The organism is Pseudarthrobacter sp. PH31-O2 (assembly GCF_030063265.1).
In the GTDB taxonomy this organism is placed as follows: Bacteria; Actinomycetota; Actinomycetes; order Actinomycetales; family Micrococcaceae; genus Arthrobacter.
Map to the genome: position 1 here is coordinate 1 of NZ_JASIST010000013.1, position 55,091 is coordinate 55,091.

Below are 55,091 nucleotides of genomic sequence, written 5' to 3' on the forward strand. Positions count from 1 at the left end.
CTGAGCATCCACAGCCCCGCAGACCTCGACTGGGTTGCCCAGGAACTCAACGACCGACCGCGCAAAAGACTAGAGTTCAAGAAACCGATCGAACTGATCGAAAACCTCCTGTTGCAATGACCGCCTGTCCCATAGCCGATCGGTCAACGGGCAATCGCCGTTGTGTTGGATGTGCCACTGCTTGAATAGGGCTTACGGACTGAACGAGCGACTTAGGGGATCTGACGTGACACAAGTGATAAAGGAAGCACACGATTCCTGGGCCCGGGGAAGGTGGCGCAACCCGCCCGTGCGTGTCGTCGCGGATGGTCGGACTCTGCGGGTAACCGCAGCCGAGAACAGTGACGCGTGGAGGCACACCTCGTACGGCTTCGTCCATGACAGCGCGCATGCCCTGTTGGCACCGCTGCCCGCTGAGGGGGCGGTGGAGGTTTCATTCCTTCTGAATTACACCGAGCAGTTCGACCAGGCGGGGATCTATCTTCACGTTTCGGAATTTTCTTGGATCAAGGCCGGCGTGGAGGTGTCCGACGGAGTCCCACAGGTCGGGGCCGTCGTAACACATGGGGTCTCCGACTGGTCGGTGGCACCTGTCCCTGAGTGGATCAATCGGGAAATCACAGTGCGGCTAAGCAGGGCCGGTAACGCCGTCACCATCAGGGCCCGCGCCGGGGATGAGTCTTTCCGGCTCATCCGCGTTGCTCCTCTGGATGAAACAGTAAGTGCCGAGGTCGGCCCATTTTGTGCCTCGCCCACTCGGGCTAACTTCACGACCACCTTCACCCGATGGGTTGAGACCGATGCAGATGCAACCCTGCACCCTGAACACGACTAAAGCCGCAGCACTCATCCGTGAGTCGTACTGGGAGCGGTGAAGGATCCGCTTTCGGGCAAATTCAAGGCGCCCGCCTTTCGTCGGGCACGATAAGAGCTATGACCGTCGAACTTCGCCCCTGGACGCTGGAGGACGCGCCCGCGCTGTGGGCTGCCTACCGGCAAAGCCCAGACCTTGAGACGCAATTTGGCGGTGCGGACCTGGCCACCGTCGACCAGGCGAGCAGTCGTGACTGCCCAGGGAATCGAGACCTCTGCGGAGCTGGACGCTGTCTGGGGGTCGAGGACCAATGCGCGGGAAAGTAGCGCTAAGGATCAAGATGACCACGCTGGCGCGGCTTTCCCTGGACCGCGATGGGAAGTTTGCCCTGGTCAGCACGAGCAGTCACCTAAACATCCGTAGACGTTGCATTGGCCCAACCGCAGTAGTACACCTAATGAAATTGCGGCCATTTGGACCAATGCGCGGGAAACTGGCGCTAAGGCTGGTGGGAGTGCCCGGTAACCTTCTGCACTTGAAACGTTTCCGCAGGTCAGAGCTGTAAAGCATGCCGTGTCCAGGGTCGGAGGCCTGCCCTTGCTGCGGCCGGACGAGCAGGTCTTCACGGCCATGTTGAACGGGTGGCGCAACCAGCAGCTCGCCCGGAACCTGGCGTTCTCCACGATCGAGGGCCGTGAGAAGGCGGTGCGGGCGTTCGCCCGCCACGCGGATGCCTTCCCATGGGCCTGGTCACCGCAGATGGTTGACGAGTGGCTGGGTGATCTGCGCTCGGTCCGGAACCTGCGCCGCTCCACGCTGCGGAACTACCAGGGGAGCATCCGCTCCTTCTGTGACTTCGTTACCGACCCCGCCTACGGCTGGGCCGAGGCCTGCCAGGAACGGTTCGGTACCCACCCGGTGCAGGTGATCCACGAGTGGAACGCCGCCGTGCATGTCGAGGAAGCGGAGGCGGACCCGGCCAAGCGTGCCTTGACCCGCGATGAACTGCAGGCATTCTTCGACCACGCGGACGAACAGGTCGGCCGGGTGCGCGGGCGCGGACGCAAGGGCTGGCTGCCCGCGTTCCGTGACGCGATGCTCTTCAAGACCGCGTATGCCTTCGGCCTGCGCCGCAACGAGGCGCGGATGCTCGATGTGGTGGACTTCGGCCGCAACCCCCGGGGCCCGGAGTTCGGGGAGTACGGCGTCCTCTACGTCCGCCACGGCAAGGCGAAGAAGGGCTCCCCGCCCAAGCGCCGCAGCGTGCTGTCGGTCCTCGACTGGTCAGCGGAAATCCTGCAGCAATGGGCCGAGGAGGCCCGCCCGCTGATCCCCACCGCCGGCCCCGGAGCCTTACGGCCCTCGGAACGCTCGTCACGCGTGGGCTTCACCCAGATGAACACCCGCTTCTGCACCTACCGGGACAGCCTTGGCCTGGATCAGGGTCTGGATTTCCATTCCTTTCGGCGCTCCTAGGTCACGCACCTGATCGAGGACGGCTGGGATGCCCGGTTCGTCCAGGAACAGGTCGGCCACGAGCACGCGTCGACCACCTCGATCTACACCTGCGTCTCCTCTGACTTCCGCACCCGAACTCTCCGCAGGACCCTGGACGCCACGATGGAGGCCGCCCTGCGGCCGGTGAGGAAAGCCCGATGAAACGACACATCAGTTATCAATGGCGGCTGCGCGAGGTGATGGCTACCCGGGGGATCTTCACTGCCTCGGATCTGTCCCCCCTGCTGGCCCAGCGCGGCATCGAGCTGTCCTCGGTGCAGGCCTGGCGGCTGGTCACCCAGATCCCCGAGCGGCTCTCGCTGCCGGTCCTCGCCGCGCTCTGCGGCATTCTGGAAGTGGCCCCCGCGGAGCTGATCGCCACCCGGGCGGAGGCCGTGACGCCGCACCGCACGGCCGGCGCGGGTGCCGAGGTCGTGGACCTTGCCGCCACCATCCGGCCCAAGCGGGCCAGGATTACCCCCGAGCAGTGAGTCCCGCCTACGACACCCGCGAGAAGTATGAGCGGTGGCATATACGCATCTGTGCCCGCTGCGGCCGGCAAGCAGCGAAAGCGGCGAACTGGTCGGACGGCCCGATCTGCCGGACGTGCTTCGACAAGGCCACACGCACACATGGATCCTGCCCGGGCTGCCGGAGCGAACGACTGCTGCCGGGCCGCGACGCCTCAGGGATGCCGGTCTGTAGGGAATGTGCAGGGATCACCCGCGACTTCTCCTGCGACCGCTGCCGGGTTGAAGGGCCCCTGCTCGCCGGACGGCTCTGCCCCAGATGCACCCTCACCGACCGGCTCAGCGCGCTCCTGGATGACGGCACCGGCCGCGTCCACCCGCCCCTGGCACCACTATTCGACCGAATGCTGACGATGCAACGGACCAAAAGCGGGCTTGCCTGGCTGACGCGCGCTCAGCCACGGGCCCTGCTGCAGGACCTCGCCTCAGGCCGGCTCGCTCTGACCCACGAAGCGTTCCAGCAACTGCCGAACTGGCGGACCGCCGCCTACCTGCGCGACATACTCCTGGAGTGCGGGGTCCTGCCCGCCGTCGACCGGCAACTCCTGCTCTTCGAGAGATGGCTCACCGGGCATCTGGCCGCCGTCGCGACCCCGAACACACCCGGGTGCTCCACCGCTTCGCCACCTGGCACCAACTCCGCAAACTCCGGGCCAAAGCCGGCAAAGGACCGCTGGGCAACTCTCCGGCATACGCGGCCCGGCAGCAGCTGATCCAGGCCGGTTCCTTCCTGACCTGGCTCACCGGCCGCGGCGCTCTCCCCGAACACTGCCGGCAACCCGACCTCGACGCCTGGCACAGCGAAAACCACGCCACCCGCCGACCCGCCACGACCTTCCTGAGCTGGTGCATGAAGACCGGCCGGATGCCCGCCATGACCATCCCCGTCCGGTCCACGGGAAACCCTGCCCCAATGGGACAGCATCACCGGCTCGCCGCTCTCCGGCGCCTGGTCACCGACGAAACCCTGCCGCTACGCTCCCGCGTCGCCGGCTCATTGATTCTGCTCTACGCCCAACCGGTAAGCCGGATCGTCCGGCTCACCACCGACGACATCCTCAACTACGGAGACCACACCCTGCTGCGCCTCGGTGAACCGCCGACTCCGGTTCCGGAACCGCTGGCCGGGCTACTGCGGGCATACCTCGAAGACAGGCCCAACATGACCACCGCCGCCAACCCGGCCTCCCGATGGCTCTTCCCGGGGCGCCGGGCCGGGCAACCCATGGACCCGGGAAGCATCCGCGATCTGCTGCAGGAAATCGGGGTCCCGGCCCAGTCCGGCAGAACCGCAGCGATCCGACAACTCGTCCTCCAGATGCCGCCGCCGGTGGTGGCCCAGGGCCGCGGTTACCACCACACCAGCACCACCAGGATCGCAGCAGAAGCCGGATCACCCTGGAGCGGATACGCGCCCGGCGACCACAGCCGATAACAACTCCCGCAACACCGAGCCATTCCCGACAGCGGCAAAGCCGGCCACTCCCATGAGCTGCCGCGAAGGCTTTTGGTCCCTGAGTCAGGCTCTCCGACGCTGCAGCTGCTGCAGGTACCCGGCCGACATGACGATCGCCAGCCAGATCTGCCAAACAGGTCCCGAGGCCAGCCCATTCCAGGGGAAGGTGCCAAGACTGAGGCCTAACACGAGTCCCAAGCCAAGCCACAAAGTGCCCTGGACAACCTGTGAGCTTATGCGGTGAGTCGGCACTATGAGGGTGCTGGCCAGCAGCAGACCACAGGCCGCCCACCCAAGAAGAAACACCCGAAGAAGCATGTCCCTTCCGGTGCCGTCACTTGGCCATAGGAGTAGCGGTATTGAAACTGAGGCCAGAACGAACGCCGTGGCGAGAAGACCATCCTTCCAGTTGGCGGACCGTGTCGCCTGTGGGGCTGAAACTGACATACTTACTCCTTAGTACGGACCGCACCTGACAATGGGGTAGCAGGAAGAACGGTTACAACAGTTCAGGCTTACACACCAGGGGCAGCCGATAACCGCACATGCAATGCATGACCCCGGGTTGCCGCAGGCAAAAGCACAACCCCAACAGCATGATTGAACGCAACCCCAGTTCTGTTCGTCGCACCTGCGGTACATGCAATCCGGGCAGCCACTTGCTGTGGTTGTCGGTTGATCGGCACGCAGGGCGGCGACGTCCGTGGCGACTCCATCGTCTGCTTCCGCAATCAGGCGCGATGTTTCAGCCCCGGTGATTTGGAATACCCTCGTCAGCCGCCTGCTTGTTCCGGACTTTGTGGTGACGCCGTAGGTGGCGACCACGGTGTCTCCATGGACATAGGCAACGGCTACCATGCTTCCGCCGCCAGTGAGCGCATGGCGGACGCCCTTCACGGTGGGCGCGTCAACTATTTCTTCGGAGACCTCAACCCCGGCAACACCGGTGCCGAGCATCGAGCGGGATTCCGGCCGGACAGATGCAAGCCCCATCAGTCTGGACATGTGCGCAGATGCCGAAGATTCTCGCCATGCCGCAAGAGCCTGGCCCCCGGTCAGATCTTCCTTGGATGTACCCGACATCTGATCGAACCAATGTTCATTTCGCCGCTTCTTATCTGATGCGGCGACGGCCGCGGTGCCGCTGCCTGCCAGAATGGAAATGCCGAGCGCAACCCCGGCCGCACTTTGTAGAAACACGTTTCGGCTGACGCCGCGCTCGGGTCCACGGTTGTTTTCAGCACTGCGCTGGCGAAGTGCTCCCAGTTGCTGGAGTATCCGCCAGCTTCCGCGCATGCCGAGCCTGCTCATCATTGCAAGCCCCATAGCCGCACCGGTTTTTGCGGAGACGTCACCGTCAGCGATTTCGATGAGTGTCGGGGTCCACGGCGCATCTTCACCCAACGCCACAACCCGCCAAGACACCATTTCCGGCGACGACAGATTCATGACTTCAAGTCTTCCGCCGGTAGCCGAAGCAACGTCCTCGGCAATCTTGCTGCAGGCCAGGCACCCGGCGTCAAAGCCTAGGACGAGCCTCATATCAGTACTCATTCGCAGTTCCCCCATATCACTGCTGGGCCCGCCCCCTGCGAACCCAGTAGCCTCACCATTCCGATCATGACGAAATTTGTCAAGTCACTTTACAAACGGGGGAATGCGTGTCTTCCCGATGGCGTTGTCTGCTTCGACAGCGCCGGCATGGTCACCGCGTTAGTGCGTCCGGGATCATCTGGCAGAACGGACCCGCAGTCCAGCAGAACCGTAGTGATCCGAAAAATCGTCCTCCAGATGCCGCCGGTGGTGGCCCAGGCCCTCGGCTACCACCACACCAGCACCACCAGGATCGCAGCAGAAGCCGGATCACCCTGGAGCGAATACGCTCCCGGCAACCACAGCCGATAACAACTCCCGCACCCCGCCAATCCCGACAGCGACAAAGTCAGCCAGAGAAAATCCGAAGAATACCGACTACTCAATCAACGGTCACTACCAGTCCCGCGAAAGCCAGGGGACGGCTCGGCGGCCGTCCGCCGGCAATGACGGCGACGAAACTTGCGGCGGCTAAAGACCTGCGGGGTCAGGGAAAGAAACTGCAGGAGATCGCGGCGACTCTCAGCGTGAGCAGGTCCTCCCTCACCAAGGCCCTCGGGCCGCGACCAGGTAAGTCGGCGCCGGACTCCCAAGCCGTCATTCAGGACGTTGCGTAAGTCGATTCCGCACGCGGTCAGTGCGCCGCCGGTTTTGGATCAACTTGACCATTCCGTTCATCGGGGGCCGTGCCTACCAGGGGACCCCGACGACGGGGCGGCCGCCAATTGGCGGAGGTGCGCCGGCAACCACGCTGCCCAACGCATCGCCGCCCTGGCGTCATGCGCGAGCTTGTCGTGCACAATGAGTCCATGGCCCTCACGAGCAATCTCACGGTCGACTCTCTGACGAGAGCGATGCGCGCCCACCTGTACCTCGCCGCTGCAGTCGCTGCCGAACGGGCCCGTGAACTCTGGGATGGCGAGTTCGAAGGCAAAGCCCCGAGGACGGACGACGACATCCAGGCGTTCATCGACGCCCTCGTCACCGGATTCGACGACAGCATGAACGACACGATCCAGGCGGAGGCCGTGCTCGTCCGTGTGCGCGGGCTCCTCGGCGAGTTCATGACCCCCGCGGATGCCGACGCCGCGATCGTGTCCTTCCGGGAAGGCCCCGAGTCCCACACCGACGAGGTGCAGCGGGTGCGGCGGGAATGGAACGCGAAGAACGCCAAGCGGGCACGAACGATCCGGGTGGTCTGGCGCACCTACTGGGCCGGGGCCGTTGTGCTCACAGCCGTCGTCGTCGGACTGGCGATCGCCTCGGGGAACGGCGAAGACGTGATCGCGGCCGCGATTCTTGCGCCGAGCCTCCTCGCCATCGTCGCCGGCATCATGGCCGCGACCTTCAGTTCCATCCGCGGTGAGCCCTCCTCCCCGGAGCCCATGCCAAACATGTAGGTCAGAGCACTGAAACCTCCGAGCTCAGAGATTTTCTCCACAATCCACGGTGACTCACCCAGCCTGTCGGTCGAGCGTCAGTTCAAGAGCAAATCCTCGTGAGTGTAAGAATGGCTTCATGTGCGCCAGATCGCTCCGCCCCGGACAGCGCACCAAGGACGAGCTGCAACACCGGACCGAGGTGGATTGAGAATGCCGAAACGGACAGAGCAAGTGAACGAGAACGCTGCGCCGACGACGGGACCCGTGTTCCCCAGGATGCTGACCCTGGAGCAGGTTCAAGAGGTCCTTAACGTCAAAAGTGCACTGGTCTATTCGCTCGTTCGCAGCGGCGAGCTCCGTTTAAGTTGACATACTCACCCTGGGGCAGGTCACCGAATCAACAAAACCGGGGGCAGTCCCCTCACTGCAGGCTTGGGATCGTCGACAGATCAGGGCCGACCTCTGCTAATTCAAACTCGGCTGCTTGACCGTCGCATCGTTGTTTCCGGCGCGCTCTCCCGGGGCCCGGGTGCCGTCATCTTCGTAGTGTGTCGCGTTTGCGATGTCGCGGCCGGCGATGTAGCCGAACGTCAAGGCCGGGCCGAGGTTGATCCCGCCGGCGGGTCTTGGAAAAAACCGATTTCCTCGGGGGAACCACCGCGTACTCGGCCGGGACTTGTTGGGTGCCCAACAACCGATTCCAGCGTGAAGACGGAATCCTGGACGATTACGACCGAGCCGCACGCTATCTGGATGCCGTGGTGAGCGGCAAGGCCCCGCGTGAAGGCTGGCTCGCCTATCTGGACGCCGCGCCGAAGATGCTGGACGCGATGCATGACCTTGGCGTCACCTTCCGTCGCTCCCCTGCCGTGGTCGACTACCACTCCGAACTTCCCGAGACTGGTAAGACCGGACGCGCGTTGGAACCTGACCCCTTCGACGGGCGCCTGTTGGACAAGGCCGACTTCGGCCGTGTCCGTCCGCCGGTACCCGAGTTCGCTCTTCTGGGCGGGACCCTGATGTTGCGCCGCGCGGAGGTGTCCGCCTTGCTCAAGCTCTACAACGGCTCGCTGGCTGAGCGTGGCAAGGCCGTGGCTCTGGCTGCACAACTCGGCCTGCGGTGGGCACTTGACCGGCTCACCCGTCCGCGAGGCACGCGCCTGGTGATGGGCAACGGGCTTGTGGCCCGAATGTTCCACGAATCGCGCAAGCGGGGGGTGGAATTCCTCTTCGGTGCGCAAACCACCGAACTACTCAAGGACGGGGACCGTGTTGTCGGTGCGGTGGTTGCGCAGAACGGCAGGCGCCTGCGCGTCCGTTCCCGCCAAGGCGTGGTGCTTGCCGCCGGCGGCTTCGCCCAAAACGCTGAAATGCGAAAGAAGTTGCTGCCTTCCCCCACGCCGCTCTACTCGCGGGCCGGGGAAGGGTCCACCGGAGACACGCTGTCCCTGGCCAGGGAGGCCGGTGCCACGCTGGCCAGGGATAACGGGGAAAACGCACTGTGGTTCCCCAGCTCCATCGGACGACGAAGGGACGGTTCTCGCGTGGTCTTCCCGCACATCTGGGACCGTGCCCGTCCCGGCGTGATCGCCGTGGACTCTAACGGCTTGCGCTTCGTGGACGAATCCTGTTCCTACCACCGTTTCGTGCGGGCCATGTTCGCTTCCCCGGACGCCGCCGCGGTGCCGGCCTGGCTGGTCGTGGACTCGCGGACCTTGGCAAAGTACGGGCTGGGCATGATCACGATGCCCCACCTGCCGCGTGCGGCACTGCGGCGCTACATCAAGGACGGTTATCTCTACGAGGCAGAGACCTTCACCGGCTTAGCGGCGCAGATCGGCGTGGACGCCGCGGGCTTGGAGTCGACCGTGCAGCGCTACAACGGGTTTGCCGCCACCGGCGTGGATGAGGACTTCCACAAGGGCGAGCTGCTCTTCGGTCAGGTGGCCGGGGACCCGGACCATGGGCCGAACCCGAACATCGGGCCGCTGCTGAAGGCGCCCTTTTATGCGATGGCCGTCGTGCCCACACCGCTGGCCACCGCCTACGGGGTGCTCACCGACGGAAACGGGCAGGCACTTGATACCCAGGGCAAACCGGTGGCCGGACTCTATGCCGCTGGAAACGACGCCGCGTCGGTCATGGGCTCGGAATACCCCGGCGCAGGCGTGCAGGTCGGCGCCGGCATGACCTTCGGCTGGCAGGCGGCCCGTCACGCGGCCGCCACAGCCCAGGCCGCGGCTAGTCTGGAGGGCAGCCTCCCCGCGCTCTGATACCAAGCGCCTGGTTTCCCTATTAGCCCCAGGAACGCCCGACGGGGGGACACTCCCGCCGTCGGGCGTTCCTGATGTCGACAAACCACCGCCGCCCACGGGTAACCTTGAGCCATGGCCTCATCCACACCCACCCTCACGACGCACTGGGAACCCCTGTCCCTGCGAGTCGTGGCGGAGCTGCTCGGGCCGTCATCGGCGCGTTGGTGGTTGTCCGGAGGGGTGGCGCTCGACCACTGGCTCGGCACTAACACTCGCGAGCACGACAATATCGATGTCAGCACGACGATCGCCGACCTGCCCCAAGTGGTGCAGGACTTGCCGGCGCCGTTTAGCGCGTGGGCTCCGTCAGGCGACGGCGTTCTCCCTTGGGCAGAGGCTGATATGGATGCCGACCTGCAGCCGATCCGCATCCATAATGACGCAACGGGCGCATGGGTACTGCAGGTCAACGTCGAGGACGGCACGGATAGCGTCTGGGTTTATCGACGAGATCCCCGACTGCAGCTGCCGTGGGATCGTGCAGTGATCGACGTCGACGGCATTCCGACCGGGGCGCCCGAGGTGCAGCTGGTTTGGAAGGCGCTGCGTCCCCGTCCGGAGGACGACGCCGACAAGGATGCGGTTCTACCGGAGCTCTCTAACGAAGCCCGCGCCTGGTGGGAGCACGCGATTCTGACGATCCACCCGCACTCGTCATGGTCGATCCATGTGCGTAGCCCGTTCGCTCCGGGTAAGGCCAGCTGGAACAGGACAAAACGCTAGCGCTCCGCTTGGGCCTGCCGGCGATGGGCAGCCTGCCTGTGCCGCGTCGGTGAGGTGGCCTACGATCCAGCCGATTCTCAAGAGCGGGTGGTAGCACCCTGCAGGACGTGGTCGGGCCTTCTCCCAGTGCCGTGAATGACGGCTGCCTTCATTACAAGAACCTCGTCATGCTGCCAGACAATCTCGAGGTCGACTGGCGGCGCCGGGTCCCACCGTCCCCACCGACCTCTTCAGTCACGCCGGTGCAGCGTGAGCGGCCTGTCCGATTTTGAGACGCCCGCAGACGCTCATGACTACGACTTGTATTCATCCGCCGCAACCGCATCAAGCACCAGCGAGCGGAACCATCGCTGCGCCTGCGAGAGGCTGGCCTCGCGCCGCGTGTACAACTCCACTGGTGTGCTCTGCCCGGGCCAGGGCAGCTCGGCGATGCGAAGGCGGGGGAACCAGCCGCAGAACACCCCCGCTACATGTCGAGGCAGCAGGACGACCAGATCCGTCGCCTCGAGCACGGCGGGCACGGTGCCGTATTCCTCCATGGTCAGCACGACCTGGGACATCAAGTCGTGTTCGGTCAGCGCCTGCAAAGGATAGACGTGCCCGCCACGGGCGGAGACCCGCACAAAGCGTCTCCCCTCGAACATGTCAGGCCCGGTCGCGGGCAGTGGATGCAACCCGGACGACAGAGCCACGTATTCGACCGAACGCACGTGCGTCCTCCACAGCCGCGGTGTGGCGATCCGCGACACGGTTAATGCCAGATCGATGGTGCCGCGGATTAGCCCGCTCTCGACCTCGTCCGAATCGAGCCGTTCCACCTGTATTCGCGGATCGGCGCCGACCCGCCCGAGGGCGGTCATGATCGGTGGGAGGAACGTCTGCTCGCCGATCGAGGTGAGTCCGAGGACGAGTTCGCCGCTGAATCCGGTCGGTTCGAACACATCCGCTCCCATGACGGTCGCGTCTATTTGTGCCAAGGCGTTGTGTAGGGGCCCAAACAGTTGCGTCGCCTTCGCGGTCGGCACCATGTCGTTCCCCTCGCGACGGAACAGCTCGTCGCCGAACCGCTCCCTGAGCCGCTTCAGGGAATAGCTGACCGTGGGCTGTGTCACGTGCAGTCGCCTGGCGGCGCCCGTGACGCTGCGCAGCTCGTAGAGCGTGACGAATGTCCGGAGCTGGTTGAGGTCGGTGAACGTCATGCCATAGATCTTATCTATGGATCTGTCTCTGCATATCTATTGGACCGCAGTGGCAAACACCCCTAGAGTCAGTTTGGGGCAGCACTGATCCAACGAAGTGCAGCTGCTTCGCACCGCTTACACTCAGTGACAAGGACGACACGCGTGATTATCGACATCCACGGCCACTACACCACAGCTCCAACACAGCTCGGAGCCTGGCGTGATCTGCAGATCGCATTCTCTGAAGGACGCGCGGACGCTCCTGACCCTGCGACCCTGCGCATCAGCGATGACGACATCCGTGAGACCATCGAGGCCAACCAGCTCAAGCTCATGAACGAGCGCGGCAGCGACGTTACTGTATTCAGCCCTCGTGCCTCGTTTATGGCGCACCACATCGGAGACCTCGCTGTGAGCGAGACCTGGGCCCGGATCTGCAACGACCTGTGCGCCCGCGTCAGCGAGCTCTACCCCGAACGCTTCCTAATGGGGGCGATGCTCCCCCAGTCCCCCGGTACGGATCCCGCGACGAGCGTTGCCGAGCTTACTCGTGCCGTCGAGGAACTCGGCGCCGTCACCGTGAACCTCAACCCCGACCCGTCCGGCGGCAACTGGACGTCCCCGCCGCTGACCGATCGCTCGTGGTACCCGATATACGAGAAACTCGTCGAATACGAGATCCCGGCGATGGTGCACGTCAGCACGTCGTGCAACCCGGCCTTCCACACGACCGGAGCGCACTACCTCAACGCCGACACCACCGCGTTCATGCAATTACTCCAGGGCGATCTGTTCCGCGACTTCCCCGAGTTGAAGCTCGTAATCCCTCACGGCGGCGGCGCCGTTCCCTACCACTGGGGGCGCTTCCGTGGGCTCGCAATGGCGCTGGGCAAGCCTGTAATCGAGGAGCACCTGCTGAACAACGTGTTCTTCGACACCTGCGTGTACCACCAGCCGGGCATCGACCTTCTCACCAAGGTCGTCCCGACCGAGAACATCCTCTTCGCGAGCGAGATGATCGGCGCCGTGCGCGACGTCGACCCGCGCAGCGGACACTACTTCGACGACACCAAGCGGTACGTCGACGCCACCACGAACCTGAGCGACGCGCAGCGCGCGCAGGTGTTCGAAGCCAACGCCCGCCGTGTCTACCCAAGGCTTGACCGCGCCCTTACTGCGCGCGGTCTCTGAGAGGACCATCAATTGCGACTGAACAACCTCGGCATCGTCCGCACCAACATCGAACGTCCGGATCCCACGGACGTCAAACGGCTTTCGCAGTTCGGCGTCGCCACTATCCACGAGGCGATGGGGCGAGTCGGGCTCCTGCGCCCCTACATCAGGCCGGCCTACACCGGCGCTAAGCTCTGTGGTCCGGCAGTGACCGTGCTGCTACAGCCTGGTGACAACTGGATGTTCCACGTCGCCGCCGAGCAGGTGCAGGAAGGCGATGTGATCGTCGCCGGCTGCACCACCGAAAGCGAAGACGGCTTCTTCGGTGAGCTGCTCGCCACCTCGCTGACCGCCCGCGGCTGCAAGGGCTTGGTGATCGACGGTGGTGTCCGCGACGTCGCCGATCTGGAGAAGATGGATTTCCCGGTGTTCTCCCGCGCTGTCAACGCCAAGGGCACGGTCAAGGCCACCCTCGGATCGGTGAACATCCCCGTAGTGGTCGCGAACGCCGTGGTGAACCCTGGCGACGTGGTCGTGGCCGACGTCGACGGCGTCGTGGTTGTCCCGCGCGAGCTTGTCGGAGCGGTGGCAGACGCCAGCCAGAAGCGCGAGGATAACGAGGAAGCCAAACGCGTGAAGTTCCGTGAGGGCGTCTTGGGCCTGGATGTCTACGGCATGCGAGAGCCGCTCGCCGCCGCCGGCCTCGAGTACGTGGAGAAGTGACCATGGCGCACGGAGACACCACGGGAGGCTTCGAGAAGTCCGCAGGCTGGCTCGACTGGTACGACGGCCCCACCAAGCCCACGTTCCGCCTGCCGGCCGACGCAGTCGACGCGCACTGCCATGTGTTCGGGCCCGGCGAACGGTTCCCTTACGCCCCCGAGCGGAAGTACACCCCGTGCGATGCCTCGGCGGAGCAGCTCTTCGCGCTGCGCGACCACCTCGGCTTCGACCGCAACGTGATCGTCCAGGCGACCTGCCACGGCGCCGACAACCGGGCACTGGTCGATGCGCTGCAGCACAGCGGCGGCCGCGCCCGCGGCGTCGCCACGGTCCGCCGCGACGTGACCGAGGAGCAGCTGGCCGAGCTGCACGCGGCCGGCGTCCGCGGGATCCGGTTCAACTTCGTCAAGCGCCTCGTCGACCGGGTGCCCACCGACTCGCTCGAGGAGATAGTCGCGAAGATCGCGCCGCTCGGCTGGCACGTGGTCATCTACTTCGAGGCCGCGGACCTGCCGGAGCTCTACGACTTCTTCTCCGCGATCCCGACCGACGTCGTCATCGACCATATGGGCCGGCCCGACGTGTCCAAGGACCCGGACGGCCCTGAGTTCGCACTGTTCCTGCGCTTCATGCGCGAGAACACCAATGTGTGGACCAAGGTCTCCTGCCCAGAGCGCCTGTCCGTCACCGGCCCGCACGCTCTCGACGGCGAACAGCACGCCTACACCGACGTGGTGCCGTTCGCCCGACGCGTGGTCGAGGAGTTCCCCGACCGCGTGCTGTGGGGAACCGATTGGCCCCACCCCAACCTCAAGGACCACATGCCCGACGACGGGCTGCTGGTCGACTACATCCCACAGATCGCGACGACGCCCGAGCTCCAGCAGAAGCTACTCGTGGACAACCCGCGCCGCCTCTACTGGCCCGAAGGAGCATGACATGGCACTCGACAAGCCGTACAAGGACGTTCCCGGCACGATCATCTTCGACGCGGAGATGGCCCGCAAGGGATACCACCTCAACCAGTTCTCGATGTCGCTGATGAAGCCCGAGAACCGCAAGCGCTACCTGGCCGACCGCGAGGCGTACCTCGATGAGTGGCCCCTTTCGCCCAAGCAGCGCCAGGCTGTGCTGGATATGGACCTCAACGCCATGATGGCCGAGGGCGGCAACATCTACTTCCTGAGCAAGATCGGCGCCACGCACGGCCTGAGTTTCCAGCAGATGGCCGGCTCCATGACTGGCATGTCCGAGGCCGCCTACCGCGACATGATGATCGGCGGCGGACGCCACCCCGAGGGCAACCGCCTCAAGGACCTCGACGGCTGGGTCCCGCCGGCGCGGCGCGAGAAGTCCGAGACCATGCGCGAGAACGCCCCGGCGAAGTACACGTCGGCGCTGTTCACCTCGCATGTCCCGGCGATCGGTGCCGCGATGGACCTCGGCAAAACCGAGGAGCCGTACTGGAAGAAGGTGTTCTCCGGGTACGAGTGGACCCGCAGGTGGGCCAAGGAGAATACGCCCGACGTCGTCATCCTCGTCTACAACGACCACGCCACGGCCTTCGACTCGTCGATCATCCCCACCTTCGTGCTCGGCACCGGGGCAGAGTACCCGGTCGCGGACGAGGGCTACGGCCCCCGCCCTGTGCCCGATGTGAAGGGCTACCCGGAGTTCGCCGCGCACATCGCGCAGTCGGTCATCCAGGACGACTTCGACCTCACCCTCGTCAACGAGATGGTCGTGGACCACGGGCTCACCGTGCCGCTCTCGCTCGTCTTCGGCGACGTCGAGGAGTGGCCATGCAAGGTCATCCCGCTGGCCGTCAACGTGGTGCAGTATCCGGTGCCTTCCGGCCGCCGCTGCTACGAGCTCGGCAAGGCCCTTCGCCGCGCCCTCGACAAGTGGGACGGCCCGGAGCTCAACGTGCAGATCTGGGGCACCGGCGGCATGAGCCACCAGCTCCAGGGTCCGCGTGCCGGCCTCATCAACGAGGAGTGGGACAACGCGTTCCTCGACCACCTCATCGCCGACCCGCTGGGCCTGACCGAGTGGGATCATATGGAGTACGTCGATGAGGCGGGCTCCGAAGGCATCGAGCTCGTCGATTGGCTGATCGCGCGCGGCGCGATGGACGACCAGTTCGGCGGCGAGGCGCCTTCTGTTGACCACCGGTTCTACCACGTGCCGGCGTCGAACACCGCCGTCGGCCACCTTGTTCTCACGAACCCGACCGACTGACCGCATCCCGCATCCGCAACAAAGGAGCCCCCATGACTGACAAGATCCGTGTGGCCGTCGTCGGCGCCGCAGGCGCCTTCGGCATGAAACATCTCGACGGCCTGATGAACGTCCCCGATGCCGAGGTGACCGTCGTCAGCGGCACGCGGCTCGAACCGACCCAGGCAGTCGCCGCGAAGTACGGCGTCGCCAACGCCGTCGTCGGGCTCGACGCCGTGCTCGAGCGCGACGACGTCGATGCCGTCATCCTCGCCACGCCCACGGGTCTGCACGCCTCGCAGATGCAGGAGGTCCTCAAGGCCGGCAAGCACGTGCAGGTCGAGATCCCGCTCGCCGACTCGCTCGCCGACGCCGAGGCGACGCTCGCAGCGGCCGAGGCGTCCGACCGCGTCGCCATGGTGGGCCACACGCGGCGGTTCAACCCCTCGCACCAGCTCGTGCACAACCGGATCGCCGAGGGCTCGTTCAACGTGCAGCAGATGGACGTGCAGACGTACTTCTTCCGCCGCACGAACACGAATGCCAAGGGCGAGCCGCGCTCCTGGACCGACCACCTACTGTGGCACCACGCCGCGCACACTGTCGACCTGTTCGCCTACCAGGCGGGCAAGATCGTGCAGGCGAACGCGATCCAGGGCCCCATCAACCCGGATCTGGGCATCGCGATGGACATGTCGATCCAGCTCAAGAGCGAGACCGGGGCAATCTGCACCCTGTCCCTCTCGTTCAACAACAACGGCCCGTTCGGCACGTTCTTCCGCTACATCGGCGACACCGAGACGTACATCGCGCGCTACGATGACCTCTTCAACGGCCGCGACGAGCAGATCGACGTCTCGAAGGTGGCGGTGAGCATGAACGGCATCGAGCTGCAGGACCGCGAGTTCGTCAGCGCGATCCGCGAGGGGCGCGAGCCGAACTCGTCGATCCGCCAGGTCATCGACTGCTACCGCGTGCTCGGCGCGCTTGAGAAGCAGCTAGCGTGAGGCTACCCCCCACCGGTCTGGGCTGTATGTCGCTGAGCCACGCGTACGGCGTCCCCCCGTCGCGTGACGAGGGGCTGGCGTTGCTGCGCGCAGCTCTCGATGAAGGTATCGGGATGCTCGACACGGCAACACTGTACGGCGGCGGCCGCAACGAAGAGCTTGTAGGTGCCGCGATCGCGGGGCGCCGCGACGAGGTCTTCCTTGCGAGTAAGTGCGGGATGGCGTCCGTTGACGGCGTGAAAGTCATCGATGGACGCCCCGATACGCTGCGCGCACAGGTCGATGCTTCGTTGAGCCGCCTTGGCGTCGATTACATCGACCTGTACTACCTTCACCGGTGGGACAAGAACGTGCCGATCGGCGACAGCGTCGGCGCGCTGGCCGAGATGGTCGCCGCGGGCAAGATCGGCGCAGTCGGTCTGTCCGAGGTGTCGGTCGCGCGACTGCGCGAGGCGCAGTCAATCACCCCTATCGCGGCCGTGCAGAACGAGTACTCGCTGTGGAGTCGCAATGCCGAGCTTGGCATGCTCGACGCCACCCGCGAGGACGGCGTGACCCTGGTTGCGTTTTCGCCGGTCGCAAGGGGTTTCCTCGCCGATGCGGTCAAGGACCCAGGTAAGCTGGCCCCAAACGACATCCGCCGCAGCATGCCGCGCTTCCAGCCCGAGCACTGGGGTGCGAATGCGACGCTGCTGGCCTCTTGGCGCGAGCTGGCTGCGGAGGCCGGTTGCACCCCAGCACAGCTCGCGCTGGTCTGGCTGCTCTCCCGCGGCGATCACGTTCTGCCGATCCCGGGAACAACGAGCGTCGCGCACCTGCGTAAGAACATGGCGGCGGCCGACATCTCTGTCGACGGAGCGCTGCTGACGCGGGCCGGCGAGCTGATTGGCACGGCCACCGTCTCTGGCGCGCGATATGCGCCAGCATCTGCTGCCGAAGTAGACGCCGAGACTTTCGAGGATGCCGCATGAGGGCGATCTCGTCGATGGCCACCCGCCACGTTCTCGCCGACCTCGCTGAAGCTGCCGCCGGGGCCGGGCTACCGCTTCTGCAGATTGAATCCGTAGGCGGAGTGGACGCCGCCCAGCGGGTGGCCGCCGGCGAGCCGTTCGACCTTGTGTTCCTCGCTGAGGACGCTCTGCAACGCCTCGCTGCCGAGGGGCACGTCGATCCGGCATCCATCGCCCCGATCGTACTGTCGGAGGTCGCCGTAGGCGTGGCCGCACGCAGCGCCGATGTAGCCACATGTTCCGAAGGCACGGCCTTTGCGAATGCCGACGAGCTTCGCGGCGCCCTGCGCGCGGCATCCCGCATCGGATATTCCACCGGACCGAGCGGCACCGAGCTATTGCGAATGATCGACCGCTGGGGCATGACCGATGAGGTCAGCGACCGGCTTGTGCAGGCCCGTCCAGGCGTACCCGTGGCGCGCCTGCTCGCCGAGGGAGAGGTCGATCTCGGCCTGCAGCAGCTCAGCGAACTGGTCGGGCAACCCGGCGTGTGCATCCTCGGCGTTCTCCCGGCCGACTGCGCGATTATCACGGTCTTCGCGGCTGCTGTCGCGGCATCCTCCAACAACGCGGCTCGTGCCGCGGAGGTGTTGGCCTTCTTCCGCTCGGACCTCTCGGCATCTATCAAGTCGTCGCACAGTTTTCGCGCGCCCTGAGGCCCTGCCGTGACGGATTGACTGATGCGGGTCCTGCAGACGCGGAGAAACCCGTCTTCGGTGACACCGCCGCCGTAGACCTTGACGTTAGCGGCCGGCCAGATTTTCCGCATGTTCGCCTCACCCCTAAGGAAGGCCTTGGTGGATTGGATTTCAGATGGACGTGTATCCGCCGTCGGCGTTGATAACGGATCCAGTCAGTGCGGAGGAGGCGTCACTGGACAGGAACAGAACGACATTCGCGATCTCCTCCGGTCGGCGCAGTGCGACAGCCCATTTGTTGCAGATGACAACACCCGTGAGGTCGACGTCGATGACGCGTTGCCAATTCGACATGTCGAGCTCGTGTAGCGGTGTCTTGACCTCGGGAATGCCGGCGCGGCACCGGCATCGGCAAGTTTGCGGGCTATGAGCATCCTGTTTTCTTACTCCTTCGGATCTTCGGCTGGGCGTCCTGTCAGGACCGGTAGGGGCTCAGACGCCGGCCACTCGCGGTACGCCGCGGTCGGCTGCGAGCTTGGTGATGTCCCTTCCGGCCCGGCAGCCGAATACCAGGGCGGGGCCGATGTGGGAGCCATATTCGGGGTAGCCGCCCCCGAAGACGCCGACGGCGGCGGCGCCGACGGCGATGAGGCCGGGAATAGCGGTTCCCTCTTCGGTTGTTACTTCGGAGCGTTCGTTAACGCCGATGCCTGCGAAGCTGCCCAGATCGCCCATCTGGATCTTGGCGGCATAGTAGGGGCCGTTGCCGACCGGGGCAAGGTTGGGGGTCGGTTTGTGTTCCATGTCGCCGCGGAAGTGGTTGTAGAGAGTGGAGCCGCGGCCGTACGCCGGGTCCTCTCCGCGTTCCGCGGCGGGGTTGAATTCGGCCACTGTTTCCTTGAGCCCTGCGGCGTCGATGCCGAGCTTGCCGGCCAGCTCCGCCAGGGTGTCCCCTGTCGCGGACCTCCGATCCGCCGCTGCACAGCTACGCGAACTTATCGCCGCCGGCGTCGGCGTCGCCCTCGATGACTACGGGACGGCGTATTCGTCCCTGGCCATGCTGCGCGACCTTCCCCTCACCGGGCTCAAGCTCGACAAATCCTTCATCGACACCATCGACTCCGACCCCACCTCTGCCATCCTCGTCTCCGGTGTTATCGCCCCGGCCAAAGCCCTGGGCCTCACCACCACTGCCGAGGGTGTCGAACGACAAACCCAACTGACCATCCTGCAAGAGCTAGGCTGCGACACCGCCCAGGGCTACCTCATCTCCCGCCCCCTCCCCGCTGACCAGCTCGACACAGTCCTGCGGGCCAAACAAGCACGCACTGAGCCCCGGCACACCCCCGCGCCGCCCGTTCCCGTACATGCCGCGTTCACCGACAGCCCCTAGGCTCGGCAGGGTGCAAGAAATCACGGAAAACGCGGAATTCCCCGCCGACGTTCCCGCTTCAGACTGGTCCGGCCTGCGGACCGGCCAGATGGTGACCATCACCGAACAAGGACACCCCGCCAGCAACGGAACCATCGACGCCATCACCCCGGATGCATCCATCCTCTGGGTCCGGCTGCCTGGCCCTTCACCGCGGCGCCTGTTCCTGTGCACCGACCCGGTGACCATCCACCCCTCGCACTATGAGCATCTCCGGCGTCAACCGCCCGGGGTTCAGGGGTCGCCGTAGTACTCGCCGAAAACCGGGCGGATATGAGGCTAACCCAGTAGCGCGAAGTCCGTCCTCTGAGCGCCATCCTGTCGAACCTGCGGTGGTTCAGTTTCGCGAGCAAGGCCAAAACGGGACTGCCCCGGCTTTTGTTGACTCGGTGACCTGCCCCAGGGATTGGTTACCCGAAATGGTTTGAGTTTTGGGCTCTCGCTGAGAGGCTTTCAGACATGCCAAGACCCTATCCACCGGAATTCCGCGCACGGGCAGTCGCCCTGGTCCGGGCCGGCAAACCCATTAGCCGAGTGGCCGCCGAGCTGGGCATCAGCGAGGGCGGCCTGCACAACTGGGTTCGTCAGGACCAGATCGACCGTGGCGAACGGCCCGGACTGACGACTCCGTAGAGCGCCGAGCTCGCCAAAGCCAGGAAGCGGATCCGGCAGCTGGAAACGGAAGTGGAGATCCTCAAGCGTGCAGCGAAGCTGCTCGTTGAGGGCCGGCCGGACCCAAAAGGATCCACCCGGTGATCGGAGAACTTACCGGCGCCGGGTTCCCCACGAAGGTCTGTTGCCGGCTGCTGGGGGTAAGCAGCCCGGGCTACTACAAGTAACGGAAGAGGCCGATGTCACCGACCAGGATGCGCCGGCAATGGCTGACCGGGCTCACCCGGGCGGTCCATGCCGAAAGCCGAGGAACTTACGGGTCCCGCCGGATCCATGCCGAACTGACACGGGGCATGAACGTCACCGTCAGCGAGCATCTGGTCGCGGAGCTGATGAGCCTGGCCGGAATTGCCGGCCTTCCCGGGCCGGCCAAGGTCAAACGCCTGCGAGGCATCGCCACCAGCTTTTGCCCTCGTGCACCGCAAATTCTTTGCGTCTGTCGCCGAACGAGCTCTGGGTCACGGACATCACCGAGCATCCCACCACTTGGATTCCAGTCATCGTCGCAACACCGGTTTGTTAGCTGGGTTCAAGTAAAGCACGGAGGCGTTCGGCTGGGGTGTCCCAACCGAGGCTTTTGCGTGGGCGTGCATTGAGTTCTGCGGCGACTTGTTGGAGCTCGTCGGGGGTGTGTCTGGAGAGGTCTGTTGCTTTGGGGAAGTATTGGCGCAGCAGCCCGTTGGTGTTCTCGTTGCTGCCGCGCTGCCACGGGCTGGCGGGATCACAGAAGTACACGTCCATGTCTGTTGCGACGCGGAAAGAGACGTGCCCGGACATTTCTGCACCCTGGTCCCAGGTCAGGGACCGGCGCAGTGTGGCAGGGAGCTGAGCTACGGTTTTCACGAGACCATCTCGCACTGTTTCGGCGGTGTGGTCATGGTGGAGGTGCACGAGCGTGACGAAGCGGCTGGATCGCTCGACGAGAGTTCCGATCGCTGATCGGCTCATCGTGCCGACGATCAGGTCTCCTTCCCAGTGGCCAGGGATTGCGCGGTCGTCGGCCTCGGCGGGGCGTTCGGTTATGGAGATCATGGGGTCCACGAAACGGCTGGTCCTCTGCGCGGGGTCGCGTCGGGGTTTCCGGGTTGTTCGCCCGCGACGCATCGCGGCCGCGATCTCCCGCTTCAGAGCGCCTCGACTCTGGATATAGATCGCCTGATAGATCGTCTCCGTACTCACCCGCATCCTTTGATCGTCGGGGAAGTCTTTCACCAACCGGTTGCTGATCTGTTCCGGTGACCACCTCTTCCGAAGCTTCCCCTCAACATAGGAGCGCAAACCACGGCGGCATTCAAGCTTGCGTGTGCGCTGTCTCGGCCGGCGCGATGCGGCTAGACGGTGAGCTGCGTAGGGCAGGTAGCCGACTGTCGTGGCGGTGTTCCGGCACAGTTCCCGGCTGATCGTTGACGGGCTTCGCCCCAGCGCTCGGGCGATCGCTCTCATCGATTCGCCACGGCTGCGCAGATCGTGGATCTGCTCGCGTTCGATGAGGCTGAGGAAGCGGGCATCGACAAGCGTTTCAAGGCGTGCCAGATCAACCGGCACCCCTCTCGTATAGGCCTCACGCGGGTTCTTCACATTCGCCAGTATTGCCGCTCGACGGTAGAGCACGACGCGCCCGTCCGGGTACGCGCGTCCTCCTGTGACTTGCTTGATGCCCTTGTCCCAGTCCTGGGCGGAGCGCTTATCGATACCGACCCGTTTGGCTGCTTCAGCACGGCTGAGACCGTCGGCGCGGAGACGCTGGAACTGCGCCCGTTGAGCGCGGGTGTCTTTGCCCGTGAAGATCCCCGCTTGATGGGCCCATTTGTAACACGTGACTCGGACGAAGCCGAGCTCCTTCGCGACCATCGAGACGTTGGCCGTGAGCTTCAGTCGTCGGAAAAATTCGGCTTTCTCCTCGGCGGTGTACATCCGACTCTTAGCGCGGGTAGTAGAGACGCTTGCCTCCTGACGCCACCGATAGCAAGCGTCCACGCTCAGCCCGAGTTCGGCCGCAACGGCACGGATCGTGCCGCCTCGATCCAGGCGCCGAAAGAACTCCTCCCGCTCCTTGGCTTTGTACTGCACATTCTCTCTACCCCTCGGTCGCCCGACCATCGCACACACCCTCACGCTCAGAGTGTTGCGACGATGACTGGAATCCAAGCCAGGGAGGGCAAGGTCTACTGCTGCGCCGTGATGGACACCAACAGCTGCCGGATCGTGGGCTGGTCGATCGACAGCAACCAGGACTCCGCCCTGGTCGTTAACGCCCTGGACATGGCCATGAGAAACCGCCGGCCCGTCCCGGGCGGGATCGTCCATGCCGACCACGGCGTCCAGTTCACCTCCTGGGCCTTCACCAACAAGATCCGCTCGGCCGGCCTGATGCCCTCGTTCGGGACGATCGGGGACGGCTATGACAACGCGATGATGGAATCCTTTTGGTCCAGCATGCAGATCGAGCTCTTGAACAGGAAACGCTGGAAGACCCGCACCGATCTGGCCAACGCGATCTTCGCGCTCCTTTCGAGATTTTCTACAACCGCCAGCGCCGCCATTCCGGACTGGACTATCGGACTCCGATCGAGCACGAGCTACACTGCCAGCACCCATCCCAAACAGCCTGAGACTCATTCTTCACGGGGTAACCAATCCCTGCGGCAGGTCAAGCTGTCAACTAAACCTTCAGCAGTCCCTATATTCTGGTGCCATGCCCCGATCAACTGTCACCGATCCTGCTGCACCGAAGCCGGTGGGGCCATATTCTCACGCCGCGTCCGGACCGGGGGATTTGCTCTATGTCTCTGGCCAGACCCCCATTGATCCGGCGACGGAGGCACTCATCCATGGAGGAATCGACGCCCAGACCGAGCGTGTGTTCGCCAACCTAGCGTCAGTGCTCGCGGCCGCGAATCGCAGCTTTGCGGACGTAGTGAAGGTCAATGTCTACCTGATTGACATGGCCGATTTTGCCTCGATGAACAGTGTCTACGCGAGGGTCTTTTCTGAGCCGTACCCGGCCCGAACCACCGTCGCAGTCGCCGGGCTCCCACTTGGAGCCCGAGTCGAAATCGAGGTCGTCGCGGCATCTAGGGAAGCCGACTAAGACTCGACGGGTCGCCGTTGGCTGGGCACGTCGGACTTCTTGAGCCCGAGGCTTGGAAGTAGCGCACACGCTGATCCGTACGAGGCGTCCACGGCACTTGACCGTCGTCAGTCTTGCGCGGTGGCTGCCTCTCCCATCCGGGTCAGGGCGAGAGTGAGGATGGCGCTTGAGGTCGCGAAGTTGAGACGCACATACCCGTCTCCTCCGGAACCGAAAATGTGCCCGGAGTTGAGCGCGACCCGCGCCTTGTCGTGGAACAGTTTCGCAGGCCCGTCGACGTCGGTGGCGACCCCGAACGTCGTGCTCGCCGCGGTGATGCGTGGAATGGCGAGCTGCCCGCAATTGAGCCAGGCCAGATAGGTGCCCTCCGGTGGGATCCACGGCAGCTGAGGCACCAGAAAAAGCAGACCCGACCATCGTGGAGCCAGTAAAGAACGAGCCATCGGACCAAGGGCCGTTCTGCGATTTGACGAACACCGCAGCCAGAATCACCGCCTCGTCAGCGGCCGTCGAGTGCCCGCCAAGCGATCGTCGATCGGGCAGACCCGCACAACGGGTTGCCGAGTAGAATCCGGGGATACCCGTCGCGTACTTCTCGTTCCTAGCCATCGCCGTCGTCCTGACCGTGATCCCGGGCCGGCGATCGTGCTCATCATGAAGAACGCCGTCATCCGCGGCAGACGAGGAGCACTCATCACGGCGGCCGGAGTGTTTTCGAGCGACCTCGTATGGGTGACGGCCTCGATCGCCGGCCTGGCCGCGTTGCTGGTCGCCTACCGTCCGGCCTTCGAGGCGCTTCGGTTCCTCGCGGCGGCGTACCTGATCTACCTCGGGCTCCGACTCCTCCTCAGCCGCGGACACGGCGTGGCCGATGACGAGACGGCGACGCTCGACGCGCGGGGCCCGGCACGGCGGGGATATGCCGAAGGAGCGCTGTCCGAGCTGTCAAATCCGAAAACGCTCCTCATCTTCACGACGGTCATCCCACCGTTCCTCCCGATTCACCCAACCCCCTTGGGTGTAGCCGTCTACGGGCTCACATTCGCCGTGGTCGGATTCGCGTCGAGCATCGCCTACGCACTCGTGTTCAGCGCCTCGCGACCACTCGTCAAAGGCCCCCGGGTCAAGAACCTGCTCTTCCGCGGCAGCGGAGGAGTGCTGACAGCTTTCGGCGTCGGCCTCGCCGTCGAAGGCGCACGGGAACTCTGATGCCAAGCCGTGGTCACACCGTGACGGTCACGCCATCCTGCCCTCCCACAGGAACTGGTCCGGCTGCGCCGCTACGGACTGATCATCGTCGATGAAGTCGGCTACATCCCGTTCGAGCAGGACGCCGCGAACCTGTTCTTCCAGCTCGTCTCATCACGCTACGAACAAGCGTCCCTGATCCTGACCTCGAACCTGCCCTTCGCCCGCTGGGGAGACGTGTTCGGAGACCAGGTCGTCGCCTCCGCAATGATCGATCGCATCGTCCACCACGCCGTAGTCATCACCCTCAAAGGCTCCAGCTACCGACTCAAACATGCACAGACAGACTCCCTGCCCTCGACAAGACCGGAAAATCAGGCAGAATAACCAACATCAACGTGGCTCACTTTTCCGCCCGCGACATGGCTCAATTTTCGACCATCGCTGACAGTCGGCAAAGGACCTGGAGGTTTGGTAATGGCACGGAATCGATTCACCGGTCAACCCGGACAAGTCTTCGCACCGCAGCGCCCCTCGGCAAGTGCATGATGTCGCGCATCGGGGTCGAGGCAGTTTCCGGACGCGAGGATGGCTCGCGTGTCCTGGACGCGGCGGACGCCCGGGAGCCCCTGCGTGACGTGAGGCGGTCTCGCGATGCCGCCAGGGATGTCGCCGCCCAGTACAACCTGCTTGCGTTCCGCGCAGCACGCAGGCACATACGCCCTGTCCGGACCGCTACCGCTGCAGGACTTCGGGCGCTACGCGGCCCTGTGCCCACAGTCCTGGCGAGTTCTCTGAGCTTCGTTGCCCATGAGGACGACGACCTGCTGTTCCAGAACCCTGATATCAGCGACTGGATCGCCTCCGGGCTGCCGCACTGCACCGCGTTCCTTTCCGCTGGCGAGTTCGATGGGCTGGCGAACCGCACGAGGGAGGAATACGCGGCAGACCGCCAGAACGGTGAACGAGCCGCCTATGCGCTCATGGCCGGAGTCCCGGACCACTGGGACCGGTCCAGCATGGACGTCGATGGCCGTCCGATTGAGATCGACACGCTCGCCGATGCGCCCGGCCTGGTCCAGCTGGTCTTCCTGTGCCTTCCCGACGGAGGAGACGCCAATCATCTGGACGCCTTGGGGAAGTTGTTCCGCGGGGAGTCCGCTTCACAACCAACGATCGTGCCCACGGGGGGACCGGTCGCCAACAGCCTGACGTATACTCGGGCGGAACTCATCAGTACTCTGACGTCCCTCATGGAGATTTTCCAGCCCACCATCATCCGGGCGCAGGATCCGTGCCCGGACCCGCGGGCCGCCGACGATCACCGGGACCACATAGCAACGGCACAGTTCGTGGCCGAGGCGGTGGCCGACTACCACGGCCCGGACAGTTGCCAGCACGCGGCGCTGGTCAACTACCGCTGCTACAGTATCGCCGGTTCGCAGCCCAACCTGACCGGGCAGCGATCCGCAGAGAAGGCCTCCATCTTCGCAACATACGCGGCATCGGACCCGCAAGCCCATGACCTCGGCTGGACCTCGTCGAGGTACTACCGGTGGCCCTCCGGAAGCGTGTGGGCGGCCCGCGACGGGCTGGGCACGCCTCGCGCGTTCGCCGTCCTGGACAGTCAGGTCATGGCGTGGCACCAGGACCCGATCAGTTGTCTGTGGGAAGGGCCCAAAGAACTTGGGGGTGGTCCCGTCGCTCCGCACCTGGCAGTGGGGCACAATGCCGACGGCCGGCTTGAGGTGTTTGCATTCCGGATCGACACCGGAGACATCACCACGGCGTTCCAGACCGGACCCGACCTCGCATTCTCCGACTGGGTCAACTTGGGCAGCCCCGACGGCACCGGATCGGCGGCCACAGGCACCCCCACCGTCGCCAGCAACCGGGACGGCAGGATGCAGGTTTTCGCGCGCAATCCCAGTGGCGGAATGAGCACCATTGCCCAAAATGGGCCCAACCTCAACTTTTCCGACTGGCAGGACGTCGACGGCGGAACGGACCTGATCAACGAGCCCGCCGCGGCCGTTGTGACAGCCGACGGCCGCATCGAGTTATTTGCCAGCAACGGCGACGGCGTGGAGCACTGGTTCCAGCCCGTCGCGAACGGGCCGCTGGAGCATGACCCGGCGTTTCCCTCGAGGGCCGCCGCGGGGGCCCCGCAGGCAGCAAAGGGGCGTGACTCCCTGTTGCGGGTGTTCTACAGAAATCCACAGGACGGCCACGTGCTGGCGTCGCTCCAGGCCGCCGTGAATGGCGGCTGGGATCCCATCGTGTCGGACCTGGGCGGTCCGGCGGGGCAGGGGCAGACCACGGTGCTGACGAGGCCGGCACCGGACGGCCGCCTGGTTCTGGCCACCCGCGCAGATCCGAGCACGGAGTACTTCGACCTGCAGGAAGATGACGGCACCTTTGCCGGACTCTGGACCGAGCTGCCCTGCTCCCTGATGGGTGTACCCGCAGTCGTGCTTCAGGCCAACAACGTGTTGGCGATGCTGGGCATTGGGACGGACGGCTTCCTCTACGTCAACCAGCAAACCATGGACGGTCCGCCCTTCGATTTCCAGGGCTGGATCCGCGCGGGAGCTTAGCCTTGATCCACCGAAGATGATCGAGGCACCGACGGCGGTCTAAACCGGGAATGAACGTTCTTAAAGGAAAAGGGAAACCAGATCCGCGGCCGCCTCGCAGCAGCCCGCAGCGAAGGCACCCACCCCAGCGCAGCCGTCACCACGGGCAACGGTGCCGTGAACGCCAGAGAGTCCCGCACGATGGCAACAGCAGCAGGTGTCAATGGCCAGTAGGGACTGAACGAGGTAAGAACGGCCCGAGCCTATAAGTAACGGCGCAACCGCGACCTAGATGATCGAGCTATTTCGGATATCGTATATGTCCTGATGGGTGGGGCCCCGGAAGAAGCATTCTTCGAATTCAGCCACTTCGTGAGCATCATTGCGTGACCAACGGAGATGAGCGCCACGAGTGCAACTTTTGAGGGTAAAGCCCACCGGGGTTGTTGTGTGGTTCCCACCTTGCACGGCGCGTACGCTTCCGGGCACCGGCGGCCTGGGTAACCGCGCCTGGCAACGCACCGTTCGTCGCGGGCTACGTGGGACACTTCTGGGTGCCGCCCCAAAGTGTTACGTGCAGGCCCCTTCACCGGACTATCCATCGAACGGTCTTGCGGGACGTCGTCTGGCAGCCCACCTCTACTTCAAAGATCAGAACCTCGGACCTCGATGGGGACCCGCTAGCCCACGGATCAATCGAAGTCTGTGGTTGCGGGCGTTACCGGAGCATCTGCCTCTCCACGCGTCCCTTCTGCCCGGGACCCGGGCGAAAGCAGCAGTGGAGCGATCATATCGTTTTGCGCGGCAGATCTGGTCCACCATACCCGGGCGTGATCGAGATCTCCGCCCTCCCTAGCATGCAGACCGAGCATGTTCATGCTGTCCGTGTTGCCAGCATCAGCGGAGGCCGCGACGGCGCGAAGCGCGTTCATCGACGGCGTCGGCGGCGTCTTGAGGGAACAGCAGCAGGCAGTCAGCGGCAATGGTACTGCCTGCTTTGACAGCTTTCAGGAGCAATTGCCGGGCTAGCGGAACGGCTCCGCCTGCGAGATATAGCTCGGCGATGCTCATGAGCACTTCGGGGTTGCCCGAGGCTGCTGCACGCTTGCGGTGGTCAAGTCGAGCCTGCAGATCCCCGTCCGTGCAATACTCTCCCAAAAGGAGCTCCGCAAAGGGAGCGACATCCTCATCGCCGCTGTCGATGGCAATCTGGTAGGCGTTCCGGGCACCGGCCGGATCATCCTGCCCCTCAAGCAGCAGCCCCAGGTTCACGGCTGCCGATCTGCAAGGCGCTGCAGATCGCCCCGAGCACGTACTACGCCCGCCGTTCCCGGCCGGAGTCCGCCAGAGCAGTCAGCGACCGGGAACTGAGGGGAAAGATCGAGCGCGTCCACGCTCAGAACTACGGCGTCTACGGAGTCCGGAAGATCCACAAGGAGCTGCACCGGCAGGACATCCCGGCGGCGCGCTGCACCGTCGAGCGGCTGATGCGCCAGAAGGGCCTGCGCGGGATCTCGCGGTCCAAGGGGCCGCGCACCACGAAGCCAGCACCGGAGACCGGCAGGCCCGCGGACCTGGTCGAACGCCGGTTCCAGGCCACGGCGCCGAACCGGCTGTGGGTCGCAGACATCACGTATGTCCGCACGTTCGCCGGCTGGGACTACGCGGCGTTTGTCATCGACGTCTTCTCCCGCAGAGTCGTCGGCTGGCAGGTGGCCACCAGCCTCTACACCGATCTGGCACTGGACGCTTTGGAAATGGGCATCTGGGCCAGGACCCGGGACGGCGCCGACCTTACCGGTCTCGTGCACCATTCCGACCGCGGAGTCCAGTACCGTGCGATCCGCTACACCCAGCGGCTGGAAGAAGCAGACGCTGTGGCCTCCGCCTGGTCCAAGGGCGATAGCTATGACAATGCCCTCGCCGAGGCGTTCAACTCACTGTTCAAGGCCGAACTTGTCCGCAACAAGGGCCCATGGCGGGACATCAGCCACCTCGAGGTTGCCGTGGCTGAGTACGTAGATTGGTTCAACCACCGGCGTCCACACGGCGAGATCGGCCATGTCCCGCCAGTCGAATACGAGCAGCTCCACGCAATCCACCCGGCCCCGGAACTGCTCTCAATTTCCAACTAAAAACGCCTCCACAAAACCCGGGGCTTGACATGAACGAACCCTGTGCTGCTGCCGCGCCCACCCCGCTGACCACCACCAACCCACGTAAGGACACAGATCATGACCACAAAAAACGTCACGGACGCCTCATTCGCTGAAGACGTCCTCCAATCGGACAAAGCCGTCATCGTCGATTTCTGGGCCGACTGGTGCGGGCCCTGCCAGAAGGTATCCCCGTGCTGGACCAGATCGCCGTCGAATACGCCGACAAAGTCCAAGTCGTCAAGGTCAACATCGACGAAAACCCTGCCGTGGCCGCGAGCCTGGGAATCACATCGATCCCCGCCATCTACCTCTTCAAAGACGGCGAAAACAAGGCGTCCGTCATCGGCGCGCGGCCCAAGCAGTTCCTTGAAAAGGAATTCTCGGACTACCTGCGCTAAGCCCGGTGCCCGCCGGAGGCGGGAGGCCCTGACGGTTCCGCGAGCCGTTCCTTCTCTCCGCAACCGATGGCGGCAGACTTGAACTGGCGACCTGCACACCACCACAAGGAGAACCCATGACCACCACCCCGTCAGTCATTGTCTTTGATGTGAACGAAACCCTCTCGGATATGTCCCCCATGGGGACGCGCTTCAGCGAGGTCGGGGCGCCGGCGGCATCGGCCAAACTCTGGTTCGCGACGCTGCTGCGCGACGGCTTCGCCCTCACCGCCAGCGGCGACAACGGCTCCTTCGCCGGGATCGGGGCCGACGTGCTTCGGGACCTGCTAAGCGGAGTGGAGCTGAACCGCCCCCTAGACGCGGCGGTCGAACACATCATGAATGGCATGACCGGCCTGAAGGTTCATCCGGATGTCCCCGACGGGGTCAGGGCACTCTCCGCGGCCGGGTTCCGGCTGATCACACTCAGCAACGGCTCGGCCCGGATCGCCGAAAAGCTATTCAGCGCGGCCGGAATCCGGGACGAGTTTGAGCTGCTGCTCTCGGTCGAAGATGCTCCCGACTGGAAGCCGGCCCGTGCCTCCTACGACTACGCGGCCACCGCTTCCGGGACCGATCCGGCCGGCATGCTGCTGGTAGCCGTCCACCCGTGGGACATCCACGGCGCGGCCCGCGCCGGGATGCGCACGGCGTGGCTGAACCGGACCGGGGGACGCTACCCGGAGCACTTCGAAGCACCCGAATTCACGGTGAGCGCCCTGACCGGCCTCCCCGCGGCCCTCGCCGGGGCAGCCTGACGGGGCCTGTAGCCGTGCCCGGGCGCGGCACAGCGGCGGGTAAGCGCTGTGCCCCATCCCCGGATGGTTCGACTATCCGATGAATCCTTTGCCTTTGAGCCAGACGGCGGCCGCGTCCCGGGGGTTCATTTTGCGGTCGCCGGAGACATCCTGGTTCAGGTTCAGCAGGTCACCGGTCGTCAGTGCCTGTGAGACTTTATTCAGGACCTCCGTGCTCTTCGCGTCCAGACGGTCCTTGAGCGCGAGCGGCAGTACCTGCTGGGCCGCGAAATTATTCAGCGGATCCTCCAGGACCACCAACCGGTTCTGCACGATCAGCGGGGAAGTGCTGAACACGTCTGCGGCCTGGATCCTGTCATCCAGCAGCGCCCTAACGGTGACCGGTCCGCCGCCGTCGCTGAACGGAACGAACTCTTTGGGGACACACCCGTAGGTAGCTTTAAGCCCCGGGAGACCCTGGGGCCGTTCCTTCGCTTCCGGCGGCATGCCAAGCGCAATCTGATCACAGACCTTCCCCAGATCGGAGAGGCTCTTGAGCCCGTATTTCGCCGCCGTCGACTCGGTCACCACGATAGAGTCTTTGTCCCCGGCCTTGGCCGGTTTCAGGACGGTCAGGTCCGCGGGAAGTTTGCCGGGGAGTTCCTTCATCACGTCTTCGGCGCTGACGGCGGTGGCCGTCTTGTCGACGTAGCGCAACAGATTGCCGCTGTAGTCGGGGACAAGGTCGATGGACCTGTCCTGCAGCGCCCTGACGTAGACTTCGCGGGATCCGATCCCGGGCTTGGTCGACGCCGGGATGCCGGCCGCGTTCAGTGCCCCGGCGTAGATCTCGGCCAGCGTCTCGCTTTCGGGGAAGTTGGCCGAGCCGATGATCAGGGCGCCTCCGGAGCTGGCCTGGCCGGAGGGCTGGGCGTTGTTCAGCGGGTCCGCGCCGGCGCCGCAGGCGGCCAGCCCGAGCGTGAGCAGGGTCCCTGCTGCCAGGGCAACGGTCCGTGTCAGGGGATGTCTCATGATTATGTTCCTTTTCTTACCCCGGCAGTTCCCGGGCGCGATGATGGGTGAGGTCGACCGTGGGGGCCACGGACCGTCAGGTTCTGCCGGTGGCCATGACTGCGGCGGCAATGTCTCCTGGGGTGGGTCCGCCGGTGTCCGGCGGGCCGGGGATGAGGGCCCGCGCGGAGACCGGGATCGTGAGTCGAATGGCATCACCGGCGCCCAGCAGACGGCCCCAGGGCGCCTCTGCCTGAAGGGTGATGCCGGAAACATCAACGGTGACCAGCCGTCGGGGTCCCAGCACCCGGATGTCCGTCACGATGGCGGGCACACCGTGCCCTGCGGTGCCCCGGGCGTTGTCCTGGATGCTGATGCTTTCCTGGCGGATGACCATCACACCGGGGCCGTCGGGCCAGTCGGTGTCCGCGGACAGGTCAAGGTCGCCCAGGGCCGAGTAGTGGACTCCGTCCCGGACGATTCCTGTGATTTCGTTTGTGCCGCCCATGAGCCGGTGGACTTCCAGGGACGCGGGTCGGGAGTATACGAGGTCGACGCGGTCGTGCTGGAGCACCCTGCCGTGGCTGAGGAGCGCGATGCGGTCGGCGACGGCGGCCGCTTCGTCGCGGTCATGGGTGACCATGAGGATGGTGGGGGCCAGCCGCTCCCGCAGCTGTGCCAGCAGCTCGTGCATGGTGGAGCGCAGTTCCTGGTCAAGGGCGCTGAACGGCTCGTCCAGGAGCAGGATGGCAGGCCGTGCGGCCAGGGCCCGGGCGATGGCCACCCGCTGGGCTTGCCCGCCGGAGAGGGCCGTCACGGGGCGGCGGCCGTACCCTTGAAGCTGCACCAGGTCCAGGAAATGGGCGGCATCGGTCCGGGCTGCCCGGCGGCGGACACCACGGACGGTCGCGGCGAAGGCGACATTGTCCAGGACGTTCAGGTGGGGGAACAGCAGCGGGCGCTGGGAGACCAGGGCCATGCCGCGGTGTTCGGGGCTGACCCGGGCCAGATCGGCGCCGCGAAGAACGATCCGACCGGCGTCCGGGGCTTCGAGTCCGGCCACGGCGCGCAGCAGCGTACTTTTCCCCGATCCGGACGGCCCCAGGACGGCAGTGCACGAACCGCCCTCCAAAGTGAGGTGCACGTCGTTCAGGACCTGCGCTGATGAGCTGCTGAACGACTTTGAGAGTCCTTCGATAACCAATGTGTCGTTCATGGAAGATCTCCCGGGGGTTTGCGTGCGAAGAAGCCAAGAGCCAGCAGCACGATCAGCGGTGGAAGGACTGCCGTCGCTGACAGCACGGCAACGACGGCATCGTTGCCGGTGCCGGAGGCGGCCGAGGCGACGAGCAGCGGAACGGTGGTAAATGCGCCGCCGCCGACCAGAAGCGTGATGAGGTAGTCGCTCCAGCCGACCAGGAAGGCCAGGAACGCACTGCGTGCCAGTGCCGGGGCCAGCAGCGGCACCTGCACCCGGGTAAAGACCTGCCACCGGGTGGCTCCCAGGGTGCGGGCCTCGTCTTCAAAGCCACGGTCATGCGCCCCGTAGGCCACACGCATGGTGTACGTCGTGTATGGCAGGGCGTAGACGCTGAGGATGAGGATCACCCCGGCCAGGGGCGGGACCTGCAGCCTCAGGAGCAGCACGTTGAGCCCGAAGGCCGCCGCGAACGCCGGGAGCGCCAGCGGAGCAAACAGCACGGCGTTGACTGCCGCGGGGAACGGGACCCGGTGGTAGGCCAGGGCCCGGGCGGCCAGCATGCCGAGCGGGGTGGCGACGGCGCTGACCGCCAGCCCCAGGCCCAGGGAACGGGCGAAGGCCGGGACCGCGCCCTGGGCCAGGGCCGACCGGACGCCGTCGAAGCCCCAGACATCGGGCAGGGCGGCCGGATAGGACCAGCGGTCCGCGAACAGCCACAGTCCCAGCGGTGCCAGGGGAAGGAGGAACCACGCCGCCAGCGCCAGGGTCAGCAGGGTGCGTCCCGCCCGGCCCGGGTTGCGGGAGGCCCGCAGGGCCGTGCCGTCCCCGCGCGGCGGCGTCCATGGTGTCCTAGGGCCGGCAGGAAGTGTCACCGCCATAGCGGAATCCTCCTCAGGAGGGCGAACGCTGCGGTGGCGGCCCCGATGGACACGATTGTGGTCACCATCGCGAGGGCTGCGGCCTCGGGCCGGGACGTCAACGACGCGGAGCTGAAGACCCGCAACGCCATCACCGGAAGAGGTTCGGGATAGGGCCGGCCGAGGAGCCAGGCGACCTCGTAGGAGCCGAAGGTGTAAACGAAGACGATGGTTGCGGAAACGGTCAGCGCCGGAAGGCTCAGCGGCACCAGGACGTGCCGGAGGCGCCGGAGGCGGCCGGCTCCCAGGAGGGCCGCCGTTTCGTCATAGCCCGTTGAGCGGGTGATCAGGGCGCCGGTGACGACGAGGGCGACGAAGGCTGATTCCTTCCAGCTGTAGTCGGCAATGACCGCGATCCACCAGGGTCCTCCCACCAGCCGCGGCCAGGCCTCCCCCGCCCCGGTTAGCCGGGACAGCAGGCCGGAGTCCGAGAGCAGCAGCCCGACGGACGCGGCCCCGACGATGTGCGGAATAGGGATCGTGAGGGTACTGACGGCGGCAACGACCCGGCCGCACCAGCGGCCCTGAACGATGATCAGGGCCGCCGTGAACCCCACGACGGAGGCTGCGATGGTTGACGCCGCCGCGATGGCCAGGGACAGGCCGATAGCGGCGGGGAGATCCGGGGCCACCGCGGTGTACGCCCCGAGGGTCAGTGTCGGGCTGCCGGTCAGCGGCAGCAGGCCCAGGCTTTGGGCAGCTGCGGTCAGCAGCCCGCCCAAAACGACGAAGGATGCCATCAGCACCGCCGGGGCGGCCGTCATCGCCGGCGGCAGGGGTCTGCGCGGGCTCAGCAGGTCACGGCTTGAGGGCACGGTGTCACCGGCCGATGAGGATCTGGCGCCGCCAGGCGTCGTCGAGTTCCGGCACCCATGCGGCCGAAAGTTCCGGGTTGGCGTTTTTCGACAGCACATCGTAGGCGGGCACCACCGGCGATGGCGGGAGGGCATCGAACATGGCCCGCTGAGGGGCGCTGAGCGCGGCCGGGTCAAGGACCGGGAACTGCCCCCAGATTCGGGGGTCCGCTTTGGCGGCCTGCTGTTCCGGGGAGAGCGCTAGGTTCGCGACGACCATTGCCCCCGCCTGGTGCCCGGAGGTTGACGGGATCGCCAGGAAGCTCGCGTTCCCCACCGTGCCCTCCTCCAGGGTGAGGACTTTCGTGGCCGCCGGGTAGGTGCCGTCGGCGACGAGTTTGCTCAAGGTGGCCGGGCCGTAGGTCATGGTGAAATCGACCTGGCCGCCGGCGAACAGGGCGTTCAGTTCCCCGGACGTTTTCGGGTAGGTCTTCCCTTCGCGCCACAGCGACGGGCCAAGGCCGGTGAGCGTGTCGAACAGGGCCGGGGTGAGCCTGTCGAATGAGGCCCGGTCGTAGCCCAGCGGCACGTTGGTGTATCCGCCGGAGACGCTGTAGAGCACCTGCCGGGTGAAGACGGAGCCGGTGAAGTCAGGCGGTGCCGGGTATGTGAAGCGGCCCGGGTGCGTCCGGGCCCAGTCCAACAGCCCTGCCAGGGTCCTCGGCGGGTTGGTGACGGTCGCGGAGTTGTACGCGAAGGTGAACTGGGCTTTGTTCCACGGCGCTTCGCAGCCCTCGACCGGTGTCCCGAAATCGTTGGCCAGCAGCGGATCCGACGGCGCGGTGAGTTTCATGTTGGGCAGCATCGGGGTCCAGCCGCACGACCATGCCCCGGCCTGCTTACCGGTGCCGAAGTTGTCGCCGTTGACCCAGACCAGGTCGACGCCGCCGTCCGGGGTTCCGGCCTGGACTTCGGTCAGGACACGGTTCAGGGCATCCTTCGTGTCGGCGACCGGGACGCGTTGAAGCTTGACGCCTTCTTTCGCTGCCGCGGGGGTAAGGGTGTTGTCGACGAAGGAATTGCCTTGCTCATCTCCGCCATACATCCATAGGCGCACGGTCTGGCCCTGGGCGGCTGCGGTGACCTGGTCCCAGCCGGTGAACCCCGGCTGCGCCGCCGGAGGGCCGGCGCAGCCGGCCAGGGCCAGCGCAGCGACCGCGATCGCGGCCGTCCCGGAGAGCATGTTTCTGGCGCGGAGCGTAAAAGTCATGGGCGGTGTGCCGGTCCTGTCAGGGCGGTGATCGTCTGCGGCAGTGCGTCGTGGCCGGGTGTTGGCTGTTCTCACGGCTGCGGTTTCCCGGCCGGTGCTGCCGGTGTGACGGGGCGGAGCGGCAGCATTTTGCGCAGCCCGGCGTTTTCCGCCGCGTCCAGGGTCGAATGCTGGACGCAGGCCGGGACCAGCCGCCCGGTTTCGGGGTGGCTCATCGCGTACATGCAGGATCCGAGGCGTTCCTGGGTTTCCCGGATCTTCGGGTCATCGCTGGTCACGCCGCGTTCCATCAGTGCCCAGGCCGGTGCGACGTCGGCGGCGTCCATGAAGTTGTGCACCACGAACGCTTTGAACGAGAGCCGGCGGCTCCAGGCTGCGGACGCCACCGCACCCAGGCCGCCGGCCCGGCCCACGAGGCGGCGGGCAAAGGAGGCCATGACGGGAAGGTCGTCCGGGTGGGCCAGGAGTGCCCGGACGATTTTAGCGGCCACGATCCACGCCGGGGTGCCGCCGAAATACATGCCGCCGTGGTGCTTCAGGAGCCTGTCGCGCGCGGCGAGGTCCCGGGGGTCGTCCGGGTCCAGCAGTGGAGTGAGCATCGATCCGGTGCTGAGGGCGACGGCGGTCCGGTTGCACCGGGCGTCCCCGAATTGGGTTCCCTGCCAGGGAATGGGTTGGCCGGCGCCTGCTTCGATGCGGGACCAGACGGCGTCGATGGTGATCTCGTCGAAGTCCTTGGACCATCTGCGGTCATCCCCGATGTAGGCGGCCGGCTGGAAGGAGAGCATGTCGTACGGCATGCCCAGCACCGCGCTGGTCACCTCGGGGACCTGGTCGACGTTGGCCGGGGTGACGGTCATGTTGTGGGCAAGGTAGGAGCTGACGCCGTGGTCGTGTTTGAGGGCGACGAACATTTCGGCGAACCTGGCGCGGAACGGGTTCAGTTCTGCTTCGTTGCGGGGGCGCACGGCCCCGCGCCGGCCCCGCATCAGGGAATCGAAGTGGGCGGCAAAGGATACTTTGCGGAATCGCGGGCTGCCGTCATTGTCCAGGACGACGTCCAGGAGGTAGTCGTAGTCGAAATCGCCGTGGGTCATGGACATGGGTTCGCGTCCGTTGGCGTGCATGGCCTGCAGGGCTGCGGCGTGGTCCTGGGCCTGGAGCAGGCTGACTTCCCCGCCGATCAGCTGGGCGTGGGCGCGGGGGCCGCGCACCCGGCGCAGGAACTCCATTTGTTGTGTGACGGCCGTGACGGTGTGTTCGCCGTCGATCCGGACTTTGTTCGCGTCCGCGGAGTGGTAGCACGGTGAGCAGGTCAGATTGCATTTGGGGAACACGCCGTGGGTGCCTTCGCAGCCGACGGCGCTTCGTCCCAGCAGCTGCGCCGGGGTCTTCACGTGCTCGGGCAGCCCGGCCCAGCGCTGATCCATCGCGGCCCTGCTCTCCGGGTGGACCGGGCGTGTGAGGAGCTCGACGCTCCGGAGGAGGGCTGCGATCTTCATGGTTCTCCTGCTGGTGTGAGGATAGTCGGGGCCCGGGTGGAGGGGGCGCCGGGTACGGGGCCGGGGGAAGGGAGCGGGCGCTCCCTTCCCCCGGCCTGCGGTGTCTCAGGCGGTCAGTTCCGGGACGGCCGGCAGGTCCAGTTCGGTTCCGGCGTAGTGGTTGAAGTAGTTGGTGAACAGGTTGGCCGCGATGTGGGCGAACGCCTCCGAAAGTTCCTCGGCGTTCCAGCCGGCGTCAAGAGCGGCCTGCCAGGTCGCGTCGGAGACGTTCCCGGTCCGGGCTGCGGCTTCACGGGCGACCAGAGAGATGGCTTCGAGTTTTTCGTCGAAGTCCACTTCACCGGCTCGGATCGCGATGATCTGGCCATCGTCCAGGCCCGCCCGGCGTGCCGAGAGGGTGTGGGCGGCCTGACAGTAGTCACAGCCGTTCTGGTTTCCGACGGCCAGGGCAATCGCCTCGCGGGTGCGGGCGTCAAAGCTGCCATGTTCGGCGATAGCGGCGGACATCCCCATGTAGGAGGCGATCACGGCCGGTGAGTGGGCCATCCCGGCATGGATGTTGAGCAGTTTGCCCATCTTCTGCTCCAGTTTCCGGGCGTTCCCTTGGGACGCTTCGGGTACTGTGGCAACGGTGTGGGCGGGAATGCGTGGCATGTTGTATGTTCTCTTGTCTTTGGGGACTTACAGGATAAATCTGTGGGGCGGAGGGAGCGGCAGATGCGTGGCTGCGTCCGGTCAGGGTCGGTCGCCGCTGACGATGACTCCCCCGCCGGGGGCGAAGGCGACATGGTCTTTGATTATCCGGGCCAGGGGTGTCGGCCGCGGGTAGGACCAGGCGGCGTTCGGTGCCCGGTGGTCCCCGGCGCGGACGTGGTGGTAGCGGGCCACACCCTTCCAGAGGCACAGGGTCCGGACCCAGCTGTTTTCCAGTGTGTCCGGCACCAGCGACTCTGCGGGGAAGTAGTGGTTGCCTTCCAGATACACCGTTTGCCCGGAGCGGGCGATCACCTGGCCGTGGAACGTGGCCGTGATCATGAGGAGCTCCTAGCCAGTTTTTGCAGGACGTCGCGGTCCTGGATGACGATGCGTCCGCGGCCCTGGCGGATGGCCATTTTGGCTGTGAGGTCACTCATGATCTTGCTGGTGGCCTCCCGTGAGGCGCCCAGGAGGCCGGCGAGCTGTTCGTGGGTCAGGTGGATGGTCCGGGCCTGCCCGAAGCGCGGCGGCCCCGCGGCGTCGCCGAGTTTGAGCAGAGTGGACGCCACCTGGGCCGAGAGCGGCCGCAGCGCCAGGTCGGTGAGGCGTTCTTCGAGCCGGGCGACCTGTTCTCCCAGGAGCCGCGAGATCCGGATCGCGATGCGCGGATCCGAGAGCAGGAACCGTTCGACCTCCTCCACGCTGAGCTGGCAGATCGCCGCGTCTTCGATGGCCTCGGCGTAGTTGTCATACATCCGCTGGCCCACGAGCATCATTTCCCCGAACACCGCGCCCGGTTCCAGGATGGCCATCGTCAGGGCCTTGCCATCTTCGGCGACCCGGAAAATACGCACCCGGCCCGACTTGAGGATAAACAGGGCCTTGACGGGCTGGCTCTGGCTGAACAGCAGCTCTCCGCGGCGGAACAGCCGGGCCGGGGCCATCAGGTCCATGGCCTCGATCTCCTGTGCGCTCAGGTCAGCGAACAGATCAACTTCATTCAAACAACTAAACGGGTCAGTGGGTCCTGCCATCAGCGGGTCAACCTCTCGTTGCCGCGGGGCCCACGGTCGCAGGTCTCCGGAAACGGTAGCCCCCACGTCCACCCGGCAGGAATCGGTCATGCCCGGCTCGTCAGGACGCGGACCGCAACCAGTCCCAGAATAGCGCCATAGATCGTGTGGCCCATGAGGCTCATCAGAGCGGTGAGGTCAATAGCGAACAGAGGCATGCCCATCATGGCCGGCATGATCATCAGCGGGCCCAGGACCCACCAGATCGCCCCGTAACCGAGCCCGACGAGGGCGCCGCGGCCATAGCCGGTCAGGAACCGGTTGCCGAAAAGTACCGTCAGGCCGAGCCCGATCAGCACCGAAATCATCAGGTGGACGCCGAACCCGATCACCGCCGAGCTGGAGCCGACCATGGACGCGATGACGGGCAGCATGCCCATCATCGCCATGAGCATGCCGAAGACGATACCGCCGGCGATGCCTCCTGCGACCCCGGCGAGGACGCGCCGTCCCATGCCGGTGCCGGACACGGGACGGGAAAGAGCTGATGCAGAAGCCATGACGGCGACCTTCCATGGAAGAGTTTTTTTGCTGACCTCTTCAAGGTATGGCCGGGCCGGGATGCCGTTCAGTAATCTGCACTACACAGCAGAAACTAATGAGGTCAGCGGTGCAATGCGCCCCCGCAAAGCCGGGATGTGGACATGGCGGCGGCGTTCCCCGCTACCTGTCGTGCGTCGTCTTCCCGGCCCGGATCTGCAGGTGTCCGCCGCGGGCCGAGGCGCGCACGACATCGACGCACCGTTCCTCCACGGCCTGCCATGGGGCGGCGGTGATGTCGGATCCTCCGACCGCGCAGGCCAGCCGTGCCAGCGGAGTCAACCACCGCGCCCATCCCTGCGGTTCCTGCAGGTCCACGACACCGACCCGCGCCTGTGCGGCCAGCAACCCGGTCATGTTCATCCAGGCCCGCCGCCAGCCCCCCATCAGGGACAGCGAGTAGGTTGCCAGGGCCGCATCCGAAACCGCGGTTCCCCCGCTCTCTTCGATGCGGGCAGCGATGGCCCCGGGCTCCAGCAGCACCATGTCCGCCTGGAGCAGGATCACGTTCTGCCAGCCGCGGGCCAGGGCGCGGCGCCGCGCCTGGTGGAGCATTTCGGCGCTGCGGTCGATCCCGACGATGGTCCCGGAGGTACCGATGCGTTCCTGCAGCAGCGGAAAATTCAGTCCGGTTCCGCAGCCGATGTCCAGCACCTGCTGGCCCGTTGTGAGGGCCAGGGCCTCGATGCCGAGCACCCGTCCGGCATGATAGACAGGGTATTCGCCCGAGAGCAGATCATAAAACGGGGCAAACAGCGTGTATTTATCGCCGATGGCGGGCTCCTTCTGGTTCGTTCCGCCGCAGCGGAACAGCCGCGGACGACCGCACCGCCGGGCGCTTTTGTCCGGCATTGAACATCACTTACGAGGAGTCCATCATGGCAGTTGAGAACCCGATCATTGACCTCCTGGTCGTCGGCGGGGGAACCGCCGGAATCGTGGGTGCCAAAACGGCGGCCAGGTTCGGAGCGCGAACCCTCCTGGTCGAACAGGCCCGCACCGGCGGTGACTGCCTGTGGACCGGGTGTGTGCCCTCCAAGACCCTCCTGTCGACAGCCGACCACGCCACGACAGCCCGCGCACTGACCGGGCAGCCCCCGGCATTCGCCGGGGTACGGAAACGCATCTTTGCCGCGATTAACACCATCGAACCCGTCGACTCCCCTGCGGCACTTGAAGCCGCTGGAGTTGAAGTCATCAAGGGCGCGCTGATGTTCCGCTCCCCCGGGGTGGCCGAGGTGGACGGCAGGACGATCCGCTTCCGGCAGGCACTGATCGCCACCGGCGGGGCACCGGTCAGCACCGGCATCCCGGGCCTGGACCCGGGGGCCACCGTGACCTCGGACACGATCTGGGAACTCGACACCCTTCCCGGGCGGCTGGCGATTGTCGGCGGCGGCCCGATCGCCTGCGAACTTGGACAAGCCTTCGCCCGCCTCGGATCCGAGGTCACCATGATCGTCCGCTCCCGGATCCTCCCCAAGGAAGATCCCGACGCCGCTGACATCGTCCGGGAGAGCCTGGCATCTGATGGTGTCCGCATCCTGGAGAACACAACCGTCGAGAATGCGGTCACCACGGACGCCGGGTCCCGGCTCCTGCTTGGGGCCGGCACCGCCGTTGACACGGATACGGTTCTGCTGGCCACCGGGCGCACGCCCCGAACCGCTGGGCTGGGCCTGGAGCGGGTTGGGGTAAGCCTGGACAAGGACGGTCAGGTAATCACGGACACCCGGATGATGACCTCCAACCCGCTCATCTGGGCCGCGGGAGACGTGACCGCGAACCCCCAATTCACCCACCTGGCTGGCGTCCACGCATCCGTGGCGGCCTCGAACGCGGTGCTCGGGCTCAAACGCCACGTCAGCGGCACCGTGCCCCGGGTGACGTTCACCTCCCCGGAGGTGGCCGCGGTCGGGCTCACCGTGGCGGACAGCCACCGGCAGCACCGCGTCCGGACTGTCCGTCATGCCCATGTCGACCGGGCCGTGACGGAGGACACCACGGGCGGGTTTACCCGGCTGATCGTGGACCGGCGGGGGAAAATCCTGGGCGGCACCATCGTGGGCCCGCGGGCCGGGGAATCCCTGGCTGAACTGACCCTGGCCGTCCAGAAAGGGATGACAACGTCCGATATTGCCGGGACGACCCACCCGTACCCGACCTTTTCGGACGGGGTCTGGAATGCTGCCGTCGCCGATGTCCGGGAGCGTCTGGCCTCTCCGGGCATGCGCGGGGCCATGGCGGTGCTGCTCTGGTTCCGGCGCCGCTGGCTGGACCGGCCCCTGCCTCACCGCAGGGACCGGTAGCCGGCTATGACCCGCTGGACGCCGCTGGCGGCGACCAGCAGCGCCCAGACAGACGCGATTTCCCACGCGGCGCCCGGGAAGATCAGCCAGAGGCTGTGCACGGCCACGGTCTCCGCGCCCTCGGTCAGGCCGCCCAGAAACGACAAGGACCGGCCGTCCCGGAGCTGGCGGCCGGTTTTTTCGGCGATGGAGGAGAACGCCAGGAACGCCGTGCCGTTGATGTAGTAGGCGAAGAGGACCAGCAGGAACGGCAGCCACGGGGCGCCGAACGCCGCGGTCGCGCCGATCCCGACGCCGACCACCGTGGCGCCGTAGACGATGAAATCGGCGCAGATGTCCCAGAATCCGCCCCGCCCGGAGTCCTCAGTCCCCGCGCGGGCGTTCCGGCGCCGGGCCAGCGGACCGTCGAGGCCGTCGGCTACCCGGCACAGCAGCCACGCCGCCAGGGCCGGCAGCCACCACTGCGATGCCGCCAGGACCGCGCTGGCAAGACCAAGAACCAGGTTCAGGCCCGTCAGCCGGTCAGGGGTGATCCACGGCCGGTCCAGCCAGCCTGCGGCCCGCCCCAGAGCCGGCTCCATGACCCGACGCAACCGGGCATCAAACATCGGCGCCCTTTTCCTTCCGGCGGCGCCGGACCGCGGCCACCAGCCCGGCCACCGTGAGCACGCCGAGGGCGCCGAGGGCGAGGTTGAGCTGCCATCCCGGCTGCAGGCCGAACGCACCCAGGGTCACGAAACTCACCGTTCCCGGGAGAATGCCGATGGCGGTCCCGAGGAAGTAGGGCCACCAGAGGATGGAGGTCAGCCCGGCCGTATAGTTGATGACCGTAAACGGCAGCACGGGTACCAGGCGGACACCGATCATGGCCGCCAGGCCGCGGCGCCGCAGCAGCTCATCGACTTTCTCCACCCGCGCCCCGGTGAATTTCTCCACCGCCTCCCGGCCCAGCCAGCGGCCCAGCCAGAACGCGGCGACAGACCCCAGGATCGCGGCGATAAAGACGACGGCGATGCCGCCGGCGAACCCAAAGACCAGCCCCGCGGCAACTGAGAGGACATTTTTGGGCACCGGCGCCAGCGTCAACGCGGCATAGCCGAGGATGAAGGCCGCCGGCGCCCACCAGCCGGCGGTGCCGAAATAACTCCGGATGTCCTCCACCGGTGGAAGCGGAAACAGCAGCGCCGCCACGGCAGCGGCGGCGACGAGAACCAGCAGGATTCCGAGCCGAATCACGGCCCGGCGCCGGCTGCCCGGGACAGAACCCGTCACGGGGTGTCCCCGGCACCGGCGTCAGGGATCCGGGTTTCGTCCTCGGCGGTGCGGATGGCCCAGGCGGCGTTGACGAGGCCGATATGGCTGAAAGCCTGCGGGAAATTTCCGAGCAGTTCGTTACTGTCCGGGGCGACCTCCTCGGCCAGCAGGCCCAGGTCGGTGGCGAACCCCGCGGCCCGTTCGAAGACGGCGCGGGCGCGCAGGGTCTGTCCGGCCAGGGCCAGGGCATGGGCCAGCCAGAACGTGCACAGCAGGAACGTTCCTTCCTCCCCGGCAAGCCCGTCGTCGCCCTGGTACCGGTACACCAGGCCACGGCTGTCGGTGAGCCGTTCTTCGATGGCGTCGATCGTTGCCAGCATCCGGGGGTGATCGGCGGGCACGAACCCCACGATGGAGAGCATCAGTGCCGACGCGTCCAGGTCCTCGGATCCGTAGGCCTGGGTATATGCGTTGGCTGGTTCGTTCCAGCCGTTCATCCGGATCGAGTCGGCGAGCAGCGCCCGGGTCCGTATCCAGTGGGGAACCCGGTCCTCCGCGTTCAGGACCCCGGCGAGATCGATGGCCCGGTCCACGGCCACCCAGCACATCAGCTTTGAGTGAAGGTAGTGCCGGGGCGCGCCGCGGACCTCCCAGATGCCCTGGTCCGTGGACTGCCAGCGCGATGCGGCAGCATCTGCCGCATCGGCAAGGAACTGCCGCGTCCCGGGTTCCAGATCGTTCAGGTACTCCGGAAGGGTCGCGGCGGCGTCGAGGAGTTCCCCGTAGACATCGAGCTGACGCTGGTCCCAGGCGCCATTGCCGACCCGCACCGGGGCGCTCTCGCGCCAGCCCGGAAGGTGGGCCAGCTCGCGTTCGGACAAGTCCCGTTCCCCGCCGATGCCGTACATGATCTGCAGCTCGTCGCCGCTGCGGAGCCGGCCCGCGGCCGCGGTTGCGAGGAAGTGGAAGAACTTCCCGGCCTCATCCGGACACGCGGCCACCCACAGGGCCTGCAGGGTCATGCTGGCGTCCCGGATCCAGGTGTACCGGTAGTCCCAGTTCCGGGTGCCGCCGGCGACCTCGGGCAGGGACGTCGTCGGGGCGGCAACGATCGCGCCGGTCGGATAAAACGTCAGCGCCTGCAGGATCCTGCCGCTGGAAGCGACCAGGTCCTGCCAGGGTCCGTCGTAACTTTGATGCATCCGGGACCAGCTGCCCCAGCCCTCCAGCGTGTCCTCAAGCCGGCGCGCAATGTCCGCCTGGCTCCAGAACGCCGGCGGTACCTGCCCGGCGGTGCGGTGGTGAAGGGCGAATCCCAGGGCGTCTCCGGTGCGGAGCACAGGTTTCGCGCGCGCTTGGCCATCATCGAGTTCGAAGAGCACCGGCGTGGAGAGAGTCAGCATGTTGGCCCCGCCATGGACGAGGATTCCGCCGGCGGTGTCCTCGAGGAGCGGCCGGACGAGGCCGTAGTCCGGCCGCGGCGCGAAGACCACCTCCATCTCAACTTCGCCGTCGACGCAGGCCACCTGCCGCAGCAACGTACCGGGAGCCCCCGCGCCGAGGTCATGTCCCCTGTTCCCGTCTCCCAGCACCAGGGAGTCGGTGACTTTCACGGTCCCGCCGGCTGTGGTGTGGAGTGTTTCCAGCACCATCGTGGGCCCGAGGTAACGCCGGGTCGAGGAGTGTGGGCACGCGGGCCGGATCGACCAGTAGCCCGCATCCTCGCCCAGGATCCGTCCGAACACCGAGGGGCTGTCAAAACGGGGGAAACACAGCCAGTCCACCGAACCTGCGGCGCTCACGAGCGCCGCGGAGTGGCAATCGGCGAGCATGGCATAGTTGGCGATGGGCTCACTGGTCATATGGACACCCTGCCTGATTCACTCAAGACGGTCCAGCGCGTCTTCAATGGCGCGGTGGAACGTCGGATAAGCGTAGATCATCCGCCGCAGTGTGCTGATCGGAATCCGGGCGTGGACGGCAAGAGTCAGGGCCGAGAGGACCTCTCCCCCGGCGGGCCCGGCGGATGTCGCACCGACCAGCACCCCGTGATCGGCGTCTTCGACGAGTTTGATGAACCCCTGATTGCCGGACTTGTGGAGCCAGCCGCGGGCGGACGTGGCCAGGTCGGTGAGACCGACACGCACGTTCAGGCCTTTCCCGCGGGCCTGGGCCTCGGTGATGCCGACGGAACCGATCTCGGGGTCCGTGAACGTCACCCGGGGAACCGCATGGTATTCGGCCCGGGCCGGGTCCTGGCCCAGGATGTGCGCGGCGGCGATGGATGCCTGGTACATGGACACGTGGGTAAAGGCGCCCTTGCCGGTGATATCGCCGATGGCGTAGACGCCGTCGGCGATCCGCATGTGACCATCAGGGTCCAGGAAGCGGGCGGCCGGATCCAGGCCCAGGCCGGCCACGCCGAGGGGCTCGAGGTTGGTGGTTCGCCCCGCCGCGACCAAAAGCCGTCCACCACGAAGGGTCGACCCGCCGAGGTCTACCGTGAAGGCGCCCGAAGAGTGCCGGATGCTTTCAATTCGTGCCCCGACGCGGACGTCGATGCCCTCTCCGCGCAGCACTCCCTCGAGGAGTTTGCCGGCCTCGGGCTCTTCCGGGGGCAGCAGGCCCGGTGCCGCTTCCAGAACGGTAACCCGGGTGCCGAAGCGTGCGAAGGCCTGCGCCAGTTCCGCGCCGATCGCCCCTCCCCCGACGACAATGAGGGATTCCGGTAACACGGTCGCGGCGATGGCCTCCCTGTTGGTCCAATACGGCACGTCGGCCAGACCCGGGATCGGAGGAATCATCGGTTCTGTGCCGGTATTGACCACGATGGCGCGGCGGGCGGTGAACTCCCGGCCAGCGGCGCTGACCGTCCGCGGCCCGGTAATTCTGCCCCGGCCACGAACAAAACGGCCGCCTTTGCCGGTGAAACGGTCCACGGCGACGGTGTCGTCCCAGTCATCGGTGGCTTCCGAGCGGATCCGGTCCGCCACCGGTGCCCAGTCCGGGCGGACGTCGGCATCCCCGGCGAGGCCGTGGATCCTTCGGCCCTCCGCTAGGGAGTTGCCTGCCCGGATCATCATCTTGCTCGGAATGCAGCCGTAGTAGGGACACTCCCCGCCAACCAGGCGTCCTTCGATTCCCACGACCGAGAGGCCCGCTTCTGCGAGATCGCCGGCGGCGGCCTCACCTCCCGGTCCCATCCCGATAACAACAACATCAACTTCCTCAGCCACGAAATCTCCTTACCATCATCAATCCGATCCTTCTGAAAAATTCATTCCCTGCCCGGACCGAGATCGGTGGGACCCCGTGCCTCCGGCGGTAATGCCCGGTCATTGGGGCCTCCGGCGGACCCGGACGGCGGTCGGCTGGGTGGACGCTCAGCGATGTCCTGCCGTGCCGGCCGGTTCCTGCGGGCCGCCGGGGCTGGCCCGGTCCCGGTGACGGTTGTGTCAATGTGGACTTCCGAATGCAGGGTGCGGTGCACGGGGCATTTGTCGGCAATCTCCCGAAGCCTCTGACGCTGACCGTTGTCCAGGTCACCATCCAGGCGGATGACCCGTTCGATCCTGTCCACCTGCCCGGTCCCGGTTTCGCATCCTTCGCAGTCCCTGGCGTGGATCCGGGAGTGTCTCAGCGACACGGTCACCTTTTCCAGCGGCCAGTTCTTGCGCCGGGCATACATCCTCACCGTCATCGAGGTGCAGGCCCCCAGACCGGCCAGCAGAAAATCATACGGGGACGGTCCGCTGTTCGTGCCGACAGGCTCGGGCTCGTCGGCGGTTAGCCGGTGCCGTCCGATCTGGACATGCTGGGCGTAATCGCCGGTGCCGCGTTCGGAGACCACCACGAGTCCCTCCGCCGGGTCAGCCGATTCCGGCACCGGCACCTCGTCAGGGCCCGGCACCGATTCGGGGAGCGAAGCGAAGGCATAGCGGCTGGCCCAGGTGGCGAGCATCGTCGCAGCGAAAACAGCATCCGCAGGCTTCGTCAGGAGATGGTCTGCGTTATCGAGTGCGATGAAAGTCTTCGGGTGGCGCGCGGCCTCGTAGATACGGCGCGCGTTATCCGCATCGACGGTCGCATCGACGGGCGAATGCATCACCAGCAGGGCTGCGCCAAGACGGCGGATGCGCTCCGATTGGGGCTGTGCGGCGATGTCGTCGAGGAACTGGCGTCTGATGCGGAATGTCCGCCCGGCGAGCAGCACCTCGGCTTCACCGCGCTCTTCGATCTCGGTGCGGCTGGCGCGCATCAGATGCGCTACGTGATCCGGATCCGCCGGCGCCCCGATGGTTGCCACGGCCCGCACCTCCGGGACGCGGTGGGCGGCGGCGAGCACCGCCGCGCCGCCAAGGGAATGCCCGATCAGGAGCGATGGCGCCGCGAAGCGCTCGCGCAGGAAATCCGACGCGTGGACAAGATCCTCAATATTGGAGCTGAAATTCGTGTTGGCGAAATCGCCCCCGGACTGTCCCAGACCGGTGAAATCAAACCTCAGGACGGCGATGCCAAAACCGGTCAAGGCTCGAGAGATCCTGGCCGCCGCCAGAACGTCCTTGCTGCACGTGAAGCAGTGCGCGAACAACGCATACGCCCGGGGCGCCGATTCCGGAAGATCCAGCCGGGCCGCCAGCAGTACCCCCTCCGACCCCGGGAATTCCAGCCTCTCGCTCCGCATGCTCAAGCCTTCCCGTGTCTGTGGATACCTCTGTGGATGGGCCAGATCTGACCGCTGCTGCCTAAATTGGCGCGCAACCCGGCCACTGGCCGGAGGCCTTCAGGCGGGAGCCCTGGCAGGTGCAGGATCCGCCCCTGGCTATTAGGTGATTTGGATTTCTCTCCAGAAAGCAACGTAGTTGCTGTAATCCCGGCCCACCCGATCCAGCGACGCGGGATACGGTTCGGGGTAACTGAAAGCGCGGTCCGCTAATAGGTTCCCGCCGCCGTCTTTGAGACTGAAGTACTGGCATCGGCCTTTCCACCCACAGGTGTACGGCGTTGGACTGGCAATAGGCAGGGCGGAGTCAACGCTCTGCGGCGGGAAGTACCAGTTTCCCTCGATCTTGATCAGCTCGTCCATGGGTGCTTCCGCAAGCACGGTGCCGTTAAATACTGCTTTCATGGGATCCGCCCTTTCAGGGTGAAATCATTCATTCCCACGAATCTAGGGGCGATCCTCGTCCGGGTTCTGCGATCCGGGACACACAAGAGACGATCCGTGAATTACCTGGTGCCGGTCTCACCTGCAGCCAGGGCCCGGGTCCCTTCCGACAGTCGATGAGCTTCCAAGGGGAGCATCAAGGGAGCCCACGGAACGAGAGTGGGTCTTAGGGCGGTAAGTTTCGGGACTATTGGGCCCCGGAGACAGTCGGTTTCCTGACCGGCACCTGGCCTCACTTCCGGAGCTGCGTCGTCCAAATGCTGTGTATCCCAGATTACGGATCTCCGTGCCTCGGGCGGCCTACTGTGGATTGGGCCGCCGTCGGGCTGGGGAACCGCCTGGATATAGAGCGGAGCCAGGCCCGCTGCGGGGCCGCTCAACCACTGATGCGGTGTACATCCTGCGCAAACCGAAAAGGAGCAGACATGTATCAAGCTATCTGGAACGACGTCGTACTGGCAGAGACGGATACGACAACCCGTGTGGAGGGGAACCACTACTTCCCGCCGGACTCCCTGAAGTCTGTGTACTTCAATGTCAGCCCTACGACATCCCACTGCCCATGGAAAGGCACTGCAAAGTACTACACGCTCTCGGTGGACGGGCACCAGAACGCTGACGCCGCGTGGTACTACCCCAGCCCCTCACCGGCCGCCGAACACATTCGCGACTACGTAGCCTTTTGGAATGGCGTCCGGGTTGTGAAAGCAAGGGAGAATCCGCTCACTGCCCTCTGCCGCCGGATCACGACGCGCAAATGACGTCCCCCGCCCCCGGAACAAAGCCGCGGGACGATCCGCGCGATACCGAAGGTTCCACCGGCGCCCCTTCGTTCAGGCGTGTTGCACTCGAGGCAGCCGCCGTGTCCTCCGCTGTGGCGCTCGGCTGGGTACTCATGGCCGTCTCCCACCCGACAACGACCTACCATTTCGCGCCGCTCGTCGCCGTGGTCGTAGGCGCGGTCCTCGTACGTGCCCGCACTCAGAAATCGATTCCGCTTCGACGCGCTCTGGTTCTTACCTCGGGCAGTGCTCTGCCCGCGTTGATTTCGACGGCTGTGATTGAGAGTCTCAATGCTCTTGGCGGGCCAACTCTGATCGGTGCTGGAAACGCGTTGGTGGAGACCCTAGTAGCCATTGCGGCGGGACTAATCATCGGCGTCACCACGATGATTACACCCTGGAGGCCGAGGGATAGGGGGTGATCAAGCCGTTAGCGTGACTTTCCCGAGCATTGGTCCAAGCCCCTTGACCATTTTGGTTTCGCGTCCGGCGTCACTGACTGGCAGCGCTCAAGCACCTGGGCGGGGGCTATTGTGAAATAAGCCACACCTTCACGCGTCCGGGTAACCTCTGGCAGGCGTGCAGCGGCCGTGTCCTGCAGGTGCCCTACCGGCCCCTCACAGGATATTCCTTTAAACGACTTCGGCACAGGACCCGATCGCTCCGGGCGCCCATGCGGCAGCCCATCCGGGAGGTGGTGCGGGATGGAAAGGCAAGAAGCGAGGGCCGACGACTTGCCTGCATTCCCGGTGCGGGGATTCGGGTTCTGGATTCCGGCACTGGTGTTGCCGCTGCTGCTATTGGGGGCAGCAGTAACAGTTTTCCTGCTGGGTTCGGGGGCAGTCGCCGTCATCCTCGGCGGCACACTGCTCCTAGGGGCGGTCTCGTCAGTCGCGTTCTATTCCTCGGGCGTCCGGCGCCGGCGCAGTGCCCGACGCCGACCCGGCGCGACGGATGCGACTAGCCACCGCAACCATCCCGATTAGTGTGATGTAAATCACTCATGCCTGTGCGTGACGAATTCCCTAACGGCGACGTCTCATTCCTGTAGGCATCCAGCCGGGTGCTGAATAACGATGGTTTTGAATAGTTTTCCAGGAGTGATTCTTTTGACTACACAGCCCCAGAGCAAGACGCCTGCTGACCTGCCGACCGCATCGGCGTCCACCCCCGTGAACACCAAGGCGGGCAAGGACGGCCGTGGAGCGACCACGATTGCCGACGGTGTGGTCGCGAAGATCGCCGGTATTGCCGCGAAGGACATCCCGGGGGTGCATGCCCTCGGCGGTGGTGCAGCCCGGATGATGGGTTCTCTGCGCGATGCGGTGGGACAGAAGGACCTGACGCAGGGTGTCTCCGTGGAGGTCGGGCAGACTCAGGTCGCTGTCGATATCACTTTGGTAGTGGAGTACCCGCATCCGCTGCAGAAGGTCGCCGATGATGTCCGCGACGCCGTTTTTGGTGCTGTTGAGGATCTGGTGGGCATGGAAGTCACCGAAGTGAACATCACGGTCACCGACATTCACATCCCGTCCGAAGATGAAGATGACTCAGACGCTGAAAAGGCCGCCGCACCCACCCGCGAAGGCCGCGTCTCGTGACCCCAATGTTCGCCGGCATCGCGATCGGGGCAACCCTGGCGATCACGGCTCTGGCCTTCGGTTTTTGGGGCTTACTGCTAGTGGCCCTCTTTATGGCCATCGGCGCGGCCCTGGGCCGCAGCGCGGAAGGCCGGCTGGATCTGGGCGGAGTCCTCGACGCGCTTCGCGGCAAGCGCTCCTCCTCATGAGCGACAGCACCATCGAGCCCCGGCAAACAGTCCGCGCAGCTCCTCGGGCGGGGCGCCTCGCGGGCCACACCAGAATCACATCGGCCGCCTTGCACCACACGATTGGGGCCATCGCGGCGGATGCCTTCGGGATTCCGTCCCGGGCGGTCACAGCCCGTGTCCACGATGACCGGGGACACCTCAGCGTCACCGTCGCAGTGGCCTTGCCCATTCCGTCCCTGACTAAGGCTGCCCGGAACCCCCTCGCTGTCACGTCATCCGGCGGGACCTTGTACGAGCGCGCCGAACGTGCAAGGACCGATATTCTGGCCCGGGCGCTGACTATAGCGGGAACATCTGTCGCTCGGGTCGACATACGCCTCACTGGCCTTCTTCGAGAGAAAAAGGAGGCCACTCGCCGATGAGCACGAACCTGCAGATCCGCCGGATTGCACGCCGGGAGACCCGCCGGTCCCGGGCGCTGGCATCAATAATCACCGCGGCCGCCCTGATTCTCGTCCTGCTCTGGCTAAGCGCCGAAGCCGTCCTCTCCCTGACCGGGAACGCGGCCCTGCTGGCCGCACCGGGACAGATCGGGCGGTGGATGGCAACCCTGGCGACCAACACCCTCCCGGCCGGGCTCGTCGCCGCCGGGGCGGGTCTGATCCTGACAGGCCTCCTCTACCTGGTTCTGGCGTTGGGCCCGGGCCGCCGGTCCCGCCACATTATGGCCAGTAACCGGGCCGCTGTCGTTGTCGATGACGATGTCATTGCTGCCTCGGTATCCCGCAGCGCGCGTTCCGCCGCCGACCTGGCCCCCGAACAGGTCACCACCACCGTCGGCGGGCGCACCGTGGAGGTGGTCATTCACCCGAGTTCCGGCATCAAGGCCGACGCGGCAGCCGCCGACGTTGCGGTCCGTGAGGAAATCGCCCGGTACGGCCTCCCCGCCGCGCCCCGGATCACGGTCCGGACCAGCACGGAAGGGGCGCTGGGAATATGAACGCCACGCACCGCGGCCTGAACAGGTTACTCCTTGGGCTTCTCGGTCTAGTTCTGGTGGGCGTGGGCGCGCTCATCGGCGCCGCGGGCCTGAACACGTCGATCGCCGAGGGCTGGAACACCACCGGCGCAACACTGCTCGCAGATCTCAGCCACGCGCTGGCCAGCGCACCGATCCCCGGCTCGTCCATCAGCTGGTGGACCATAGCGGTCCTCGCGCTGGCACTGGTCGTGATGGCACTCCTTCTTGGCTGGATCGCCTCACAAGGCGGCGGGCGAACAAACAGGGCCGGACGACGCGAAGATCCGGAGCACCCTGGCACCACCACTGTGGAGACCTCACTTGCCTCCGCGGCCGTCCGGAAAGCCACCGTCGGCGATGACCGGATCATCGCAGCGACCGTCAGCACCTGGAAAGCTAAGCGTGCCGACGGTCTCAAACTGACACTCCAAGCCCGCAAGGGTGTCTCGCCCCGGGACTTGGCCGATACCGGTGAAGAACTCATCTCCGGGCTCGACAATCTGCTTGGGGACCGAGGCCCGGTCCTGATCCGCATCACCACCGGACTGCGCTCCACCCTGTCGAGCACCGACCGCGTCCGTTGAGCCGTTGGGGCAACCAACGTTCTCCTGATCACGGATAATCAGTCCTCCGCACTCACTCCACACAACGAAAGGACACCCCCATGGGCATCGACGACAAAGCAGAAATCAGCGTTCAACACCACCTCGGCGCCGCCAAAGAAGGTACCAGCAAACTCACTCACGACAGGCAGCTGGAACGGGAGGGCCAAAAGGATCAGGCCGCCGCAGGGATGAAGGAAGCCGGTGAGAAAGCCAAGGATGCCGCCGCCGACATCGGCGAGAATATCAGGAATGCCGCCCGCAAACTCAAAGACGGCTTCAGCAAGTAACCCGCTGTGCCGAACTCCCGTCCCGGCCCGGCTGTTGCCCAACGACCCGCAGCTCTGACTAGGCAGAGAACATGACTACTCTCAACACCATCGCCGAAGCCCTCACCGAAGGCAGCGACGAGCTGTTGGCCCGGCGGGCCGGCGACGGCGACATGGACGCATTCGAGCTCTTGGCACGAAGGTACGGGACAATGATGCGCGCCTACGCCCGCCGGGTCCTGGGCTCGACAACAGAGGCCGATGACGTCGTCCAGGAAGCCCTGATCCAGGCCTGGAACCAGATCGGCGGGCTCCGCGATGCGGCCGCCGCTCGTCCCTGGCTGCTGCGGATCACAGGCAACCTGGCAGTTGACGTCCTCCGCCGTCGCAAATCCCACGCCACAATCGAACACAGCCCGGACCTGGCCGACCCCGCGCCGGGGCCCGAGTCCTCCGTCATCACAATAACCGGCACGCAAGCCCTCGAACGCGCGCTGGCCGCGCTGCCGGAGGAGCAACGACGATGTTGGGTACTGCGCGAACTGGGGGGGCAAACATATGAGGACATCGCCCAAACCCTCAACATCAGCCAAGCCGCCGTCCGCGGACGGCTGGCCAGAGCACGGACCACACTGGCCCAGAAAATGGAGGACTGGCGATGAACGACACGACCGACAACGGCTGCGGACGCACCATCGAAGACCTCAGCGACTACCTCGACAAAGGCACGTCCGATGATGTTGAACACATCAGCACCTGCCCACAGTGCCAGGCCGGGTTGGCCGGGCTTCGCAGGCTCCAGGACTTTACCCGGGACCTTCTCGCCGAAGATCTCGCCGAGGCAGCCCGGGACGACTCGCCCTGGCTGGAAAACATCCTCGCTAACCTTAACCTGGAGATTAAGGCTGGGCGCAGCATCCCCGTCGCACCCGGGCTCGCCGGCGACGTGCTGTTCCAGACAGAAGGAGCCCTGACCGGCCTCGTACGCTCCGTCGGCGACACGGTCGAAGGCGTCATGATCGGCAAATGCCGCTTTGCCGGCGCCGTCACCACCCCTCGAGCGCCGATCATCGTGAACGTCGATGTATCAGCCAGGTACGGCTACCGCCTCCCCCAACTCGCAGCGACCCTGCGCACGGAACTCGCCGCAGCCCTGGCCACGCACTCCGAACTGAACATCGCGGCGCTGGACATCACCATCACCGAACTCCGTCCCCCCTCCCCGCCCGGAACGAAAGGACGGGACGATGACCGAAGCCGCCCGCCTCAGTAAACTGATTATGTCCCTGGAAGGGGTCCACACCCTCTACCCAGCAGACCCGGCTTGGAAATACCTGGCGCGCCGAGTCCAGGATGCATTGGCCCCGGCACCCGGTGATCCGGCCACGGACCGTGTGTTCGTCAGCACCGAAGGTACCTCGACAACCGCCAGGGTCCGGGTCGGAGCCGACGGCTCTGTCCCGGCCGCCGACCTCGCCCGCAACATCGCCGAGGTCCTCCGCACCAGCCTCGCTGACCACCTGAGGGGAAGCAACGTGAACGTCGTTGTGGAAATCAGTTCCATCCGGTACGTGCCGTGCGGGACAGGACCGACGACGTGATACGCAGGCCAGCGCCCGGCCCTTCCGACGCCGGGAGCGGCATACAGCCCACCCCGGCAGCGCGCTGCGCACTCCCTGACGGCACCGTCCACTGGCTACCACATCATCAGCCGACAGCCTCGACCGATATCCCGTCGAGGCAACAATCCATGGATGGTTGCCTCGACGCGTTTGTCTTTCTAGACACCCCATCGGACACCGTCCACGTCGAGATAGCGGGCAACCTCACCAAAGTCTCCCGGGGAGCGCTGATAAGTATTGCCTGCAGAATCCGGCAGATTCGGCCTACAGCCCACATCCTGGTCCGCCTGGGCCATGCCACGTTCGTGGAGTCAGCGGCCCTTGCCGGACTGCGCACAGACCTGGAAGCCGCATGCAACGACCCCGGAGGATTACCTGTCCGGGGCCGGGGCATCTCTCTGGACATACGCTCCCGGGAGCGCAACCCATCATTGTCCGCATGGTCCGCGGTCAGCCCGGGCGGCGGCCACCGCACCCGCCTAAACGACTTCACCGACAATGAACTTCTCACGGCAAGCGACTTTGTCTTCAGTTGGCTTGATGACGAAAGCGGATGCCCCGGCACCAACGTGGCCGACATGCTCGCCCACTATGAGTTCATCGGGCAGGAGTTGTCCGGCCGATCCGGGGCCGCCGATCCCGACGTGCCGGAAACGGCGGACCCGGCACGGCACAGGCATGATAGGTGATCGTAATTGGCCAGCAACGAATTTGACGGCCGACGCACAAGGACTGG

59 protein-coding genes and 5 pseudogenes are annotated in these 55,091 nt (G+C 65.7%); 40 read left to right on the plus strand and 24 right to left on the minus strand.

Annotated features, from left to right (window positions below; translation table 11 throughout):
• The 6 genes and pseudogenes from QMG72_RS17870 to QMG72_RS16290 all read left to right on the plus strand — a co-directional run.
• Positions 1-120: pseudogene (locus QMG72_RS17870) on the plus strand (IS30 family transposase); the annotation flags it as partial.
• Between the two features lie 106 nt (positions 121-226).
• Positions 227-835 (plus strand): DUF1349 domain-containing protein, encoded by a 609-nt coding sequence (locus tag QMG72_RS16275; RefSeq protein WP_326962172.1) that lies wholly within the window; start codon positions 227-229, stop codon positions 833-835.
• 552 nt (positions 836-1,387) lie between these two features.
• The gene (locus QMG72_RS16280) at positions 1,388-2,290 is read left to right on the plus strand and encodes a tyrosine-type recombinase/integrase (protein ID WP_349359714.1); all 903 of its coding nucleotides are present in this window, start codon (positions 1,388-1,390) and stop codon (positions 2,288-2,290) included.
• A gap of 12 nt (positions 2,291-2,302) precedes the next feature.
• Complete coding sequence (locus tag QMG72_RS17795) at positions 2,303-2,473, plus strand: hypothetical protein (protein ID WP_348774849.1); 171 nt, start codon at positions 2,303-2,305, stop codon at positions 2,471-2,473.
• Complete coding sequence (locus QMG72_RS16285) at positions 2,470-2,802, plus strand: helix-turn-helix domain-containing protein (protein WP_282360874.1); 333 nt, start codon at positions 2,470-2,472, stop codon at positions 2,800-2,802. Before QMG72_RS17795 ends, QMG72_RS16285 begins: the two co-directional genes overlap by 4 nt.
• Positions 2,803-3,400: 598 nt before the next feature.
• The gene (locus QMG72_RS16290; RefSeq protein WP_283481103.1) at positions 3,401-4,276 is read left to right on the plus strand and encodes a site-specific integrase; all 876 of its coding nucleotides are present in this window, start codon (positions 3,401-3,403) and stop codon (positions 4,274-4,276) included.
• 477 nt (positions 4,277-4,753) lie between these two features.
• Here the strand turns inward: QMG72_RS16290 and QMG72_RS16295 are convergent, their stop codons facing one another.
• Entirely contained in the window at positions 4,754-5,851 is a 1,098-nt protein-coding gene (locus QMG72_RS16295) for a hypothetical protein (RefSeq protein WP_226773769.1), read from the minus strand.
• A gap of 213 nt (positions 5,852-6,064) precedes the next feature.
• On the opposite strand from QMG72_RS16295, the gene QMG72_RS16300 reads away from it, so the two are divergent.
• From QMG72_RS16300 to QMG72_RS16315, 4 genes are all read left to right on the plus strand, one after another.
• Complete coding sequence (locus QMG72_RS16300) at positions 6,065-6,202, plus strand: hypothetical protein (protein WP_226773770.1); 138 nt, start codon at positions 6,065-6,067, stop codon at positions 6,200-6,202.
• A 467-nt stretch (positions 6,203-6,669) separates the two neighbouring features.
• Complete coding sequence (locus QMG72_RS16305; RefSeq protein WP_226773771.1) at positions 6,670-7,290, plus strand: hypothetical protein; 621 nt, start codon at positions 6,670-6,672, stop codon at positions 7,288-7,290.
• 665 nt (positions 7,291-7,955) lie between these two features.
• Complete coding sequence (locus QMG72_RS16310; RefSeq protein WP_282468135.1) at positions 7,956-9,545, plus strand: FAD-binding protein; 1,590 nt, start codon at positions 7,956-7,958, stop codon at positions 9,543-9,545.
• A 114-nt stretch (positions 9,546-9,659) separates the two neighbouring features.
• A complete protein-coding gene (locus QMG72_RS16315) occupies positions 9,660-10,310 on the plus strand; it encodes a nucleotidyltransferase domain-containing protein (protein WP_282360885.1) in 651 nt (216 codons plus the stop codon).
• Positions 10,311-10,603: 293 nt separating this feature from the next.
• Here the strand turns inward: QMG72_RS16315 and QMG72_RS16320 are convergent, their stop codons facing one another.
• A complete protein-coding gene (locus QMG72_RS16320; protein ID WP_226773774.1) occupies positions 10,604-11,509 on the minus strand; it encodes a LysR family transcriptional regulator in 906 nt (301 codons plus the stop codon).
• Positions 11,510-11,653: 144 nt separating this feature from the next.
• Here QMG72_RS16320 and QMG72_RS16325 point away from each other — a divergent pair, with 144 nt between their 5' ends.
• From QMG72_RS16325 to QMG72_RS16355, 7 genes are read left to right on the plus strand one after another with little or no spacing between them, the layout of a single operon-like run.
• Positions 11,654-12,682, plus strand: a complete 1,029-nt coding sequence (locus tag QMG72_RS16325; protein WP_226773775.1) for an amidohydrolase family protein — start codon at positions 11,654-11,656, stop codon at positions 12,680-12,682.
• 12 nt (positions 12,683-12,694) lie between these two features.
• Positions 12,695-13,387, plus strand: a complete 693-nt coding sequence (ligK, locus tag QMG72_RS16330) for a 4-carboxy-4-hydroxy-2-oxoadipate aldolase/oxaloacetate decarboxylase (RefSeq protein WP_226773776.1) — start codon at positions 12,695-12,697, stop codon at positions 13,385-13,387.
• A gap of 2 nt (positions 13,388-13,389) precedes the next feature.
• Positions 13,390-14,325, plus strand: a complete 936-nt coding sequence (locus QMG72_RS16335) for an amidohydrolase family protein (protein WP_226773777.1) — start codon at positions 13,390-13,392, stop codon at positions 14,323-14,325.
• Position 14,326: 1 nt separating this feature from the next.
• Positions 14,327-15,628, plus strand: coding sequence for a protocatechuate 4,5-dioxygenase subunit alpha/beta (locus QMG72_RS16340; RefSeq protein ID WP_226773778.1), 1,302 nt, complete (start codon positions 14,327-14,329; stop codon positions 15,626-15,628).
• 32 nt (positions 15,629-15,660) lie between these two features.
• On the plus strand, positions 15,661-16,614 hold the full coding sequence (locus QMG72_RS16345) for a Gfo/Idh/MocA family oxidoreductase (protein ID WP_282360887.1): 954 nt from the start codon (positions 15,661-15,663) through the stop codon (positions 16,612-16,614).
• A 26-nt stretch (positions 16,615-16,640) separates the two neighbouring features.
• A complete protein-coding gene (locus tag QMG72_RS16350; RefSeq protein WP_283481109.1) occupies positions 16,641-17,585 on the plus strand; it encodes an aldo/keto reductase in 945 nt (314 codons plus the stop codon).
• Entirely contained in the window at positions 17,582-18,280 is a 699-nt protein-coding gene (locus QMG72_RS16355; RefSeq protein WP_226773781.1) for a substrate-binding domain-containing protein, read from the plus strand. The genes QMG72_RS16350 and QMG72_RS16355 overlap by 4 nt, the downstream gene beginning before the upstream one ends.
• 153 nt (positions 18,281-18,433) lie before the next feature.
• Here QMG72_RS16355 and QMG72_RS16360 read toward each other — a convergent pair whose 3' ends face one another.
• Together QMG72_RS16360 and QMG72_RS16365 are read right to left on the minus strand one after the other, a co-directional pair.
• The gene (locus QMG72_RS16360; protein WP_226773782.1) at positions 18,434-18,616 is read right to left on the minus strand and encodes an SDR family oxidoreductase; all 183 of its coding nucleotides are present in this window, start codon (positions 18,614-18,616) and stop codon (positions 18,434-18,436) included.
• A 138-nt stretch (positions 18,617-18,754) separates the two neighbouring features.
• Positions 18,755-19,261, minus strand: a complete 507-nt coding sequence (locus tag QMG72_RS16365; protein ID WP_349359743.1) for an FAD-binding protein — start codon at positions 19,259-19,261, stop codon at positions 18,755-18,757.
• Between QMG72_RS16365 and QMG72_RS16370 the strand changes: the two genes are divergently transcribed.
• From QMG72_RS16370 to QMG72_RS16380, 3 genes and pseudogenes are all read left to right on the plus strand, one after another.
• Positions 19,209-19,655: an EAL domain-containing protein gene (locus QMG72_RS16370; RefSeq protein ID WP_283481110.1), complete on the plus strand. Its 447-nt coding sequence runs from the start codon at positions 19,209-19,211 to the stop codon at positions 19,653-19,655. The two genes, QMG72_RS16365 and QMG72_RS16370, sit on opposite strands and share 53 nt — an antisense overlap.
• A 10-nt stretch (positions 19,656-19,665) precedes the next feature.
• Positions 19,666-19,944: a hypothetical protein gene (locus QMG72_RS16375; RefSeq protein WP_283481111.1), complete on the plus strand. Its 279-nt coding sequence runs from the start codon at positions 19,666-19,668 to the stop codon at positions 19,942-19,944.
• 209 nt (positions 19,945-20,153) lie between these two features.
• Positions 20,154-20,850: pseudogene (locus QMG72_RS16380) on the plus strand (transposase); the annotation flags it as partial.
• Positions 20,851-20,885: 35 nt separating this feature from the next.
• Here the strand turns inward: QMG72_RS16380 and QMG72_RS16385 are convergent.
• On the minus strand, positions 20,886-22,280 hold the full coding sequence (locus tag QMG72_RS16385) for an IS30 family transposase (protein ID WP_502934670.1): 1,395 nt from the start codon (positions 22,278-22,280) through the stop codon (positions 20,886-20,888).
• Between the two features lie 231 nt (positions 22,281-22,511).
• Here QMG72_RS16385 and QMG72_RS16390 point away from each other — a divergent pair.
• Both QMG72_RS16390 and QMG72_RS16395 read left to right on the plus strand, forming a co-directional pair.
• A pseudogene (locus tag QMG72_RS16390) lies at positions 22,512-22,978 on the plus strand (transposase); the annotation flags it as partial.
• An 83-nt stretch (positions 22,979-23,061) separates the two neighbouring features.
• Complete coding sequence (locus QMG72_RS16395) at positions 23,062-23,457, plus strand: RidA family protein (protein WP_226773785.1); 396 nt, start codon at positions 23,062-23,064, stop codon at positions 23,455-23,457.
• Positions 23,458-23,564: 107 nt separating this feature from the next.
• Here QMG72_RS16395 and QMG72_RS16400 read toward each other — a convergent pair whose 3' ends face one another.
• On the minus strand, positions 23,565-23,852 hold the full coding sequence (locus QMG72_RS16400; RefSeq protein ID WP_283481113.1) for a hypothetical protein: 288 nt from the start codon (positions 23,850-23,852) through the stop codon (positions 23,565-23,567).
• Positions 23,853-23,970: 118 nt separating this feature from the next.
• Here QMG72_RS16400 and QMG72_RS16405 point away from each other — a divergent pair, with 118 nt between their 5' ends.
• The 3 genes and pseudogenes from QMG72_RS16405 (at position 23,971) to QMG72_RS16415 (ending at position 27,242) form a co-directional block, all read left to right on the plus strand.
• Positions 23,971-24,666, plus strand: a complete 696-nt coding sequence (locus QMG72_RS16405; protein ID WP_283481116.1) for a LysE family translocator — start codon at positions 23,971-23,973, stop codon at positions 24,664-24,666.
• Between the two features lie 42 nt (positions 24,667-24,708).
• Positions 24,709-25,032, plus strand: a pseudogene (locus tag QMG72_RS16410) (ATP-binding protein); the annotation flags it as partial.
• 158 nt (positions 25,033-25,190) lie between these two features.
• Entirely contained in the window at positions 25,191-27,242 is a 2,052-nt protein-coding gene (locus tag QMG72_RS16415) for a DUF8189 domain-containing protein (RefSeq protein WP_283481117.1), read from the plus strand.
• Positions 27,243-28,118: 876 nt separating this feature from the next.
• Here QMG72_RS16415 and QMG72_RS16420 read toward each other — a convergent pair.
• On the minus strand, positions 28,119-28,493 hold the full coding sequence (locus QMG72_RS16420) for a hypothetical protein (RefSeq protein ID WP_226776165.1): 375 nt from the start codon (positions 28,491-28,493) through the stop codon (positions 28,119-28,121).
• Positions 28,494-28,501: 8 nt separating this feature from the next.
• On the opposite strand from QMG72_RS16420, the gene QMG72_RS16425 reads away from it, so the two are divergent.
• From QMG72_RS16425 to QMG72_RS16435, 3 genes and pseudogenes are all read left to right on the plus strand, one after another.
• Positions 28,502-29,356, plus strand: coding sequence for an IS3 family transposase (locus QMG72_RS16425; RefSeq protein ID WP_283481192.1), 855 nt, complete (start codon positions 28,502-28,504; stop codon positions 29,354-29,356).
• A 99-nt stretch (positions 29,357-29,455) separates the two neighbouring features.
• Positions 29,456-29,778 (plus strand): annotated as a pseudogene (gene trxA / locus QMG72_RS16430) (thioredoxin).
• A 116-nt stretch (positions 29,779-29,894) separates the two neighbouring features.
• Entirely contained in the window at positions 29,895-30,575 is a 681-nt protein-coding gene (locus QMG72_RS16435) for a haloacid dehalogenase type II (RefSeq protein WP_283481119.1), read from the plus strand.
• 72 nt (positions 30,576-30,647) lie between these two features.
• Here the strand turns inward: QMG72_RS16435 and QMG72_RS16440 are convergent, their stop codons facing one another.
• The 11 genes from QMG72_RS16440 to QMG72_RS16490 all read right to left on the minus strand — a co-directional run bounded on the left by QMG72_RS16440 (position 30,648) and on the right by QMG72_RS16490 (position 40,410).
• Positions 30,648-31,586 (minus strand): ABC transporter substrate-binding protein, encoded by a 939-nt coding sequence (locus QMG72_RS16440; RefSeq protein WP_283481121.1) that lies wholly within the window; start codon positions 31,584-31,586, stop codon positions 30,648-30,650.
• A 76-nt stretch (positions 31,587-31,662) separates the two neighbouring features.
• Positions 31,663-32,781, minus strand: a complete 1,119-nt coding sequence (locus QMG72_RS16445) for an ABC transporter ATP-binding protein (protein WP_283481122.1) — start codon at positions 32,779-32,781, stop codon at positions 31,663-31,665.
• On the minus strand, positions 32,778-33,644 hold the full coding sequence (locus QMG72_RS16450; RefSeq protein WP_283481124.1) for an ABC transporter permease: 867 nt from the start codon (positions 33,642-33,644) through the stop codon (positions 32,778-32,780). Before QMG72_RS16450 ends, QMG72_RS16445 begins: the two co-directional genes overlap by 4 nt.
• Complete coding sequence (locus QMG72_RS16455) at positions 33,635-34,447, minus strand: ABC transporter permease (protein WP_283481126.1); 813 nt, start codon at positions 34,445-34,447, stop codon at positions 33,635-33,637. The genes QMG72_RS16450 and QMG72_RS16455 overlap by 10 nt, the downstream gene beginning before the upstream one ends.
• A gap of 55 nt (positions 34,448-34,502) precedes the next feature.
• Complete coding sequence (locus QMG72_RS16460) at positions 34,503-35,747, minus strand: ABC transporter substrate-binding protein (RefSeq protein WP_283481127.1); 1,245 nt, start codon at positions 35,745-35,747, stop codon at positions 34,503-34,505.
• A gap of 71 nt (positions 35,748-35,818) precedes the next feature.
• The gene (locus QMG72_RS16465) at positions 35,819-37,249 is read right to left on the minus strand and encodes a hypothetical protein (RefSeq protein WP_283481128.1); all 1,431 of its coding nucleotides are present in this window, start codon (positions 37,247-37,249) and stop codon (positions 35,819-35,821) included.
• 105 nt (positions 37,250-37,354) lie between these two features.
• On the minus strand, positions 37,355-37,903 hold the full coding sequence (locus tag QMG72_RS16470; protein ID WP_283481129.1) for a carboxymuconolactone decarboxylase family protein: 549 nt from the start codon (positions 37,901-37,903) through the stop codon (positions 37,355-37,357).
• Positions 37,904-37,984: 81 nt separating this feature from the next.
• Positions 37,985-38,284 carry a DUF427 domain-containing protein gene (locus QMG72_RS16475; RefSeq protein ID WP_283481130.1) on the minus strand — a complete coding sequence of 100 codons (300 nt, stop codon included), beginning with the start codon at positions 38,282-38,284 and terminating at the stop codon, positions 37,985-37,987.
• The gene (locus QMG72_RS16480) at positions 38,281-38,949 is read right to left on the minus strand and encodes a Crp/Fnr family transcriptional regulator (protein WP_283481132.1); all 669 of its coding nucleotides are present in this window, start codon (positions 38,947-38,949) and stop codon (positions 38,281-38,283) included. The genes QMG72_RS16475 and QMG72_RS16480 overlap by 4 nt, the downstream gene beginning before the upstream one ends.
• Before the next feature lie 116 nt (positions 38,950-39,065).
• Positions 39,066-39,518, minus strand: a complete 453-nt coding sequence (locus QMG72_RS16485; RefSeq protein ID WP_283481133.1) for a hypothetical protein — start codon at positions 39,516-39,518, stop codon at positions 39,066-39,068.
• 163 nt (positions 39,519-39,681) lie between these two features.
• On the minus strand, positions 39,682-40,410 hold the full coding sequence (locus QMG72_RS16490) for a class I SAM-dependent methyltransferase (protein WP_283481134.1): 729 nt from the start codon (positions 40,408-40,410) through the stop codon (positions 39,682-39,684).
• Between the two features lie 26 nt (positions 40,411-40,436).
• Between QMG72_RS16490 and QMG72_RS16495 the strand changes: the two genes are divergently transcribed.
• Positions 40,437-41,867, plus strand: coding sequence for a dihydrolipoyl dehydrogenase family protein (locus tag QMG72_RS16495; protein ID WP_283481136.1), 1,431 nt, complete (start codon positions 40,437-40,439; stop codon positions 41,865-41,867).
• Here the strand turns inward: QMG72_RS16495 and QMG72_RS16500 are convergent.
• The 6 genes from QMG72_RS16500 to QMG72_RS16525 form a co-directional block, all read right to left on the minus strand.
• Positions 41,849-42,475: a CDP-alcohol phosphatidyltransferase family protein gene (locus tag QMG72_RS16500; protein ID WP_283481138.1), complete on the minus strand. Its 627-nt coding sequence runs from the start codon at positions 42,473-42,475 to the stop codon at positions 41,849-41,851. The genes QMG72_RS16495 and QMG72_RS16500 overlap by 19 nt on opposite strands.
• Positions 42,468-43,139, minus strand: coding sequence for a TVP38/TMEM64 family protein (locus QMG72_RS16505; RefSeq protein ID WP_283481140.1), 672 nt, complete (start codon positions 43,137-43,139; stop codon positions 42,468-42,470). Before QMG72_RS16505 ends, QMG72_RS16500 begins: the two co-directional genes overlap by 8 nt.
• Entirely contained in the window at positions 43,136-44,983 is a 1,848-nt protein-coding gene (locus tag QMG72_RS16510) for a glycoside hydrolase family 15 protein (protein WP_283481141.1), read from the minus strand. Before QMG72_RS16510 ends, QMG72_RS16505 begins: the two co-directional genes overlap by 4 nt.
• Before the next feature lie 18 nt (positions 44,984-45,001).
• Complete coding sequence (locus tag QMG72_RS16515; protein WP_283481142.1) at positions 45,002-46,357, minus strand: dihydrolipoyl dehydrogenase family protein; 1,356 nt, start codon at positions 46,355-46,357, stop codon at positions 45,002-45,004.
• A 41-nt stretch (positions 46,358-46,398) separates the two neighbouring features.
• The gene (locus QMG72_RS16520; protein ID WP_283481143.1) at positions 46,399-47,805 is read right to left on the minus strand and encodes a bifunctional alpha/beta hydrolase/OsmC family protein; all 1,407 of its coding nucleotides are present in this window, start codon (positions 47,803-47,805) and stop codon (positions 46,399-46,401) included.
• Positions 47,806-47,946: 141 nt separating this feature from the next.
• Positions 47,947-48,249, minus strand: a complete 303-nt coding sequence (locus tag QMG72_RS16525; protein WP_283481144.1) for a DUF427 domain-containing protein — start codon at positions 48,247-48,249, stop codon at positions 47,947-47,949.
• Between the two features lie 464 nt (positions 48,250-48,713).
• Here QMG72_RS16525 and QMG72_RS16530 point away from each other — a divergent pair, with 464 nt between their 5' ends.
• The 11 genes from QMG72_RS16530 to QMG72_RS16580 all read left to right on the plus strand — a co-directional run bounded on the left by QMG72_RS16530 (position 48,714) and on the right by QMG72_RS16580 (position 55,044).
• Positions 48,714-49,049, plus strand: a complete 336-nt coding sequence (locus tag QMG72_RS16530; protein ID WP_283481145.1) for a DUF427 domain-containing protein — start codon at positions 48,714-48,716, stop codon at positions 49,047-49,049.
• Positions 49,050-49,774: 725 nt separating this feature from the next.
• Complete coding sequence (locus QMG72_RS16535; protein ID WP_283481147.1) at positions 49,775-50,056, plus strand: hypothetical protein; 282 nt, start codon at positions 49,775-49,777, stop codon at positions 50,054-50,056.
• 123 nt (positions 50,057-50,179) lie between these two features.
• Positions 50,180-50,671, plus strand: a complete 492-nt coding sequence (locus QMG72_RS16540) for an Asp23/Gls24 family envelope stress response protein (protein WP_502934671.1) — start codon at positions 50,180-50,182, stop codon at positions 50,669-50,671.
• Positions 50,668-50,859: a DUF2273 domain-containing protein gene (locus QMG72_RS16545; protein ID WP_283481148.1), complete on the plus strand. Its 192-nt coding sequence runs from the start codon at positions 50,668-50,670 to the stop codon at positions 50,857-50,859. Before QMG72_RS16540 ends, QMG72_RS16545 begins: the two co-directional genes overlap by 4 nt.
• A gap of 400 nt (positions 50,860-51,259) precedes the next feature.
• Positions 51,260-51,841 carry a DUF6286 domain-containing protein gene (locus tag QMG72_RS16550; protein ID WP_283481150.1) on the plus strand — a complete coding sequence of 194 codons (582 nt, stop codon included), beginning with the start codon at positions 51,260-51,262 and terminating at the stop codon, positions 51,839-51,841.
• A complete protein-coding gene (locus tag QMG72_RS16555) occupies positions 51,838-52,446 on the plus strand; it encodes a hypothetical protein (RefSeq protein WP_283481152.1) in 609 nt (202 codons plus the stop codon). The genes QMG72_RS16550 and QMG72_RS16555 overlap by 4 nt, the downstream gene beginning before the upstream one ends.
• Before the next feature lie 80 nt (positions 52,447-52,526).
• Entirely contained in the window at positions 52,527-52,754 is a 228-nt protein-coding gene (locus QMG72_RS16560) for a CsbD family protein (RefSeq protein ID WP_283481153.1), read from the plus strand.
• Positions 52,755-52,825: 71 nt separating this feature from the next.
• Positions 52,826-53,395, plus strand: a complete 570-nt coding sequence (locus QMG72_RS16565) for an RNA polymerase sigma factor (RefSeq protein ID WP_283481154.1) — start codon at positions 52,826-52,828, stop codon at positions 53,393-53,395.
• Positions 53,392-54,006 (plus strand): anti-sigma factor, encoded by a 615-nt coding sequence (locus QMG72_RS16570; protein WP_283481155.1) that lies wholly within the window; start codon positions 53,392-53,394, stop codon positions 54,004-54,006. The genes QMG72_RS16565 and QMG72_RS16570 overlap by 4 nt, the downstream gene beginning before the upstream one ends.
• The gene (locus QMG72_RS16575) at positions 53,981-54,334 is read left to right on the plus strand and encodes a hypothetical protein (protein WP_283481156.1); all 354 of its coding nucleotides are present in this window, start codon (positions 53,981-53,983) and stop codon (positions 54,332-54,334) included. The genes QMG72_RS16570 and QMG72_RS16575 overlap by 26 nt, the downstream gene beginning before the upstream one ends.
• 149 nt (positions 54,335-54,483) lie before the next feature.
• Positions 54,484-55,044 (plus strand): hypothetical protein, encoded by a 561-nt coding sequence (locus tag QMG72_RS16580; RefSeq protein ID WP_283481157.1) that lies wholly within the window; start codon positions 54,484-54,486, stop codon positions 55,042-55,044.
• The last annotated feature ends 47 nt before the right edge of the window (positions 55,045-55,091 follow it).

Bases quoted from the DNA above. Each gene is read 5' to 3' on its own strand.
- QMG72_RS16285 (WP_282360874.1), top strand. From the start codon at position 2,470: ATGAAACGACACATCAGTTATCAATGGCGGCTGCGCGAGGTGATGGCT.
- QMG72_RS16290 (WP_283481103.1), top strand. From the start codon at position 3,401: ATGGCTCACCGGGCATCTGGCCGCCGTCGCGACCCCGAACACACCCGG.
- QMG72_RS16295 (WP_226773769.1), bottom strand. From the start codon at position 5,851: ATGAGTACTGATATGAGGCTCGTCCTAGGCTTTGACGCCGGGTGCCTG.
- QMG72_RS16305 (WP_226773771.1), top strand. From the start codon at position 6,670: ATGCGCGAGCTTGTCGTGCACAATGAGTCCATGGCCCTCACGAGCAAT.
- QMG72_RS16315 (WP_282360885.1), top strand. From the start codon at position 9,660: ATGGCCTCATCCACACCCACCCTCACGACGCACTGGGAACCCCTGTCC.
- QMG72_RS16320 (WP_226773774.1), bottom strand. From the start codon at position 11,509: ATGACGTTCACCGACCTCAACCAGCTCCGGACATTCGTCACGCTCTAC.
- QMG72_RS16335 (WP_226773777.1), top strand. From the start codon at position 13,390: ATGGCGCACGGAGACACCACGGGAGGCTTCGAGAAGTCCGCAGGCTGG.
- QMG72_RS16340 (WP_226773778.1), top strand. From the start codon at position 14,327: ATGGCACTCGACAAGCCGTACAAGGACGTTCCCGGCACGATCATCTTC.
- QMG72_RS16345 (WP_282360887.1), top strand. From the start codon at position 15,661: ATGACTGACAAGATCCGTGTGGCCGTCGTCGGCGCCGCAGGCGCCTTC.
- QMG72_RS16350 (WP_283481109.1), top strand. From the start codon at position 16,641: ATGTCGCTGAGCCACGCGTACGGCGTCCCCCCGTCGCGTGACGAGGGG.
- QMG72_RS16355 (WP_226773781.1), top strand. From the start codon at position 17,582: ATGAGGGCGATCTCGTCGATGGCCACCCGCCACGTTCTCGCCGACCTC.
- QMG72_RS16360 (WP_226773782.1), bottom strand. From the start codon at position 18,616: ATGTCGAATTGGCAACGCGTCATCGACGTCGACCTCACGGGTGTTGTC.
- QMG72_RS16385 (WP_502934670.1), bottom strand. From the start codon at position 22,280: ATGTACACCGCCGAGGAGAAAGCCGAATTTTTCCGACGACTGAAGCTC.
- QMG72_RS16395 (WP_226773785.1), top strand. From the start codon at position 23,062: ATGCCCCGATCAACTGTCACCGATCCTGCTGCACCGAAGCCGGTGGGG.
- QMG72_RS16415 (WP_283481117.1), top strand. From the start codon at position 25,191: ATGATGTCGCGCATCGGGGTCGAGGCAGTTTCCGGACGCGAGGATGGC.
- QMG72_RS16435 (WP_283481119.1), top strand. From the start codon at position 29,895: ATGACCACCACCCCGTCAGTCATTGTCTTTGATGTGAACGAAACCCTC.
- QMG72_RS16440 (WP_283481121.1), bottom strand. From the start codon at position 31,586: ATGAGACATCCCCTGACACGGACCGTTGCCCTGGCAGCAGGGACCCTG.
- QMG72_RS16445 (WP_283481122.1), bottom strand. From the start codon at position 32,781: ATGAACGACACATTGGTTATCGAAGGACTCTCAAAGTCGTTCAGCAGC.
- QMG72_RS16450 (WP_283481124.1), bottom strand. From the start codon at position 33,644: ATGGCGGTGACACTTCCTGCCGGCCCTAGGACACCATGGACGCCGCCG.
- QMG72_RS16455 (WP_283481126.1), bottom strand. From the start codon at position 34,447: ATGACGGCCGCCCCGGCGGTGCTGATGGCATCCTTCGTCGTTTTGGGC.
- QMG72_RS16460 (WP_283481127.1), bottom strand. From the start codon at position 35,747: ATGACTTTTACGCTCCGCGCCAGAAACATGCTCTCCGGGACGGCCGCG.
- QMG72_RS16465 (WP_283481128.1), bottom strand. From the start codon at position 37,249: ATGAAGATCGCAGCCCTCCTCCGGAGCGTCGAGCTCCTCACACGCCCG.
- QMG72_RS16470 (WP_283481129.1), bottom strand. From the start codon at position 37,903: ATGCCACGCATTCCCGCCCACACCGTTGCCACAGTACCCGAAGCGTCC.
- QMG72_RS16475 (WP_283481130.1), bottom strand. From the start codon at position 38,284: ATGATCACGGCCACGTTCCACGGCCAGGTGATCGCCCGCTCCGGGCAA.
- QMG72_RS16485 (WP_283481133.1), bottom strand. From the start codon at position 39,518: ATGGCTTCTGCATCAGCTCTTTCCCGTCCCGTGTCCGGCACCGGCATG.
- QMG72_RS16490 (WP_283481134.1), bottom strand. From the start codon at position 40,410: ATGCCGGACAAAAGCGCCCGGCGGTGCGGTCGTCCGCGGCTGTTCCGC.
- QMG72_RS16495 (WP_283481136.1), top strand. From the start codon at position 40,437: ATGGCAGTTGAGAACCCGATCATTGACCTCCTGGTCGTCGGCGGGGGA.
- QMG72_RS16500 (WP_283481138.1), bottom strand. From the start codon at position 42,475: ATGTTTGATGCCCGGTTGCGTCGGGTCATGGAGCCGGCTCTGGGGCGG.
- QMG72_RS16510 (WP_283481141.1), bottom strand. From the start codon at position 44,983: ATGACCAGTGAGCCCATCGCCAACTATGCCATGCTCGCCGATTGCCAC.
- QMG72_RS16520 (WP_283481143.1), bottom strand. From the start codon at position 47,805: ATGCGGAGCGAGAGGCTGGAATTCCCGGGGTCGGAGGGGGTACTGCTG.
- QMG72_RS16525 (WP_283481144.1), bottom strand. From the start codon at position 48,249: ATGAAAGCAGTATTTAACGGCACCGTGCTTGCGGAAGCACCCATGGAC.
- QMG72_RS16530 (WP_283481145.1), top strand. From the start codon at position 48,714: ATGTATCAAGCTATCTGGAACGACGTCGTACTGGCAGAGACGGATACG.
- QMG72_RS16535 (WP_283481147.1), top strand. From the start codon at position 49,775: ATGGAAAGGCAAGAAGCGAGGGCCGACGACTTGCCTGCATTCCCGGTG.
- QMG72_RS16550 (WP_283481150.1), top strand. From the start codon at position 51,260: ATGAGCACGAACCTGCAGATCCGCCGGATTGCACGCCGGGAGACCCGC.
- QMG72_RS16555 (WP_283481152.1), top strand. From the start codon at position 51,838: ATGAACGCCACGCACCGCGGCCTGAACAGGTTACTCCTTGGGCTTCTC.
- QMG72_RS16560 (WP_283481153.1), top strand. From the start codon at position 52,527: ATGGGCATCGACGACAAAGCAGAAATCAGCGTTCAACACCACCTCGGC.
- QMG72_RS16565 (WP_283481154.1), top strand. From the start codon at position 52,826: ATGACTACTCTCAACACCATCGCCGAAGCCCTCACCGAAGGCAGCGAC.
- QMG72_RS16570 (WP_283481155.1), top strand. From the start codon at position 53,392: ATGAACGACACGACCGACAACGGCTGCGGACGCACCATCGAAGACCTC.
- QMG72_RS16575 (WP_283481156.1), top strand. From the start codon at position 53,981: ATGACCGAAGCCGCCCGCCTCAGTAAACTGATTATGTCCCTGGAAGGG.
- QMG72_RS16580 (WP_283481157.1), top strand. From the start codon at position 54,484: ATGGATGGTTGCCTCGACGCGTTTGTCTTTCTAGACACCCCATCGGAC.